The organism is Xylophilus sp. ASV27 (assembly GCF_016428875.1).
GTDB lineage: Bacteria > Pseudomonadota > Gammaproteobacteria > Burkholderiales > Burkholderiaceae_C > Xylophilus.
On record NZ_JAELTO010000020.1, the window covers coordinates 1 to 50,434 of the forward strand.

The window sequence follows — 50,434 nt, forward strand, 5'->3', positions numbered from 1 at the left end:
CAGGCTGCTGGTGATGGCCAGCAGCACCGCCAGGTCGGCCGCCGGCTCGGTGATGCGCACGCCGCCGACGGCGTTGACGAACACGTCCTGGTCCATGCAGGCGATGCCGGCGTGCCGGTGCAGCACCGCCAGCAGCATGGCCAGCCGGTCGCGGTCCAGGCCTACCGACAGCCGCCGCGGGCTGGGGCCGCCGCTGTCGACCAGGGCCTGGATCTCCACCAGCATCGGCCGCGTGCCTTCGAGCGTGACCAGCACGCAGCTGCCGGGCACCGGCTCGGCATGCTGGCTGAGGAAGATGGCGCTGGGGTTGGTCACGCCCTTGAGGCCACGCTCGGTCATGGCGAACACGCCGATCTCGTTGACCGCGCCGAAGCGGTTCTTGATGGCGCGCACCAGGCGGAAGCTGCTGTGCGTGTCGCCCTCGAAGTACAGCACCGTGTCCACCATGTGCTCCAGCACGCGCGGGCCGGCCAGCGCGCCGTCCTTGGTGACGTGGCCGACCAGGATGATCGCCACGCCGCTGGCCTTGGCCGCGCGCGTGAGGTGCGCCGCGCATTCGCGCACCTGCGCCACCGAGCCCGGGGCCGAGGTGAGCTGGTCCGAATAGACCGTCTGGATCGAGTCGATCACCGCCACCGAGGGCCGCAACTGCTCCAGCGTGGCGAGGATCTTCTCCAGCTGGATCTCGGCCAGCACCTGCACCTGCGAATGCTCCAGCCCCAGGCGGCGCGAGCGCAGCGCCACCTGGGCGCCGCTCTCTTCGCCGGTGACGTAGAGCGTGTCGAGCCCCGCCGGCTCGCCGCCCGAGGCGCCCGAGGGCCGGCGCGACAGCGCGTCCAGCGCCTGCAGCAGCAGCGTGGATTTGCCGATGCCCGGGTCGCCGCCGATCAGCACCACGCCGCCCTCGACGATGCCGCCGCCCAGCACGCGGTCCAGCTCGTCCATGCCGGTGGGCGTGCGGTCGAAGTCGCTGGCCTCGATGTCGGAGAGCATCGCCACCTCGGCGGTCTGCGCCAGCGCGGCAAAGGCCGGCGTGCCCAGCCGGTTCTTGCCCGGCGCGGGCGCGGCCTGCGCCACCGTCTCCACCAGGGTGTTCCAGGCGCCGCAGCTGGGGCATTTGCCCAGCCAGCGCGGGCTGGTGCCGCCGCATTCGGAGCAGACGTAGTTGGTTTTTTCCTTGGCCATGGGGTGGGGACTATAGGGGGCGCCCGCCAGTGCCAGTCCCGGCCGCCATCCGGGGTAGCGCCGTCAAAATTCAAAAATGATAGCGAATAGCCAAGGAACAGCCTGGGCTACGCCTACTTTTCGCTGGAATCCCGACCATTATCGGAACACCTCCATCGGCGGCACGAACACCCCCCGCCCCAGCAAGCCCGCCTCTCCCGCTGCATCGACCATCGCAATCGCCGCCATCGGCGCCACGCCGCTGCGCGCCACCGCTGCGGCATCCAGTGCGCAGGCGGTGCCGGAGCGGCGCAGGTGCAGTCCGGGCCGCTCGCGCCAGTCCGGCGGCAGCCAGTCCTGCAGGGCGGCGGCGACCTCCGGCGCGCCCGCCAGCGCCTGGGCGCCATGGCCCAATGCGTCGATCACGCCGCTATCCCCCACCATGGGGGAGGCCGGGCGCGCTGCCGCGGCGTCTAGGCGCGGGCCTGCCGGCGGCTGCGCGGGGGCGGTGTGCCACTGCGCCGGCTTTCCGGCCAGGCGGATGCCGCAGTCCTGGCCATTGCCGGCCAGGGCCACGACCAGGGTGGCGGCGGGGTCGCGGCCATCATCGGCCGCGGCCTCGCCCACCAGGTGGCAGGCCGCCATCCACAGCGTGAGGAAGAACAGCGGCGTGCCGGCCAGCATGGCGGCGACCGCCTCGTCGTCCAGCGGCAGGCGCGTCTGCAGCGCGGCGGTGGCGGCGGTGGTGCGGGCATGCAGCTCGTCACCGCCGGCCAGGCCGGCCGCGGCCAGCGGTGCCAGGTCGACCGCACCCTGCGCCAGCGCGCGCTGCAGGCAGGCGGCCAGCGGGCCGTCGCGCCAGGCCAGGCGCGCCAGTATGGCCGGGTCGCGGCTGCCGAAGCGGATCTGCGGACCGGCGCCGCTGCCCAGCAGCGACCAGGCGCGCCGGGCCGGTGCGGCGGCGTCCGCCACATCGACCAGCAGCAGGCGCGGCTTCATGGCCAGGCTCTTGGCCAGTTCCAGGCGCTTGCGCGACGGCAGCGTGAGCGCTGTCGCCGGCCGCCGCGCCTGGTCGGCCAGGCCGACGAATTCCAGATGGGCCATGGCCTCCTGCGTGGCCTGGGCGCGGCTGGCAGCGGCGCCGGCGAACAGCGCACCCGCGCTGACGTTCTCCAGCACCGTCATCTGCGGGAAGGGCTGCACGATCTGGAAGGTGCGCGTGAGGCCGCCGCGTGCGGCCTGGAACGGGCGCTGGCGCGTCACGTCGCGACCCTCGAAGACGATGCGGCCGGCGCTCGGCGCCAGCACGCCGGTGATCAGGTTCACCAGCGTGGTCTTGCCTGCACCGTTGGGGCCGATCAGGCCGACGATCTCGCCCTGGCGCAGCGAGAAGCTCACGTCGCGCGTGGCCTGCAGGCCGCCGAAGGACTTGGAGAGGTGGGACACCTCGAGCAGGGCGGGGCTCATGGCCGGGACACCTCCATGCGCGGCACGGCCGCAGGCTTGCGCCGCCACAGCCGGCGGTAGTCGATGTGCAGGAAGCCGCCGGGTAGGAAGAAGATCGGCAGCACGATGACCAGGCCCAGGATCGCCTGGTTGTAGTCCAGGAAATGCGCCCAGATGGTCTTTTCCATCAGCACGAAGGCGGTGGCGCCGATGACCGGGCCGTAGACCGTGCCCAGGCCGCCGAGCATGGCCATGGCCGGCACCTTGAGCGTGAGCAGCACGCTGAACGCGTCGGTGGGAGAGATGTAGGACACCCAGGACGCGTAGATCGCGCCCACCATCCCGCAGAATACGGCCGACAGCGTGAAGGCCGCGGTCTTGTAGCGGTTCACGTCCACGCCCACCATGTCGGCCGCGTCCTCGTTCTGGCCGATGCAGCGCAGGCCGAAGCCCAGCCGGGAGCGGTCCACCGCCACGGCCGCGACCCACACCAGCAGCGCCACGCCCAGCATGGCGTAGAAGAACACGCGACCGGCGAACACCGGGCCGCCCGGCAGGATGGGAATGTTCAGGCCGTCGCCGCCGCCGGTCAGGCCGGACCAGAGCGAGGCCACCTGGCGCAGCACCTCGATCAGCGTGATCGAGCCCACGGCGAAGTGGTGCCCCTTCATGCGCGTGATGGCCACGCCGATGCAGAACGCAAAGGCCGCAACCACCAGCGGCAGCAGCAGCATGGCCAGCACCGCGGCCGCGAACACGCCGTGCGGGGCGCGGCGGTGCGGGGACAGGAGGGGAGCGCTCATTCGTAGCCTTTCTTGCCCAGCAATCCGGTGGGGCGCACCATCAGCAGCACCAGCATCAGCAGCGAACCGAGCAGGATGGCGTACTGCGCGCCCACGTAGTTGCCGGCCACGCTCTCGATCAGGCCCAGCGCCATGCCGCCGGCCAGCGCGCCGGGCACGCTGCCCAGGCCGCCGATCACGCAGATGGTGAAGGCCTTGCCGATCAGCAGTCCGGTGATGTTGGTGGTGATCGGATAGACCACCGACATCAGCGCGCCGCAGGCGACGGCCATGAGCGCGGCGATACCGAAGGTCACCGCATAGACCTTGTTGACGCGGATGCCCATCAGCGCGGCCGCGTCGCGGTCCATGCGCACCGCGACGATGGCCCGGCCGATGCGCGAGCTGCGCAGCACGTAGTACAGGATGGCCGCCCAGCACGATGAAGGAGCCGTGCATCGTGTTGATGACGTTGAGCACGCCCCGGCCCAGCGAGAAGCCCACGGCGATGCAGGCGTAGAGCGCGCCCAGCATCAGGCCGTTGGCGACGATTTGTGCGTAGATGTCCATGCCGTTTCGCAGTGGGCAAGCCTTACTTCGCCGCGGCGAAGGGCTTGAGTTCGGCTTCCTTGATGGCATCCGGATAGAGCAGCACGGCCTTGCCGCCCTGTACCTGGATCACCGGCAGCTGGGGGCCGGCGTTCATGTCGTTGAGGCCGAACTTGATCAGGCCGTAGAAGGTCTGGATGTCCAGCGCGGCCAGCGCGTCGCGCACCTTGGCCTTGTCCAGCGTGCCGGCTTTCTCGATGGCCTTCTGCAAAGCCACCGGGCCGCGGCGGAGGACGCACCCACGTAGTCGGGTTCGGCCTTGGCGCGGGCCAGATACTCGTCGTGGAAGGCCTTGGTCGAGCCGAACACGTCGCCCGAGGTGTAGGGCGTGGCCTTGTGCCACCAGGTGACGCTGCTGACGTTCTCGGCCAGCGGGCCCAGGTTGTTGACGAACTCGGGGTAGGCCGGTCCGGTGATCATGGTGACGATGGGCGCCGCGACGCCCAGGTCGGCCATCTGTTTGCGCGCCAGGATCAGGTCCTTGTCGTAGCCGGTGACGTAGATCCAGTCCGGCTTGGTCGCGCGGATGCGCGACATGGAGGCGGAGAAGTCCAGGTTGCCGACTGGGTACAGCTCGTCATGCACGATCTCCAGGCCGGCTTTCCTGGCGGCCTCGCGCATGCTCGCGAGCATGGGGCGCGGGAACACGTCCTCGCGGCCCAGGATGGCGATGCGCTTGACGCCGGGCCTCTTCTTCACGAACTGCTGCACCATGGTCTCGACCAGGCCGCCGTTGGGCGCGAGCGTGCCGAACAGGTACTTGAAGCCCTGGTCGAACACCGACTCGGACGAGGCCGAAGGCGCCACCACCGGCACGCCATAGCGCTCGGCCACGCCCGCCACCACCTTGGTGTGGCCGGAGCCGAAGGGCGACACAATGAAGTCGACCTTGTCCTGGCTGATCATCTTCTCGGCCATCTGCTGGGCACGCTGGTCGTTGGACTGGTAGTCGCTCTCGACCAGCTCGACCTTGAGCTTCTTGCCGCCGACGTCGATGCCGCCCACGGCCTTGACCCGCTTGAGCCACATGTCGTAGGCCACCTGTTGCTCGCGGGCCTCGTCGGCCAGCCCACCGGTCAGCGCCAGCGGTGCGCCGATCCTGATCACCTGCTGCGCCTGGGCGGTGGCAGCAGCGGCGATCAGCGCCAGGGGCAGCAGGGCCGTGCGGCCGAAGGTGCGGAGGATATTCATGGAACCTGCCTTATTTCAAGATGGGTTGGGGAAGGAGAAACTGAACAGGGAGTGCGCCGCCGGCACGGCACAGCGTGATGAGTGGCATACCGCATTTGTCATGTCCTGCGGACGAAGTGGCGCGCATCAGAGATCCAGCACCAACCGGGGCGATGCGCTGCGCGAGCAGCAGATCATCATGGTCCAGCGCCGGGCATGGTCGGCCGGGGCATACACGCTGTCGGCATGCACGGGCACGCCATCCAGCACCCGCACCTCGCAGGCGCCGCGCACGCCCTGCCCGCAGGAATAGAGCACGTCCATGCCCTCGGCGAGCAGCACTTCGAGGATGGTCTGCCGTGGCTGCACCGTGAAGCGCTTCTGCGAGCGGGCGCGCTCCACGGTGTAGGCGTCCGGCGGCGCCGCGTCCGCGGCCGGCGCGGTGGGCGCTGGCGCGAAGCGCTCGACATGCACCGCCCGCCCTGCGGCAAGCGACGCCAGTTCGTCCAGCATGCGGGCCGGGCCGCAGCAGTAGATCGCGGCATCCGCAGGCGCGGCGGCCAGCGCGTCGGCCAGTCGGCAGGCGCGCTCGCCGTCCGCGCTGTAGTGCACGGACACGCCCGTGCGCCCCTGCAGCGCAGCGCCGAACAGGGCATGCTCCGGCGAGCGGCACCAGTAGTGCAGCCGGACGGCGCGGCCCGCGCGCTCCAGTTCTTCGAGCATCGAGTAGATCGGGGTGATGCCGATGCCGCCAGCCAGCAGCAGCACCGGCCCGTCGCCCGCCGCCACGGCAAAGTGGTTGCGCGGCGCGCCGATCTGCAGCACCTGGCCCACGCGCGCGCTGTCGTGCAACCAGGCAGCGCCACCGCGCCCTGCCGCGTCGCGCTGGACCGCGACCGCATAGCGCTTCGGGCTGCTCAGCGCCGTGATGACCGAGTACGGCCGCACGCAGCCGTTGCCCAGGTGCAGGTCGACATGGGCGCCCACGGCCACCGGGGGCAGGAGCTACGGCGCCAGCGGCTCCAGATCGAACAGCAGCGCATCCACCGCGCCATAGCGCATGCCGGCCAGCCGCACCTCCAGCCGCGCGGGCTCAGACGGTGCCATAGCACGCGCCCATGTTGCGCAGCCAGGAGCGGTACTTGTCCTTGAGCGTCCAGCTGCCGCGGTGGTCGTCGAGCACGCTGACATCGGCCACGCCCCCCACGCGCAGGTGGCCGATCTCGCCCTCCAGGCCGACCATGCGTGCGGCGTTGGCCGTGACCATGCGCACCACGTGGGACAGGTCCAGGCCCAGCGCCAGCATGCTGGTCATGGCCGACACCATGCGGCCGGTGAACAGGTGGTCTTCCTCGTCCGGATGCGTGTCCGGGGTGCCGGGCGGCTGCGGCACGCTGGTGTTGTAGCCGTGCATGTCGGTCCCCAGGGTGTCGGGCAGCACGCCATGATCGAGCACGATGCGCGCCGTGCGGTAGCTGAAGTGCGAGCCATGGCCCACGTCGATCTTGAGCCCGCGCGCCACGGCCTCCTTCACCAGCGGATGCAGCTTGCCGTCGATCTCGACGAAGCCGCCCGGATGCCGGCTGAAGGGGTGGGCCAGGATGTAGCCGGGCTTGAGCATGTCCACTACCTGCCCGAAGATCGAATCGGGGTCGACCGGGCGGCCGCGGATCTCCGGCTTGGGCCAGAGCTGGCCGAAGTGGATGTAGACCGGCAGCTCCGCCTCGCGGCCGATGCGCGAGGCCAGGCGCATCACGTCCACGACTCAGCGCGCGAAGCCGCCGATCCGGCATGCGCCTTCAGGCCGCGCACCAGGTCGCGGTTGGCACGCGCAGACTTCACCGTGGCCCCCACGTCCAGGCAGTCGGGGCGGTACAGCTCGGGGTAGCAATGCCCTTCCAGGCCCCCCACCAGATAGGCGGAGAGGAAGGCCAGCACCCGGGTTTGCGAAGCCCCCGCCACGTGGTGACGCAAGCCCGGCAGCGTCATGCAGCTGGCACCGCCCTGATCCACCACCGTGGTCACGCCGGAGTGCACGCCGCACATGCAGGCATTCATGCCGAAGCGCCCCGTCACGTACTGGTAGACGTGGCCGTGGGTGTCGATCAGGCCGGGCAGCACCAGCTTGCCACGGCAGTCGACCACCTCCACGCCCGCTGCGGCGGCGGTACCCGCAAGGTCCTTGCCGATGGCGGCGATGCGGCCGTCGCGCACCAGTATGTCGGCGACAGCGTCATGGCCGCTGGCCAAGCCTATCACATGGCCGCGTTGCAGTAGGAGGTCTTGCATGTCGGAGCGGGCGCGCCGGGCGCCGGGCGCCGGAATCATCGTAGATAGGCGGCATACCTCACATTCCATGCCAGCACCGGAGCAGGCCTGGCGATGGTCCGGACGCCAACAACCGCACCAACGGAGCGCAGCACTGCGGCGCATGCGCACTTGTGGCGCGCGCAGCGTTTTACGCTGAGGCATTACATGGCATACCTCATAATCGTCCCTGTCGGCCGCGACTCTTGCAAGCGGCTACGCCACCATGCCTGATGACCACCCATCCGACACAGCGCCCCCGGCCGAACTGCGCACGCTGCAGGCGCGCTCCCTCCTGTTCAGGCAACCGGGCTTCCTGGTGCGGCGGCTGCACCAGATCCACGGCGGCCTGTTCCTGCAGGAGACCAGCAGCTTCGACATCACGCCGGTGCAGTACAGCCTGCTGACCGCGCTGGCGCAGCACGGCGAACTGGACCAGAACACGCTGGCCTGGGAAATCGGGCTGGAGCGCAGCAGCGTGGCCGAGGTGCTGCCTCGGCTGCAGGCGCGCGGCCTGCTGGAACGCCGCCAGTCGGAGCAGGACCGGCGCGTGAAGCTGGTGCGCCTGAGCCGCGCCGGCCGTGCTCTCGTCAAGCGCATGGAGCCCGCCATGCAGCGCGCCCATGACCGCACACTGGAGGCCCTGCCGGCCGCCGAACGCGACCTCTTCATGCTGCAGCTGATCCGGCTGGTCGAGGCCAACAACGACGCGAGCGTGGTGCCGCTGCGGCTGAGGTGAGGGGCGCGGCAGTACATGGCCTGCCATGGACGCCACTCGGGGATGGTCCGGCGCAACGTTCCCGCTCCATAATCGCGCCGCCATGCCCGCTACCCGCCCTTTGCCCTCCACGGTTTTCGCCACCGACCAGGCCGCGGGCGAAGCCCGCTTCGAGGCCTGGCGCGACAGCATTTCCGTCATCTTCGACGTGGCCCCGCTCGCACGCGAGGGGCTGGACAGCTTCCAGGCCTCGGTCAACGCCTCGCATCTGGGCAACCTGCTGATCGGGGACCTGTCCTTCGGCGAACAGCAGTTCTCGCGCACGCGCGCACGCGCCGCGCGCGACGGGCTCGACCACTACCTGGTCCAGTGGTACCGCAGCGGCGGCTTCGTGGGCCAGCACGGCGACGGTCAGGACATGCAGGTGCGCCCCGGCGACATCACCGTGCTCGAACTGGACCGCACGCTGCGCACTTTCGCGCGCCCGTCCCAGGTGCTATCGCTCATCATGCCGCGCGCGCTGGTCGACGAGGCCTTTGCCGGACCTCCAAGCGGGCTGCATGGCACCGTGCTGCGCATGGAAACCGCCCTGTGCGGGCTGTTGAGCGACCACCTGGCGTCGCTGCACCGGCGGTTGCCGGCCATCGCGGTCGCGGACGCGCCCGCCGTGACGCAGGCCACCGCGCAGATGCTCGCAGCCTGCCTGCGCCCCAGCCGGCATACCCAGGCCCAGGCGCGCGAGGCCCTGCACGGCGTCACGCTGGAGCGCATCCAGCGGCACATTGGCCGCAACCTGGGCGCGCCACTCGGCCCCGACACGCTATGCCGCACTTTCGGCATCTCGCGCAGCCGGCTGTACCGGCTGTTCGAGCAGCAGGGTGGCGTGGCGCATTACGTGCAGCAGCAGCGCCTGCTGCGCGCCTTCCATACGCTGGCCAACCCGGCCAACCAGCGCCTGCGCGTGGCAGAGATCGCCGCGCGCACCGGCTTCACCAGCGAGGCCCACTTCAGCCGCGCCTTCCGCGCTGCCTTCGGCGTTGCGCCCCGCGACGCCCGTGCCGTGGGCGCGCCTGCCCACGCAGCGGCTGGCAGCGCCGCTCCATCGGCCGAATACGCCAACTGGGTACGCGGGCTGTAGTCCCCCGCTTTCCCGGGCGCCGCGCCAGGACCGCCACGAGCGCCTGGCCACGCCGCCGGGCCGAAAAACCGCGCAGGTGCCTGCGATACGGGGGCAATACGCCTCATGGGCTGGGACACCGGGTCAAGAAATGCGGAATCCCCAGTCAAGCCGCACGCACAGGGCCTCCTAGCATCGAGGAGACCTCTCTCCAGGATTGAAAAAGGATTCCGCATGACTTGCAAACGTCTCCTGCGTGCCGGCGCGCTGGCGCTGGCTGCCGGCACACAGGCACCCGCATGGGCGCAGGCGGTGGGCAACATCACGTACGCGCCCTTGAGCGCAGGCACGCAGTCGGTGCCCACGCTATCGCAGTGGGGCATGGCAGCGCTGGCGCTGCTGCTGGCCGCAGGGGCACGCCATCTGCTGCGCGGCCACGGGAACGGCGTGGTCCGCACCGCGATGCTCGGTCTGGTGGCCGGCGCGGCGCTGCTGGCCATGCCCTGGAGCGGGCAGGCGCTCGCGGTGCCTGCGAGCGAGGTGCTGCTCGACAAGCCCGCAGGCGGCAGCGTCGATCTGCCCGACCACCCCGACTTTGAACTCCCGTTCGCGGACTTCATGCACGGCTACGAGGTGCGCAACACCACCGACCGGCCGCTGCGCATCACCGCCGTGGACGTCACGGCCGCGCATCGCATCGCCGGCCCGAGCGACGAGACCCGCTGCAGCGTGGACCAGACGCTCGCGCCGCTGGCTTCCTGCCAGATCGTGGTGAGCCGCCCCCATTGACGGCGATAGCCGACGCTGCCACCGCGAGCCGGGGCCCGTGGGCGCCTGGCCTGCTGACGGCAGGCCAACGCGCCGGCGCGGAGGCCGCGGGCGCTGAAACGCCCAGTCAAGGCGCAACCGGACGCACAGTCAAGACACCAGGGCTGGGCGCGCAGAAGATCACCGCCACCACTCCATCCGCGCACCATGCGCTTTCAGAACAATAGTTTTCAGCGCTTGCTGCACGGCGCACTGACGTGCCGTCGCATGTTCCAGATGCCGTCGCACCTGATCTCCATCGCTGCCTTGCTGCTGGCCGCCGCGCCCGCCGGGGCGGCCTGGGTGCTGCCGTCCGGCACGGCGGCCGACCTGGGCGGCGGCACGGTCTCCATGGGCTGCGCGGACATACTCAACGGTGGCACGCTGGCCCTGGGCGCGGGCGGTGCGCTCACGGCAGCGCGCGATGTGTCCACCCAAGCCGGCGCACTGCTGGCCCTGGGAGACGGGCGGGTGGAACTGGCCGGGCAATGGATACCCTCCGGCCAGGTGACCGCCAGCGGCGGCCAGGTGCTGCGCACCGCCAGCCCGGGCTGCCCCGTGGCGGGCCAGGCGGGGCCGGTGCCCCTGGGCAACGGCGCGGGTGCGCCCGTGGCCGTGCCCACGCTGGACGGCTGGGCGCTGGCGGCGCTGTCGCTGCTGCTGGCCGGCATCGGGCGCAGGACCCTCTCTACACAGTGACACCAACAAGGCTGATCTCATGCCCCGGATACCCTCCCGCCTCCTCGCCTGCCCTGTCCTCTGCCTGTGGGCGGCGGTCGCCTGGGCGGCCGACATGACCCTGACGCCCGCCGCCGGAAGCAGCGTGGTCATCCACTCCGCCCCCGGCACACCCGCGCTGCAGGTGCTTCCCACGGGCGATGTGCGCCTGCCCGGCCTGCCCGGGACATCCGCCACCGCCACCAGCACGGTGTGCCACGACGCAACAGGCCTTCTGGTCCGCTGCGACCCGCAGGCCATCGTGGGGGCCAAGGGCGACAAAGGCGATACGGGAGCACCGGGTCCTGCAGGACCCCAGGGCGCCACCGGCCCGGCAGGACCGAAGGGCGATGCCGGCGCCGTGGGTGCGCCAGGCTCCGCGGGCGCGAACGGCCTTCAGGGGCCGCCCGGTGTAGCAGGCCCGGCAGGTCCCCAGGGTGATCCCGGCCCGCAAGGCCCCACAGGCCCCAAGGGCGATACCGGCGCCAAAGGCGACACCGGCCCTGCCGGGCCGCAAGGCACCGTGGCGGGTGTGGCCAACGTGCGCCACGGCTGCTTCTCGCTGCAAGATCCCGCCGCCGACTACACGACGTTGGCAACGATCGTCAGCGGTGCAGCCTACCGCGTGATCAACGCCGCCGACAGAAACACCGGCGCTCTGGCCTACTTCATCCTATTCGACTCGCCGCCCAGCGGCATCCTCAACTCCACCGTGCTGCTGGACGTGCGCAGCAGCACGGGCCGCAGCCTGGCTGCCACCTTTGAGCGCGGCTCCCCTATCAACTTGCTCATCGTCTTGAAAGAAGCTCCCGTAGCAGGAGAGAACCTGAACATCTGCTTCATCCTGATGCGCTGATAGCGCCCGCCTCAGAACAGCCGCGGCAGCCACTGATTGACCGCCGCGCCGCCCGCCACCAGCCAGGCGAACAGCAGCGCGGCCAGCCCCAGCGGCCGCAGGCCGGCCTGGCGGATGGCCGAGACGTGGGTGGTCAGGCCCAGGGCGGCCATGGCCATGGCCAGCAGCACCAGGTCCAGGTCCAGCGCCAGTTCCACCACGGGGCGCGGCAGCACGCCCAGCGAGTGCACGCCAGCCACCGCCACGAAGCCCAGCGCGAACCAGGGAATGGCCAGGCCGGCGGCGGGCGCATGCGCACCCGCCGCGCCGTCGCCGCGCTCCGGGTTGCGCGCCAGCCAGGCCGACAGCATCAGCAGGAAGGGCGCCAGCATCATCACGCGGACCATCTTGGCGATCACGGCAGTGTCGGCCGCGTGCTCGCCCACGGCGCGGCCGGCGGCCACCACCTGGGCCACCTCGTGGATGGTGGAGCCGGCGAAGATGCCGTAGCCGGTCTCGCTCATCGCCAGCCACTGGTGCTGCAGGTTCCACTGGTACAGCGCGGGGTAGAGGAACATGCCCAGCGTGCCGAACACCACCACGGTGGAGACGGCCACCGTCACCTGCCCGGCGCGGCCGCGCACCACGGGCTCTGCCGCCATCACCGCGGCGGCGCCGCAGATCGCGCTGCCGGCGCCGATCAGCATGGCCGTGCGCCGCTCCAGGCCGAAGGCGCGGGTGCCCAGCCAGCCCGCCAGCCCGAAGGTGCTGCACAGCATGGCCGCGTCGATCGCCACGCCCGCCAGCCCCACCTGGCCGATGTCCTGGAAGGTCAGCCGCAGCCCGTACAGCACGATGCCCAGGCGCAGCAGCCGCTGCTTGGAAAAGCCCACGCCCGGCCCGGCCGCGGCGGCCAGGCGCGGGTAGACGGTGTTGCCGGCCAGCAGGCCCAGCACGATGGCCAGCGTGAGCGCGCTGATGCCGTGCGACTGCAGCCACGGCGACGCCGCCAGCGCGATGGCCGCCGCCGCCAGCGCCCCGGCCAGCAGCAGCCCGGGCAGCAGGCGCCCCGCGGCGCCGCGCAGCGCGGGAAGGGAAAGGGCGGCGGGCGGGGCGGTGTGCATGGCGGCTTTCGAGGGTGTGCAGGCACTTTAGAAATCCGCCGTTAACCTGTAAAACAGATAGTTTCGTTATAACCAACCATCAGAATCGATATGAACCCCAGGCGTCGCGCTTCGCGTCTTCACCACCCTCCTTGCAGCGGGCACCTCCTGCGGCCCGGCAAGCCGGTTGCGCGCATGTCCGCGCACGGACTGCTCCGCGGCCTTCCGGGGCTTGGGACTTCGTGCGCCGCGGGTGGCGCGCGGCGCCACGGACGACTGCCATGCGCCTGACGCTGCGCCAGCTCCAGCTGTTCTGCGCGGTTGCGCGCACCGGCTCCACCAGCGCGGCGGCGGAGGCGGTGGCGCTGTCGCAGTCGGCCACCAGCGCGGCGCTCAATGAACTCGAATCGGTGCTCGGCGCGCGCCTGTTCGACCGCGTGGGCCGGCGGCTGGTGCTCAACGACAGCGGCCGGGCGCTGCTGCCCGACGCGCTGTCGGTGCTGGCCCGGGCGCAGGCCATCGAAGACGGCTTTGGCGGCGACGGCGCGCCGCGCATCCGCCTGCGGCTGGCGGCCAGCACCACCGTCGGCAACTACCTGCTGCCCGGGCTGATCGCGCGCCTGCGGCGGCAACTGCCGCAGGCCGGGCTGGACGTCTGGATCGGCAACACCCTGGGCGTGTGCCAGAGCGTGGCCGCCTTCGACGCCGACCTGGGCCTGATCGAGGGCCCCTGCCACATGCCCGAACTAAGCGTGCTCGACTGGTGCCGCGACGAACTGATCGTGGTCGCCGCGCCGCACCATCCCTTGGCCGCGGCCGCGGCCCGGGCGCCGCTCACCGTGCGGCAGTTGCGCCCTGCTCCGTGGCTGCTGCGCGAGCCGGGCTCGGGCACGCGCGAGGCGGTGGAACATGCGCTGCTGCCGCACCTGCAGCAGGTGCGCGCCGAGATCACCCTGGGCAGCTCCGAGGCGATCAAGAACGCCGTGGCCGAAGGCCTGGGCATCAGTTGCCTCTCGCGCGTGCTGGTGCAGGACCTGCTCGCCAGCGGGCGCCTGCGCGAGCTGCCAACCACCCTGCCCGCCATGGAGCGCAGCCTTGCGCTGGTGCACCGGCGCGAGCGGCAGCTGTCTGCGGCGCTGGAGCGTTTCGTGGGCGTGTGCCGGGAAGCGGCGGCGCCTGGAGCGGGCGGGCCCGGGGCCGGGACCTGAGGGGCTGCGCCTGCCGCAACGTGCCTGCGAGGCGGCCAGAGCGTTGCGCCTTGCATTCGGGGCTTGCGTTCACAGCCCTGCGGGCGGCGGGAGCCAGGAGGTGCGCCCGGCGGCGCAGCCCCTTTCTCTTGTCTCGCCAAGAGAATGGAAGCAAAGAAAAGGCGCCCCCCTGTGGCGGTCCGCTGCGCGGACGGCGCTGCGATGCTCGGTGCGGGCAGGCGGCTGCGGAATTCGCCTTCGGCTCAGACAGCCCTCGCCGCCCCGGTGCTCCTCGACGCCGCAGAGGGGGACCCCGGGCGGCCTACGGGCCTTTGCTGCGCTCGACCGGGCGCTGGGTACGGTATTTTTGCTATTAAATATATAGCATGTAGCCAAGGTATTATCTGGGCTACAGGCACTTTTCCCCATCAAGCGCCCGCAGGGCGGTGCGGCGCACGCGCGGCGGCGCGCCATGGGCGCGGCTCCATCACCACCACCTTGTCGCCCAGGCAGACCGCCTCTTCGAGGTCATGGCGTCGAGCGCGCCGAAGGGCTCGTCCAGCAGCCTGCTCGATGTACTGCGTGGGCACGCCCTGCAGCCCCTTGCAGGTGTTGAGGGCGATCGGCGCGGCGGCGGCCTTGGCGATCAGGATGATCTTCAGCGCCTCGTTGATGCCCACCAGCAGCAGGCCGGCACCGGCGGACGTGGCGCGGACGGCGCGGCAAGGGCGGGGGACTGGGTGTCGGACATGCGGGTCGTGCATGTGGCGCGCGCCCTGGACCAGGGCGCTTCAGCTCGTCCGGGTGCCGGCCGTACTGCGCCAGGCGGCCCTTGACGCCGGCATGGAAGGCCTGGGCGCCGGCCAGCGTCTGCTGGGCCGTGAAGATCACCTCGGCCGTCTGCGCGGCCAGGGCCTGGCCGGGCCCGGAGGCGCCGGCCTGCACCACCACCGGCCGGCCCTGCGGCGAGCGCGCCACGTTGAGCGGGCCGCGCACCTGGAAATGCCGGCCGCGGTGGTGCAGCACGTGCACGCCCCCGGGGTCGTAGTAGGTGCCCTCTTCCTTGTCCTGCACGAAGGCGTCGTCCTCCCAGCCGTCCCAGAGGCCGTTGACCACGTCGACGAATTCGCGCGCGCTCATAGCGCAGCGCATGCGCGGGGTGGTGCTCGCGGTTGAAGTTGTGCGCCTCCGACTCGCTGGAGGAGGCGACCACGTTCCAGCCGGAGCGCTTGCCCGAGAGATGGTCGGGCGAGGCGAACTTGCGCGCCACGTGGCAGGGCTCGTTGTAGGTGGTGGAGACGGTGCCGATCAGGCCGATGCGCTCGGTCACCGCCGCGAGCGCCGACAGCAGCGTGAGCGGCTCGAAGCTGGAGACGCGCGCGGTGCGGTGCTGCGTGCCCGAGGCCGCATCGCGGATGCCCACGCTGTCGGCCAGGAACACGGCGTCGAAGCGGGCGATGTCCCAGGACTGCGCAAAGCTCAGCGCGGCATCGAGGAAGCGCCGCTCGATCCAGCCGCGCCGCCGCCGGGCGCTCCGGCGCCTGGGCCTGCACGCCCGCGCCCAGGCCCGGGGCCGTGGCGGCAAGCATCTGTCGTCGCGTCATCTGCATGGGCCGCTCCCGCGGGTTCGCTGCGGGCGAAGGCGTCCGGGCAACGCACTGTCGCAGCGCGGGCAGGGATGCCCAACGAAGGAATCGGCCTATGTTCAGGTGGAAAGCGCATGTGCCGGATCAGGCCGGCACGCCGCCTTGCGGGGCGGCGCGGTCAGCGCGCCAGTTCGGCCATCGGCTCGCCGAGCCGCACCGCGGCGGCGGGCGCCCAGGAGGGGTCGAAGCGCACTCCGGCGGACTGCGGGAACAGCAGCACCACGGTGGATCCGAGCAGGAAGCGGCCCATTTCCTGCCCCTTGGCGATGCGGATGTCCTGGTCGTCGTAGCGCCAGGTGCGCACCGCCTTGCCGCGCGGCGGGTTGACCACGCCATGCCACACCGTGGCCATGCTGCCGACGATGGTGGCGCCCACCAGCACCAGCACGAAGGGGCCGAAGTCGGTGGCGAACTCGCACACCACGCGCTCGTTGCGCGCGAACAGTCCGGGCACGCCGCGCGCCGTGGTCGGGTTGACCGAGAACAGCGCCCCCGGCACGTAGACCATGCGCAGCAGCCGGCCGTCGCAGGGCATGTGGATGCGGTGGTAGTCGCGCGGGCTGAGGTAGATGGTGGCGAAGCTGCCGTGCGCGAAGCGCGCGGCCAGCTCCGCATCGCCGCCGACCAGCGCGGTGGTGGAATAGCGGTGGCCCTTGGCCTGGAAGATCTGGTCGTCCTCGATCTCGCCGAACTGGCTGATGGCGCCGTCCACCGGGCAGACCAGCGCCGCGTCCGCGATCGGGCGCACGCCGGGCCCCAGCGCGCGCGTGAAGAAGTCGTTGAAGGTCGCGTAGCGGCCAATGTCCGGCTCGGCCGCCTCGGCCATGTTGACCTTGTACTTGCCCACGAACCAGCGGATCAGCCCGGTGGTGGTGCTGCCCCGGCGCCGCGAGGCCACCCAGCCGGCGAAATCGGTCAGGCCGCGTTTGGGCAGGGCGTATTGCGGCAGGACTCTCCAGCGGTCGGACATGGGGCGGTGGGGGCGGGATGGAAAGCCCCGAATTCTAGGGCTCAGCGCTCGCCGCGGTGGCCGCCTCCCGGACCATGCCCGCCACCGCCATGCCCGCCGCCGGGGCCTCCCGGGCCATGCCCACCGCCGCCCACGTGGCCGGGACCAGGCCCGCCCGGGCCACCTGGACCGCCTGGGCGATGACCGCCGCCGGGCCGGTCCCAGTGCCCGGGCGGCGGGCCATGCGGCCGCTCAGGCCGGTTCCAGCCCGGGCCGCCGCCCATGTGCGGCGGCCGGCCGGGCGGATGCCAGTTGGGCGGCGGTGGCGGCGGCGGGCGGCCGCCCCAGTAGCGCGGCTCGCGGTACCAGGGGCGGTCACGGTAATAGGAGCCCCAGTAGCTGCCCAGGGCGAAGGTCACCAGCGGTATGCCGATGGCCGCGCCGTAGGAGGCCAGCGGCACCGGCTGGCCCTGGTACGGGTAGGACAGGCTTTGCGCATAGACCCAGCCGCGCAGGCCGTCGGGCAGCACCACGTCGCACCACTGGTAGCCGGCGACGCAGCCCTGGACGTTGAGCGAGGTGCGGGGCGCGAGCTGCGCCACGACGGGATAGCTGGCGCCGGGGCCGGCGCGCAGGTTCACCCCCTGGTTGGTGAAGGCCTGCTGCGCTTGGGCCGCCACCGGCAGTATCAGGGCGGCCAGCGCCACGCGGATGATGGGTGAAGTGGGCATTGCGGGCTCCTGGCCCTGCGGAGCAAGGCCTGTGCGGCGACACTAGTGCAGCGGCTGCGGGACGGGCGTCGGACAAGGACGATTTTCGTTGAACGCGGCGCAAAGAGGCGCTCAGTTCGTAAGCGACAGGGCCCGTCCGGGCAGCGCGGATACCGCGCCGCGTATCGCGCCGATGTGGTCGGGCGTGGTGCCGCAGCAGCCGCCGACGATGTTCACCAGGCCCTCGGCGGCGAACTCGTGCAGCAGGCGGGCGGTAACCTCGGGCGTCTCGTCGAAGCCGGTGTCGCTCATCGGGTTGGGCAGGCCGGCGTTGGGATAGCAGCAGATGAAGGTGTCCTCCGCCACGCGCGCCAGTTCCTGGATGTAGGGCCGCATCAGGGCCGCGCCGAGGGCGCAGTTCAGGCCGATGGCCAGCGGCCGCGCGTGCCGCACGCTGTGCCAGAAGGCGGTCACGGTCTGGCCCGACAGGATGCGGCCGGAGGCGTCGGTGACGGTGCCGCTGATGATGATCGGCAGGCGCTCGCCGCTGGCCTCGAAGTACTCGTCCACCGCGAACAGCGCCGCCTTGGCGTTGAGGGTGTCGAAGATGGTCTCGACCAGGATCAGGTCGGCGCCACCCTCCACCAGGGCCTCGGTCTGCTCGTAGTAGGCCGCGCGCAGCGTCTCGAAGTCGACGTTGCGCGCGCCGGGGTCGTTCACGTCGGGGCTGATGCTGGCGGTCTTGGGCGTCGGGCCCAGCGCGCCGGCGACGAAGCGCGGCTTGTCCGGTGTGCTGAACCTGTCGCAGGCCGCGCGCGCGATGCGGGCCGAGGCCAGGTTCATCTCGCGCGCCAGGTGCGCCATCTCGTAGTCGTCCTGGGCCACGGTGGTGGCGCCGAAGGTGTTGGTCTCGATCAGATCGGCACCGGCGGCCAGATAGCTCTCGTGGATGTCGCGGATCACGTCCGGGCGGGTCAGCGACAGCAGTTCGTTGTTGCCCTTGACGTCCTTGTGGAAGTCCTTGAAGCGCCCGCCCGCGCCGCCGGGGCCGGCATACCCTTGCCCGCGGTACTGCGCCTCGTTGAGCTTGAAGCGCTGGATCATGGTGCCCATGGCGCCGTCGAGGATGGCGATGCGCTCGGCGAGGATGGCGGGCAGTTGCTGGGCGCGGGTGTAGGCGGCGGGCTTCATGCGCCGATTGTAGGAAGCCCGGCCGCGCTGGCGCGATCGGCCACGTGGGCCGCGACCACGCCCCGGCCGCGGAAAGGTTTCATGGCGTTGCGCCGAGGATCTCGCGCAGCGCGCAGAGGAAGCGCCGGTTCTCGTCGGGCGTGCCGACGGAGACGCGGATGAAGTGCTCGAAGCCGGGCTCCTTCCAGGGCTTGACGATGATGCCGCGTGCCAGCAGCGCCTCGTGGACCGGGCCGTTCGGGCGGCCAAGATCGATGAACAGGAAGTTCGCGGCCGACGGCGCCACCCGCAGGCCGGGCAGCGCCAGCGCATGCAACTGCGCCTCCAGCGCCGCGCGCATCTGCACGGTCTGCGCCACGGCATGGTCCATGAAGGGCTCGTCGCCCCAGGCGGCCAGTGCGGCGGTCTGCGCCGCATGGTTGACGTTGAACGGGGTGCGCACGCGGTCGAGCAACTGCACCAGCGCAGCATCCGAGGCAATGCCGTAGCCCACGCGCAGCCCGGCCAGGCCCCAGCCCTTGGAGAAGGTGCGCAGCACGATCCAGGGGCGCGGCTGGCGGCGCAGCGCCGCCAGCGCGTCGGGAAAGCCGGGCGCGAGCCGCGCGTATTCGACGTAGGCCTCGTCGATCACCAGCAGCGTGCCCGCCGGCGTGGCCGCGAGCAGGCGCTCGAACGCGGCGGCGTCGAACAAGCAGCCGACCGGGTTGGACGGGTTGGCGATCATGGCGATCTTCGGCCCGCGCGCCAGCGCCTCGCACCAGGCGTCGAGATCGAATTCGAGCGCCGGCGTGAGCGCCAGCGCCTGGACCTCGGCGTTCATCATGCGCGGAAAGATCTCGTGCAGCCCGAAGCCCGGGCGCTGCGTCAGCACCCGGTCGCCCGGCGACAGCAGGGCCAGGCAGAGCATCTGCAGGATGTCCTCGGAGCCGTTGCCGATGACGATCTGGCCAGGCTCGGCGCCCACGCGCCCGGCGATGGCGCGGCGCAGCGCAGTGCTGTTGGCATCGGGGTAATGGTTGAGCTGCGAGGCCAGGCCGGCCAGCGCGCGGCCCACCGCGGGGCTGGCGCCGAACGGATTCTCGTTGCTGGCGAGGCGGGCGACCTCCGCGACGCCGTAGCGCGCGCGCACCGCATCGGACGAAAGCCCGGCGTTGTAGGCCGGCAGCGGAGACACCTCGGGCCGGGCGAGTGCATGGATGGTGGACGGGTTCACAGGTCGAATACCTTGCCGGGGTTGAGAAGATGGAGCGGATCGAGCGCGCGCTTGATGGCGCGCATCGCGGCCAGCTCGGCCGGCGTGCGGCTGGCCGCCAGATAGGGCTTCTTGTGCAGCCCTATGCCATGCTCGGCCGACACGCTGCCGCCATGCGCGGCGACGCGTGCATAGACCATTTCCTCGAGCTGCGCCTGTTGGCCGCCGATCGAGCGGCCATCGGTCGAGATGTGCAGGTTGCCGTCGCCCACGTGGCCGAAGAACAGCGTATGGTGGCCCGGCCAGCGCGCATCGAACGCGCCGCGGCAGGCGGCGGCGAAACGGCCGATCTCGGCCATTGGCAGGCTGACGTCGAAGTTGATCGGCGGGCGCATGTGCACCGGCAGTTCGGCGGTGGCCTCGCGGATCTTCCAGAAGGAAAGCGCCTGTGCCTGCGACTGGGCGATGAGGGCATCGCTAGCCTGCCCGGCCTCCATGGCATCGGCCAGCGCCGCTTCGAGCGCTGCGCGCACCGAGGCCTCTTCCTCGCCCACCACCTCGACCAGCGCCGTGAAGGGGTGCACCGCGTCGAAGGGTTCGCGCAGCCGCTGCCATTGCAGCGAGGTCTCGACGAAGTCGCGCCACATCAGCTCGAAAGCCGCCAGCGCGCGCGGCAGACGCGCCTGCAGGTGGCCCAGCAGCGCCAGCGCGGCGTCGAAGTCGGCGAGCGCGACCAGCGCGGCCACGCGCGCGGTCGGCGCCGGGTACAGGCGCAGCACGGCGCGCGTGATCACGCCCAGCGTGCCCTCGGCGCCGATGAAGAACTGCTTGAGGTCGTATCCGGTGTTGTTCTTCAGCATGGGCCGCAGCATCGGCAGCACGCTGCCGTCGGCCAGCACCACCTCCAGGCCCAGCGTCTGCTCGCGCATCATGCCGAACTGCAGCACGCCGTTGCCGCCCGCATTGGTGGCCAGGTTGCCGCCGATCTGGCAGGAGCCGCGCGCACCCAAGTCGACGCCGAACTGCAGGCCCTGCGCGGCGGCCGCCTGCTGGACCTCCAGCAAGGTCGCGCCGGCCTGTACCGTGATGCAGGAGGCCACCGGGTCGAGCGACTCGACGGCGTTCATGCGCTCGAGCGAGAGCGCGATGGCGCCGGGGCTCGGCACGGCGGCGCCGGCAAGGCCGGTGAGCCCGCCCTGCGGCACCACGGGCACGCGGTGTGCGCTGCACAGCCGCAGCACGGCGGCCACCTCCTCGGTGCTGCGTGGGCGCACCAGCGCCAGCGGCGGCACCGGCGCCGCACCACTCCAGTCGCTGTGATGGCGCGCAGGGACGGCGTCGCCGGCCAGCACGCGGTCAGGGCCTATCGCGGCGGCCAGCGCGGCAAGAAACTCCATGCCGCTCAACCGCGCGGGCGCTCGACGAAGTCCAGCACGGCGTCGAGCATGCGCCGCAGGTGCGGCTGCACACGCTGCGCCACCTCGGGCAGGTAGTCGAAGGGCAAGGCCTCCTGCATGTAGCTGCGCTGCGTCATCTCGAGCTGCACCGCATGCACGCCCTGGGCCGGCTGGCCATAGTGGCGCGTGATGTAGCCGCCGGTGAAGCGGCCGTTCAATACCGAGGTGAAGCCGCCGGCCGCGCCGGCGATCCGCAGCAGCGTCTGCGCCAGCGCCGGGTCGCAGCTCGCGCCGTTGGCGGTGCCCAGGTTCAGGTCGGGCAGCCTGCCTTCGAAGAAGCGCGGCAGCACCGAGCGGATCGAATGCGCATCCCACAGCGCCACGACCCCGTGCTGCGCCCTCAGGCGCGCCAGTTCGTCCGCCAGTTGGCGGTGGTAGGGCTCCCAGAGGGCCTCGCGGCGCTGCGCGATCTCGGCCGCGTCCGGCGTGTCGCCGCGTGCATAGAGCGGCGTGGCGTCGAAGCTGTCGATCGGGCACAAGCCGGTGACGCTCTGCCCCGGATAGAGGCTGGCGCCATCGGGCGGCCGGTTCAGGTCGATCACGTAGCGCGAGTGCGTGGCGACCAGCAGCGAGGCGCCGAGTGTGTCGGCGAAGTCGTACAGGCGCTCAAGATGCCAGTCGGTGTCGGGCACCTGGCGCGCCTCGTCGGTGAGCCGCGCGGCAAGCTGCGGCGGCACATGCGTGCCGACGTGCGGCATCGAGATCAGCAGCGGTCGCCGGCCGGCGCGAAAGCGAAACGGCGGCTCGGTGGTGATGAAGCTCATGGCTTGCTACTCCTCAAGAAGTTGGCGGCGGGCGGCGACGAAGCCGGCGGCGGCGGGCTGGTGCAGGGCATGGCGGCCGGCGGCGACGCGCGGCTGACCGGCGACCCACACCGCGTCGACGGCCGAGGTGCGGTGGCTGGCGAAGACGTGGGCCGACAGCATGTCGGGCGCGGCGAGGCCTTGCAGCGCGAGGTGCGCGGCATCAAGCACGACGAAGTCGGCCTGCTGACCCGGGGCGAGGCCGCCGATGGCGCGCCCCGCGGCGAGCGCGCCGCCCCGCACCGCCGCCAGCGTGAGCGCCGTCGCGACCTGGGGCTGCGCCGCGTCAGCACCCACGTTGCGCTGGCGCGTAGCCAGGCGCTGGCCGTATTCGAGCATCAGCAACTCCTCCGCCGCATTGACGCAGGCGTGGCTGTCCGAGCCCAGGCCCCAGGCGCCGCCGTGGCCGCGCCAGGCCGTGAAGTCGAAGATGCCGTCGCCCAGATTGGCCTCGGTCGTCGGGCACAGGCCGGCGACCGCGCCGCGCGCGGCCGCGCGCCGGTACTCGTGCGCATCCATGTGCGTGGCATGCACCAGGCACCAGCGCGCATCGACGGGGGCGTGATCGAGCAGCCAGGCGACCGGGCGCTGGCCGCTCCAGGCGATGCAGTCGTCCACTTCCTGCGTCTGCTCGGCGATGTGGATGTGGATCGGCGCCGTCGCATCGAGCGCGTCGAGGCCGGCGAGCGCGTCGCGCAGCGCGTCCGGCGGCACCGCGCGCAGCGAGTGCGGCGCCAGGCCCAGGCGCGCGCCTTGCGCGTCGCACACCGGCCTGAGCGCGTCGAGCAGGCGCAGCATCGACTCGGTCGAGTGGAGGAAGCGACGCTGGCCCGGGCTCGGCGGCTTGGCGCCGAAGCCGCTGGTCTGGTAGAGCACAGGCAGCAGCGTGAAACCGATGCCGGCCTTCTGCGCGGCGCGCAGCAGCGCCAGGCTCAGGGCGGCGTCGTCCGCGTAGGGCCGGCCGTCGGCGTCATGGTGCAGGTACTGGAACTCGCAGACGCTGGTATAGCCGGCTTCGAGCATCTCGGCATAGAGCCAGGTGGCGACGGCTTCCATCTGCTGCGGACCGAGCCGCGCGGCAAAGCGGTACATCAGCGTGCGCCAGCTCCAGAAGCTGTCCTGCTGGGCGGCGCGGTGTTCGGTGAGCCCGGCGAAGGCGCGCTGGAAGGCGTGCGAGTGCAGGTTGGGCATGCCGGGGATCACGGGGCCTTGCGCCACCTGCACGCCGGCGGGCGGCCGCGCGACGGCCTGCACCTGGGTAAGCTGGCCGGCCTCGTTCCACGACAGCAGGACGTTCTTCTCCCAGCCCGAAGGAAGCAGCGCATCGGCGGCGAACAGGGAGCGCGTCATGCTGCGGCTCCCACGGCGATGCGGCCTTGCCGGACCACGGTGCGCACGGGGCGCTGGCCGAACCAGTAGGCCAGTTCGGCCGCCTCGCGCACGTTCCACAGCACGAAGTTGGCGGGCATGCCGGGCGCGATGGCGCCATGCGAGTCCTGCAGGCCCAGCGCGCGCGCCGCGTGCACGGTGACGCCGGCCAGCGCCTCGGGCACCGTGAGGCGGAACAGCGTGCAGGCCATGTTGAGCATCAGCAGCAGGCTCAGCGCCGGCGAGGTTCCGGGGTTGTGATCGGTCGATACCGCCATCGGCACACCCGCCTCGCGCAGCGCGGCGATGGGCGGCAGGTGCGTGTCGCGCAGCGTGTAGTAGGCGCCGGGCAGCAGCACGGCGACCGTGCCGGACCGGCGCATCGCCGCTATGCCCTCGGCCGACAGATGCTCGACATGGTCGCACGACAGCGCGCCGTAGCGCGCGGCCAAGGCCGCGCCGCCCATGTCGGAAAGCTGTTCGGCGTGCAGCTTCACGGGCAGGCCCAGGGCTTTCGCGGCCTGGAAGACCTGTTCGGTTTCGTCGAGCGAAAACGCGATGCGCTCGCAGAACACATCGACCGCATCGACCAGCCCTTCGGCAGCCAATGCAGGCAGCATTTCATTGCAGACCAGATCGATGTAGTCGCCACTGCGGCCCGCGTATTCGGGCGGCAGCGCGTGCGCGCCAAGGAAGGTCGTGCGCACGGTAACGCCGTACGCTTCGCCAAGCCGACGCGCGACGCGCAACTGCTTGCGCTCGTGCTCAAGAGAAAGCCCATAGCCCGACTTGATCTCGATGGCGCAGACGCCATCGGCCAGCAGTTGTTCGAGCCGTGGCGCGGCCTGCGCGAAGAGCGCGTCTTCGTCGGCCTCGCGTGTGGCACGCACCGACGAGACGATGCCGCCACCGGCCCGCGCCACTTCTTCGTAGGTCGCGCCCGCGAGCCGCATGGCGAACTCGTTGGCGCGCTGGCCGCCGTAGACTAGGTGCGTGTGGCAATCGACCAGGCCCGGCGTGACGAGCGCGCCGCCGCCATCGTGGTGCGCTAGCGCAGCGTGTTCGGCGGGAACGGCGTCGGCCGCGCCGACCCAGCGCACGATGCCGTCACTCACCGCGATGGCGGCGTCGATGCCTTCGGGCGCCAGGCGCAGGCCGGTCCACAGGCCGTCGGCCGAGGGGAAGTCGTTCGCAAGTCTCATCGTTTGTTCTTTCGTCGCGCAGGTTACGCCGCCACGATCCGCACGGCCAACAGCCGGGCATCGGCGCTCAGGGGCTGAGCCTGCCATGCGTGCGCCGCGTCGGCCCAGTGCACGCCCTCGCCTTCCTGCATCGGCCAGTCGTCGACGCGCCATGCACCGTGCACCGCGAGCAGCACGCCATGCGGCGCCGCCTCGATGGCCGATGCCGCATCGAGCACGCGCACCTGCGCACGCCATTGCCCGCGCCGCGTCATCACATTGAAGTCGCTCGATGGGCCGCCGAACATCTCGCAGTCGATGGCCGCTTCGCCGCTGAAGGCGAAAGGCCGGTGCGGCACGTCGAGCGCATGGTCGATGGCGCCGTCGTGCGTGAACAGCCGCACGCCGTCCCCGTCGAGCAGCATGATGCAGCGGTCGATGCCCGCGAACACCGAGAACGGCCCCGCCGCCGCGATGGTCGCGATGCTGCAACGCCAGCCGAAGCTGTCGAGCCCCGCGCCCGGGGGCCAGCTCACGATCTCCTGCGTGGTGCCGCCGCCGTTCTTCCAGGGCATCGGCGCCAACGCGGCGCGGGAAAAACGCTGCGCGCTCATCGCAGCAACCCGCCCTGGCGCAACCGCTGCTCGAAATGCCGCAGCACCAGCGACATGGTACCGGTCAGCACGAAGTAGACGAGCGCAATGGCCAGATAGACCTCCAGCGAGCGGTACGACACGCTGATGATCTTCTGCCCTTCATGCATCACGTCATGGATGGTGAGCAGCGACACCAGCGCCGAGTTCTTGATCAGCGCGATGAACTCGTTGCCCAGCGGCGGAATCATGCGCACCACGGCTTGCGGCAGCACGATCTGGCGCATGGCTACGCCGGGCGTCATGCCCAGCGACTGCGCCGCCATCGTCTGGCCCTTGTCGATCGACTGGATCGCGCCGCGCACGATCTCCGACACGTACGCGCCCGAATACACGCCGAGCCCCAGCACGCCGCAAACGAAGGCCGGCAGCAGGATGCCGAAGTGCGGCAGGCCGAAGAACAGGATGAACAGCTGCACCAGCAGCGGCGTGCCGCGAATGGCCGCCACGTAAGCGGTGCACGCGCCGTAGATCCAGCGCCGCTTCGGGTTCAGCCGGCCGATGCCTACCAGCAGGCCCAGCACGCAGCCGAGCGCCAGCGCGCAGGCGGTGATTTCCACCGTGACCAGCGCGCCGCGCAGCAGGTCGGGCCAGCCCTGCCAAACGGGCGAAAAATCGAGATCCATCATCAATCCTTCTGGCGGTCGGGCGCCGGGCCGCCCCAAGCCGGCCGCGCCTCCCCTCGGGGGGTGGAGTTACACGCGCGAAGCGCGTGAAAAGCCGGGGGGCTGTCATTACTTCGCGCTGAACCACTTCTTCACGATCTGGTCGTAGGTGCCGTCCGCCTTCAGCTTCTCGATGGCGCCGTTCACCGCCTTGGTGAGTTCCGGCGTGTCCTTGCGGATGGCCATGCCGTATTCCTCGGTGGTGATCTGCTCGGGCAGCACCTTCAGGCCGCCGCGCGTGCGCACGTACTGGTAGGCGGCGGGCTTGCCGGTCACGGCGGCGTCGGCGCGGCCGATGTCCACCAGGTTGAACATCTCCTGGTTCTTCTCGACTTCCATCAGCTGCACCTGCGGGAATTTCTCCTTGGTGTAGCTCACCGACTTGGTGCCCACCTGCACGCTGACCTTCTTGCCGTTGATGTCGGCCGGCGTCTTGATGGCGGTGTTGCCGTCCTTCACCATCACGACCAGGCCGCCCGCGTAGTACGGCACGGTGAAGTCGACGACCTTCTTGCGCTCGTCGGTGATGTAGATGCCCGAGACGGCCATGTCGAAGCGCTTCGAGATCAACCCCGGCACGAGGCCCTTGAAGTCGATGTCGATCCACTCGATCTTGCGGCCCAGCGTCTTGCCGATGGCCTCGACCAGTTCCACGTCGAAGCCGGTGCGCTTGCCGTTCTCCACGAATTCCATCGGCGGGAAGGTGGCGTCGGTGGCCACGCGCAGTGGCTCGCCCTGGGCGTGGGCAGTGCTGGCGAAACCGAAGAGAGCGAGGCCGGAGAGTGCGGCGGCGGCAACGCAGACGAGGGTGCGACGGGTGTTCATGGTGAAAGGCTTCCGTGGGAATGAAAAAGAAAAAGCAGCGCGCGACTACTGCAGGGCGCGAGAGATGCGGGCCGCCGTGACGACGGTCATGTGGAGCAATGCAGCTTCCATGCCCTCGACCCGCGTGAGCGGCGCCATGAGCGTGATCGCGCCGCGCAGCCGGCGGCCCGAGGCCAGCACCGGCGCGCTCGCGCCCCACACGCCGGCATCGACCTCGCCGTGTGTCACGGCATGGCCGGCTTCGCGGATGACATCGAGTTCGGCGGCGCGTTCGGCGCGGCGCTCGGGGCTTTCGTCGAGCCCGTCGAGCAAGGCGTCGCGCTGCTCGAGCGGCATGTGGGCCAGCAGGCACTTGGCGCTGGCGCCGTCGCGCGCGGGCACGCTGCGGCCGCGGTCGAAGGAGCAGCGCAGCGACTGCTCGCTGTCGACCATTTCGAGGCACACCACGCGGTCATTCACGGCCGTGACCAGCGCGACGCTTTCATGCGTCTGCCGGGCCAGTTCGCGCATGTCGGCGCGCGCCGCCATCACGAGGTCGAAGTTGCCGTCGAAGCCGCTGGCGAGCTGCACGCTCACCGGGCCCGGCGAGTAGCGGCCCTCGGACTCCATCACGAAGCCCCAGCGCCGCAGTGTGGCGATCTGCCGGTACAGCGTGCTCTGCGACATGCCGGTGGCCTGCACCAGCTCGGCCGCCGTCATTGCCGACTTGCTCTGCGCCAGCACCGACAGCACGAACAGGGCGCGGTCGTTGTGGGCGGGAGCGTCGGTCGGAGACGTCATCGGAGGCAGTCGCTGGAGGTCGAAAGTGGATGAAGCGGCGTGCAGTATCTTGCTCGCCGTTCTCACTTCCAAGCCTTGATTCCCATTCGATGGGAATGAGCGCGTTTTTTCTTTCTACCTTCGTCGTACCGCTCGGCTGGCCTTCACTTCACCATCGGCAGCTTCAGGCCCTGCTTCTTCGCGGTGGCGATGGCGATGTCGTAGCCGGCGTCGGCATGGCGCATGACGCCGGTGGCCGGGTCGTTCCACAGCACGCGTTCGATGCGCTTGGCGGCGGCGTCGGTGCCGTCGCAGACGATCACCACGCCCGAGTGCTGCGAGTAGCCCATGCCGACGCCGCCGCCGTGGTGCAGGCTGACCCAGGTGGCGCCGCCGGCGGTGTTGAGCAGGGCGTTGAGCAGCGGCCAGTCGGACACCGCATCGCTGCCGTCGCGCATGCTTTCGGTCTCGCGGTTCGGGCTGGCGACCGAGCCGGTATCGAGGTGATCGCGGCCGATGACGATGGGCGCCTTCAGCTCGCCTTTCTTCACCATCTCGTTGAAGGCCAGGCCGGCGATGTGGCGCTCGCCCAGGCCGAGCCAGCAGATGCGCGCGGGCAGCCCCTGGAAGGCGATGCGCTCGCGCGCCATGTCGAGCCAGCGGTGCGTGTGCTTGTTGTCGGGGAACAGCTCCTTGATCTTGGCGTCGGTCTTGTAGATGTCTTCCGGGTCGCCCGAGAGCGCGACCCAGCGGAACGGCCCCTTGCCCTCGCAGAACAGCGGGCGGATGTAGGCAGGCACGAAGCCGGGGAAGTCGAATGCGTTCTTCACGCCCTCGTCGAAGGCGACCTGGCGGATGTTGTTGCCGTAGTCGACCACCGGGATGCCCATGGCCTGGAAGTCGAGCATGGCCTGCACGTGGACCGCACAGGACCTGGCCGCCGCCTGGCGCAGGGTCGGATGCTGCGTGGCATCGGCCTTGGCCGCTTCCCACTGGGCCAGGGTCCAGCCGGCCGGCAGGTAGCCGCTGGCGAGGTCGTGCGCCGAGGTCTGGTCGGTCACGAGGTCGGGCTTGATGCCGCCGGCCCTGGCGCGCTTGACGAGTTCGGGCAGTATCTCGGCAGCGTTGCCCAGCAGGCCGATGGAGACCGCCTCCTTCGCCGCGGTGTGCTGCTGGATCAGGGCTATCGCATGATCGAGGTCCTTGGCCTGCTTGTCGAGATAGCGGGTGCGCAGGCGGAAATCGATGCTGCTCTGCTGGCATTCGATGTTCAGCGACACCGCGCCCGCCAGCGTGGCCGCCAGCGGCTGCGCGCCGCCCATGCCGCCGAGCCCGGCGGTGAGGATCCACTTGCCGGAAAGGTCGTCGCCGTAGTGCTGGCGGCCGGCCTCGACGAAGGTTTCGAAGGTGCCCTGTACGATGCCCTGGCTGCCGATGTAGATCCAGCTGCCGGCGGTCATCTGGCCGTACATCATCAGGCCCTTGCGGTCGAGCTCGCTGAAATGTTCCCAGGTGGCCCACTTGGGCACCAGGTTGGAGTTGGCGAGCAGCACGCGCGGTGCGTTCTCGTGCGTCTTGAAGACACCAACCGGCTTGCCCGACTGCACCAGCAGCGTCTCGTCGTCGTTCAGTTGCCTGAGCGAGGCGAGGATCTGGTCGAACGAGGCCCAGTCGCGCGCCGCGCGGCCGATGCCGCCATACACCACCAGGTCCTGCGGCCGCTCGGCCACCTCGGGGTCGAGGTTGTTCTGCAGCATGCGGTAGGCCGCTTCGGTGAGCCAGCTCTTGCAGTTCAGCTCGCCGCCGCGCGGAGCGCGGATCACGCGGCTGGCGTCGTGGCGCGGGTCGATGGTGGCGGTGGCGAATCTGTCGGGTGCGTTCATGGCGATGTTCCTTTCGATGACGGATCGGGGGAGGGACGACTCAGGCTTGGCTGGGCAGGATGGCCTGGACCGCCGCGGGCCATCGGCCCTGGCGTGCCCACTGGCGCATGGCGTCTATCGACGGCGCGAGGAAGCGGTCCTGGTCGATGAAGGCGACGCGCTCGCGGATGGCCGCGAATTCGGCTTCGAGGAGCGGGGAGGACCGCGGCCCACGCCTGAGCTCGATGCCCTGCGCGGCCGCCATGGCCTCGATGCCGACGACCACGGCGGTGTTCTCGACCATGTCGCCGAGCCTGCGGCCGGCGAAGGTCGCCATCGAGACGTGGTCCTCCTGGTTGGCCGAGGTCGGCAGGCTGTCGACGCTGGCCGGATGCGCGAGCGACTTGTTCTCCGAAGCCAATGCCGCAGCCGTGACCTGGGCGATCATGAAGCCCGAGTTGACGCCGCCGTCGCGCACCAGGAAGGGCGGCAGGCCCGACAGCCCGCTGTCGAGCAGCAGCGCCATGCGACGCTCGGAGATGGCGCCGATCTCGCTCACCGCCAGGGCAATGATGTCGGCGGCGAAGGCCACCGGCTCGGCGTGGAAGTTGCCGCCGGAGATGACGTCTCCGTTGTCGAAGACCAGAGGGTTGTCCGACGCGGCGTTGGCTTCGATCACCAGCACGCGCGCGGCATGCCTCAGGTTGTCCAGGCAGGCGCCCATGACCTGCGGCACGCAGCGCACCGAGTACGGATCCTGCACTCGGCCGCAGTCGGCGTGCGAGTCGACGATCTCGCTGCCCTCGAGCAGCGCGCGCATGGCGCCGGCGACGGCGATCTGGCCCGGCTGTCCGCGCGCGGCATGGATGCGCGCATCGAACGGCTTGATCGAGCCCTGGATGGCTTCGAGCGACAGCGCGCCCGCCACCAGGCCGGCGGCAAACACGTCCTCGGCGCCGAACAGGCCGGCCAGCGCCAGGGCGGTGGACACCTGCGTGCCGTTGAGCAGCGCCAGGCCCTCCTTGGGGCCGAGCACGAAGGGTTCGAGGCCGATACGGCGCAGGGCTTCGGCACCGCCGATCACCTCGCCCTGGGGCGTCGTCACCTCGCCTTCGCCGATCAACACGCAGGCCAGATGCGCCAGCGGCGCCAGATCGCCGGAGGCGCCGACCGAGCCTTTGGACGGGATGCGCGGCAGCAGGCCCGCATTGCCCAACGCCAGCAAGGCGTCGACGATCTCGGGCCGCACGCCGGAATGCCCGCGCGCCAGGCTCACCGCCTTGGTCGCCAGCACCAGCCGCACCACGCCCGCGGGCAGCGGTTCGCCGATGCCCGCGCTGTGCGAAAGCACCAGGTTGCGCTGCAGTTCGGCCAGGCGCTCATGCGGGATGATGGTCTGCGCCAGTTTGCCGAAGCCGGTGTTGATGCCATAGACCACGTCCCCGGCTTCGACGATGCGGCTCACCGTGGCCTGGGCGGCCAGCAGGGCATGGCGCGCCGATGGATGCAGCGCCAGCGATTCGGTGCCTGCATGCACGCGGCGCAGCAGGGCCAGGTCGACTTCGCCGGGCTCGAGTACCAGCGGGGCGGCGGCGGTGGGGGATGCGAGGTCCATGCGTGATCCTGTCTATACAAGTAAGTGCGACACAAGGCGAAGGCGGTTCTTCATCCCGCTTCAGCCGAACAAGGGGTTGCCGTCAGCCCGGAAGCGGCTGCCCAGGCGGTAGCGCGATGCGGGGTGCAGGCAGCGCACCATCGTCACGGGCTGGCCGCGCGTCCAGGTGCGGCGGGTGAGCAGCAGGCAGGGATCGGCCGCCGGCATCGCCAGCCGCTGGGCCTGCTCCACGGTGGGCAGCACGGCATCGACCACGTGCTCGATCTGGTCGAAGGGAACGTTGCGCACCAGGTATTCGCTGGGTGGCATGGCGGAGAAGTCCTGCTCCAGAAAATTCGGCACGGCGCGCGGGTTCACATGGCGGTCCTCCAACTGCACGGGTATGTCGTTTTCCATGTGCAGACAGACCGTGTGGAACACCGATTCGCCCTGCCGCAGGTCCAGCCACACCGCCACGTCGGGCGACGCAGCGATGCGCTCGGCCACCATGAGGACGCAGCGGTAGTCATGGCCGCGCGCGCGGATCTCGCTGGCGATGTTGGCGATCTGCAGCAGCGTCGACTGCGGCTTGTTCTCGGCGACGAAGCTGCCCACGCCCGCCACGCGCACGATGCGGCCCTGCTCCACCAGTTCGCGCAGCGCGCGGTTGACCGTCATGCGTGCCACGCCAAACTGCGCCACCAGCTCGCTCTCCGACGGCAGGCGGTGGCCCGCGGGCCAGGTGCCGTCCTGGATCCTGTGCGTGATGAAGGCCTTGATCTGCTCGTACAGCGCCAGCCCGGGAGACGCCGACGTTGCGGCAGAAGCGCCTGGCGGCACGCTGCGACGGGCGTCGGTGGCTTTGCGGAGGCTGGCAGCGGTCATGCGGGGTTTCCGGAGGTCGCGAATCGATTCAGTGTTCGGCAGCGGCCATGGATTCGGCGCGGATCTCTTCGGTCAGGCGCGCCTTGATCTCCATGAACTCCGGCGAGGTCTTGATCGTGTAGTGGCGCGGATGCGGAAAATCGACCGCGATCTCGGTCTTGATCCGGCCCGGCCGGGCGCTGAACACCGCCACCCGGTTGGCCATGAAGATCGCCTCGTCGATGTCGTGCGTGACGAACAGCACCGTCTTGCGCGCCGACTCCCAGATGCCGAGCAACAACTCCTGCATCAGGACGCGGGTCTGGTTGTCGAGCGCGCCGAACGGCTCGTCGAGCAGCAGCATCTTGGGGTCGTTGGCAAGCGCGCGCGCAATCGCGGTGCGCTGCTGCATGCCGCCCGAGAGCTGCTTGGGGAAGTGGTTCTCAAAGCCGCGCAGGCCCACCTTGGCGATGAAGAAATCGCTGCGCTCTTTCTGGTCGGCCTCGCTCATGCCGCGCTCGCGCAGGCCGAATCGGATGTTCTGCGCGATCGTGAGCCACGGAAACAGCGTGTAGCTCTGGAACACCACACCGCGATCGGCGCCCGGGCCTTCGATGGTCCTGCCGTCGAGCAGCACCCGGCCCTGGGTCGGATAGTCGAGTCCGGCGACGATGCGCAGCAGGGTCGACTTGCCGCAGCCCGAGGGGCCGAGAATGGTGACGAAATCGTTCTCGCGGACCTCGAAATCCACAGGCAGCAGGGCTTGCGTGCTGGTGCCCTTGTGGCTGGTGAAAGTGCGGGACACGCCCTGAATGGACAGCAGATGGCTCACAGCGTGCTCCATTCGAAGATGCGGCGGTTGATCGTCTTGAAGATGAAGTCCGACACCAGCCCGATGAGGCCGATCACGATGATGCCGAAGATGATCTGGCCCGTGTTCAGCAACGCCTGGCTGTCGGTGATCATGTGGCCGATGCCCGAGGACGAGCCGATCAGCTCGGCCACGATCACATAGGTCCAGGCCCAGCCCAGCACCAGGCGCAGCGTCTCGGCAATGCCGGGCGCGGCGCCCGGGATCAACACGCGGCGCACCACGCCGGTGTTGGAGGCACCCAGTGTGTAGGCGGCCTCCACCAGGTCCTTGCGCGCGCCGCCCACGGTGACGGCCACCATCAGCGTGATCTGGAACACCGATCCGATGAAGATGACCAGCAGCTTCTGCGTCTCGCCCACGCCGGCCCACAGTATCAGCAGCGGGATGAAGGCCGAGGCCGGCAGGTAGCGGCAGAACGAGACAAAGGGCTCGAAGAAGGCCTCGACCGGCTTCCAGGCGCCCATGGCGATGCCCAGGGGCACGGCCACGACCGAGGCCAGGATGAAGCCGCCCATCACGCGCCATACCGTCATGCCGATGTCGTGCAGGAAGCCGTACTCGGTGAACAGCAGCACGCCCTCGCGCGCCATGGTCATGGGGCTGGCCAGGAAGGTCGGGGAGACGAAGCCGCCCAGCGTCACAGCCGCCCAGACGAGAAAGAACACCACGAAGAAGGCCACGCCCAGCACCCACCTGGCCGTAGGGCTGACGGGCTCCAGGGGCGCCATGCGGCGGCGGCGCACGGTTGCGGACGCCGGTGCATGCGATGGGGTCTTGGACATAGTCTGGTGCACCGTCGGGACTGCGGAAGTGGATGCGGCTTGCATGGTCATCCCCTGGGATGCTTATTGGATGAAGCTGGCGTCATACATTGCGCCGTAGTTCTCGGGGATGGAGCGGATGATGCCGGCCTCCTTGAGGATCACGGCCGACTCCTTCATGAAGGGCACCAGCTCGTTGGCGAAGAATTTCTGGTTGGCTTCCTTGTCGGACCATTTCAGGTAGGAGGCCGACTTGCCGAACTGCTCGCCACCCTGCTTGACGGCCGCGCCCATGATCTCGAAGGACTTGGCCTTGTCGGCCTCGATCATGGCCACCGCATCGAAGTACGACTGGGCCAGGGCCTTGGCGGCGGCCGCGTTGGCCTTGAGCCACTTGGGATCGCAGCCCACGGTGTCCATGACCATGGGGTAGTCGATGGTGGTGGCCAGGATCTTGCCCGCCGCCGGGTTGGCGCGGATGGTGGACAGGTAGGGCTCGTAGCTCATGGCCGCATCGTTCTGGCCGGCCACGAAGGCCTGGGCCGCGGGCTGGGGCTCCAGCGAGACGGTCTTCACATCCTTCATGGTCATGCCGTTCTTGTGCAGCATCCAGGCCAGGCCGAAGTACGGCGCCGTGCCCGGCGCGCTCACGGCCACCGTCTTGCCCTTGAGGTCGGCAAAGCCCTTGACGTCATTGCGCACGGCGATGCCGTCGGCACCATAGGACTTGTCCATCTGAAAGATCTGCACGATGGGCACGCCGTTGGTGTTCCAGGCCACATGCGTCTCGATGGTGGTGGCCGCGCACTGGATGGCGCCCGAGGCCAGGGCCAGGTGGCGGTCCTTCTGCGGAATCATCTTCAGGTCCACCGCCAGGCCGTTCTTCTTGAAGATGCCGGCCTTGTCGGCCAGGGTCAGCGGCGCGAAGCCGGTCCAGCCCGACATGCCCAGGGTGATCTTGGTCTCCTGCGCGGCAGCGGGCTGCAGTGCGGCGGCAAGGCAGAGGGCGGCGGCCAGCGGCCCCAGGGGCAGGCGGCGGAACGTGGGGATCGAACTCATGTGGCACTCCTCGGTCGGGAAAGCAAGTTGGCGATGGCAGTTTCGGGGTCCGCAGGCAGACCTGTGCGGGAGCCCGAAGTGTGTTTTTGCCGACCGGACATGTATATACAGGATTACCCGGCAAACCGGTGATGGAGCGAGCATCCTGCATCTACCTGCGATCAACAAGGAGAGCAACAGCAAATGCCGTGCCAACCAAGCTTGTCCATACAACCTGGGGAAAATCCCGGGTAGCACCTCACCACCGTGGTGCATGCCACGGGGCTGCGCGCCGCTACGGTGCAATCACGGCACGTGCCACCTTCAAGAACGGTGCAATCAGCGGCGAGGCATTGCCCGCCGGCACGGCCAGCACCACGCCCTGGGGGGCCACGCGGCCCCGGATGCGGCGGCAGGCCAGGCGCTGGCCATCGTGGGCGCGGTCCACCACCGGCCGCGTGGTCAGCACGCTCAGGCCGTGGCCGTTGGCCACCATGGAGCGCAGCATTTCGATGGAGGCGAACTCATGGGCCACCAGCGGCGTCACGCCGGCCTCGCGGAACAGCGACAGGAAATACTCGCGGCTGTGCGGCAGGTTGATCAGCACCAGCGGGTAGCGGGCCACCTCGGCCAGCCCCACGCTGGTCCTGGCCGCCAGCGCATGGCGCTGCGGCAGCAGCACATAGGGCGGCAGCGCCGCCACGGGCAGCAGCTCCATGCGGGGACGCGCCAGGCCCGTGTCGTACTGCAGGGCCGCATCGAGCTCGCCGCGCTCCACCTGCTGCGTGAGCGAGGCGATGTCGCCCTCCACCAGCTCCAGCGTAATGCCGGGGTGCAGGCGCTGCATCTGCGCCAGCAGGGCCGGCACCCAGCGCGCGCCCAGCGTGCTCAGAAAACCCAGGCGCAGCACGCCCGCCATCGCCGCCGTGCGCGGCCCCTGCAGGCTGCGTGCGCCGTCCAGCAGCGCCTGGGCCTCGCGGCTGCGCACCGCACCGGCCGCCGTGAGATCCAGCCCCCTGGCATGGCGGCGCACGAACAGCGCCTCGCCCCACAGCGCCTCCAGGTCGGCAATCGCCTTGGAGATGGACGGCTGGGACACGCCGATGGCCTCGGCCGCGCGCGCCGTGCTGCCATGGCGTGCGGCGGCCACGAAATACTCCAGCTGGCGCAGGCTGATTTGGATCATTTTTTTGAATGCAGTGAATCAGGAATGAATATTTTCCATTGATTCAAACACGCGCCAGCATGCAGCCATAGACCACCCGTCCAAGGCTGCACCCATGACCGAGTCCACCCCCCTTACCGCCCGCCCGCTGGACGGCGTGCGCATTCTCGACTTCACGCGCGTGCTGGCCGGTCCGCTGTCCACGGCCCTGCTGGCCGACCTGGGCGCCGAGGTCGTCAAGATCGAGCCGCCGCAGGGCGACGACTACCGCGCCATCGGCCCCATGAACAATGGAGAAAGCGCGCTGTTCACGGTGATGAACCGCAACAAGCAAAGCCTGGTGCTGGACCTCAAGCACCCCGAGGCCGTGGCCCTGGTCCACGAGATGGCGGCGCAGGCCGACGTGGTGGTGGAGAACTTCCGGCCCGGCGTGGCCGAGCGCCTGGGCATAGGCGCCGCGCAGCTGCGCGCACTCAATCCGCGCCTGGTCTACGTCAGCGTCTCGGGCTTCGGGCAGACCGGGCCGCTGGCCCACCGGCCGGCCTACGACATCATCGTGCAGGCCATGAGCGGCCTCATGGAGGCCACGGGCGAGCCCGATGGCGCGCCCACCGTGGTGGGCGAAGCCGTCAGCGACGTGGTGGCCGGCCTGTTCGCCTCCTGGGCCACGCTGGCCGCGCTGCTGCAGGCCCGCGCCACGGGACAGGGCCAGCAGGTGGACGTGGCCATGTTCGACACCACGCTGAGCTTTCTGGCCACCTCGGTGGCGCGCTACCTGTTCACGGGCCGGCCCGCGCGCCGCGTGGGCAACCGCCATCCGCTGTCGGCCCCCTTCGGCGTGTACCGCGCAGGCGACGGCCACTTCGCGCTGGCCGTGCTCAACAACAAGCTGTTCGCCGCCGCCCTGCAGGCCATGGAACTGGGCAGCCTGGCCGGCGACCCGCGCTTTGCCAGCGACGAATCACGCTCGGCCCACGAGCCCGCGCTGCGCGAGGCCATCGAGGCCTGGGCCGGCCGGCATGAAGTGGCGCAGGTGGTGGCCTCGCTGGATGCGGCCGGCGTGCCCGCCGCCCCCATCTGGAACATTGCCCAGGCGCTGGAGTCGCCCCAGAGCCAGGCGCGCGGCCTGCTCGGCGCGGTGCAGGACGAGCGCCTGCCCGGCCTGCGCCTGCCCACCCAGCCCGTGCATTTCAGCGGCGCCGCACCCAACCGCGCCGAGCGCGCACCGGCCCTGGGCGAGCACACCGAGGCCCTGCTCTCGCAGTGGCTGGGCCGGGGCGCCGAAGCCATTGCCGCGCTGCGCGCATCCGGTGCCCTGGGCACCGCAGGCGCAGCCCCCTCTTCCCCATCACATTGAGCAACCGACATGAACTTCCAACGACTGGGCACCACCGCCGACGACCACGCCATTGCCGATGCCGTGGCCCGCTTTGCCGACGACGCACTCGCCCCGCTGGCGCAGCGCATGGACGAAGAGGCGCTGTCCGCCACCTGCCATGTGCCGGGCCTGTCGGCCCTGGGCGTGATGGGCATGAACCTGCCCGAGGCCCTGGGCGGCCCCGGCGTCACGCCCACGGCCATGCTGCTGTCCCTGGTGGCCATCTCGCGCGCCTGCGCGGCCACCTCGTCCATGATCGGCGCCCACTACCTGGGCACGGACGCCGTGCTCATCGGCGGCGACGACGCCCAGCGCCAGCAGTGGCTGCCGCGCTGCGCCAGCGGCCAATGGCTGGCGGCCTTTGCGCTGACCGAGCCGCGCGGCGGCTCGCACCCGGCCGACATGCGCACGCGCGCCGTGCGCGATGGGTACGACTATCTGATCACGGGCGTCAAGCACTTCATCTCCAACGCCGCCGAGGCACGCTTCATGGTGGTCTTCGCCAAGACCGACATGGAGGCCGGCGCGCGCGGCGTTAGCGCCTTCATCGTGCCGCGCGATCTGCCCGGCATCCAGATCTCGGCCCCAGAAAAGCTCATGGGCATCCGCGGCGGCCATGCCTTCGAGGTCTCGCTGGACGGCGTGCGCGTGCCCGCCAGTCACCGGCTGGGCGCCGAGGGCACAGGCTTCAAAACGGCGATGAAGGTGCTGGACAACAGCCGCCTGGACGTGGCGGCCACCGCCCTGGGCGTGGCCGAGGCCGCCCTGGCCGCCGCCGCGCAATGGGCCAATCAGCGCCTGGTGGGCGGCGAGCCGCTGGCCACGAAACAGGGCATCCAGTGGAAGCTGGCAGACATGAAGCTGCGCCTGGAGGCATCGTGGGCACTGACGATGCAGGCCCTGGCCTTGCGCCAGGCCGGCCAGCCCTTCACCCAGCACTCGGCCATGGCCAAGCTCCATGCGTCCGAAATGGTGGGCTTCGTCACCGACGAAGCCCTGCAGATCCACGGCGGCTACGGCTACACACGCGAAATGCCGCTGGAGCGCCTGGTGCGCGATGCACGCATCCTGCGCATCTACGAGGGCTCGTCCGAAGTGCAGCGCAGCATCATTGCGCGCGGGGTGCTGGGGCTTTGAGCACAGCCCGGGCACAGTCTCTTCTCCATCTGACGGATGCCATGATCACGTGGCCGCCCGATTGTGTGCGGGCCCAGGCGTGATGCTGGAACGGCCCTGACTGCCTGCTAGACCGCCTGTTAGCACAGAGCCGCACCTCGACGCGTTAAAGAACGTAACGCCGGAACGCGGTTGAAACGGAGGCCCGCGGCTGCGCTATGTTTATGCGTTGCGATCCCGAAGCCACGCGATGAGCGCCCCACCCCACGCCGCCGGCCTGCATGACAGCGACATCGTCGACCTGCTGGCGTTGGGCCTGTTCGTCTGTGACGCGCAGGGCCTGTATCTGCGGGTCAACCCCAGCTACGAGGCCCTGACCGGTTACACGGCCGGTGAGCTGGTGGGTCGCGCCACACTGGCGCAAGTCCATGACCTGCAGGAGCTGATGCAGCGCTCCGGCGAACTTCCTTTCACGCTGTCGCGCGATGAAGAGGGGAAACTGCTACTCAGGGCGAACCCCTCCGCGCCCGATCCGGGCAAGGCGGTGGGTGCGACTCTGCCGCGCACCTGGACTTGCCGGCGGCGCAGCGGCGCCCCGATCCAGGTCCAGTTGTCGCTGGCCAGACTGCCCACGGACGGCGCAGACACAGCGCATTACCTGGGAGTGGTCACCCAGGAGCAAGGTCAGCACGACAGCCCCCATGTCAACTGGCACGACGGCGTCCAGGACGCCTGGACGCAGTTACCCAACGCCAGTTGGTGGCATGAACGTGCTGCGCTGAAGCTCCAGTTTGCGCGGCGGCGCGGCACGCCCTGCAGCGTGCTGGTGCTCGAGATCGACCAGATGACGCGCCTGCGCGACTCCATGGGCGACGACATGCTGGGCCAGGTGCTGCAGCTGTTCGGCCACCGGATACGCGGCACCACCGGCCCCGAGACGGTGCTGGCCTCGCTCGGCGGCGGCCTGCTGGCCTGCATGCTGGAAGGCGACGTGCCGGAGATAGACAGGCTCACCGGCATCCTGTTGCGCCGCCTGTCGCAGCCGCTGCAACTGGTCGACCGCAGCCTGCGGCTGACCGCGAGCATCGGCGCCTCCATCTGCCTGCCCGATCGCGGCCGACTGGAAGCGGGCGAGCTGCTGCACCGGGCGCGCGTGGCACTGGGCACGGCCAAGGCGGCCGGCGGCGCGCAATCGCGCTGGTTCCGCAAGGCCATGCAGGCCGAAGCCATAGACCGACTGGAACTCGAGGGCCTGCTGCGCCAGGCGCTGGAGAAAAAACAGTTCAGCCTGGTGTTCCAGCCCCAGGTCAACCTGGAGACGGGCCGCATCGTGCTGATCGAGACCCTGCTGCGCTGGCAATGCCCGGGGCGGGGCGCCGTCAGCCCCGCGGTCTTCATTCCCGTGGCCGAGGACATCGGCCTGATCCCCGCGATAGGCGAATGGGTGCTGCGCGAGTCCTGCCGCGAGGTCGGGCGCCTGCGCCGGCTGCTGACGAGCCGGCAGGCACCGGTACCGCAGGTGGCAGTGAACGTCTCGGCCCGGCAACTGCTGCAGCCGGGGCTGATGGCACTGGTCGAGAGCGCGCTGCAGAACGCCGGAATGGAGCCCCGGCACCTGGAGGTCGAAGTGACGGAAAGCGCGCTGGTGGGCGACGCCGGCAGCGCGCTGGCCACGCTCGAAAGCCTGCGCCAGCTGGGCGTTGGCCTGGCGATCGACGACTTCGGCACCGGCTACTCCAGCTTCTCCTACCTGACGCAGTTCCCGTTCGACCGACTGAAGATAGACCGCTCGCTGGTGCTCGACATCGACCGCCCGGGCAAGGGCAGCGCCATCGTATCGGCCATCCTGTCGCTGGCCCATGCGCTGGACATGCGGGTGACCGCCGAGGGCGTGGAAACCGGCGCGCAGGCCGCCGCCCTGAAGGCCCTGGGATGCGACGAGGTGCAGGGCTACTGGTTCTCGCGTCCGCTCACGTCCAAGTCGCTGCAGCAGGTGCTGAGCGCGGTCGCGCATCCACCGGCCTGAGGCTGGCGGCTGCCAGGCAGGCCGGGCCGGCACGGCGCACCGGCAGCGCAGAAGGCCGCAGAATCGGGGGTTCACTCCGCCTCGCCATGCCTGATCACCTCTCACCCGACCCCCTGCACATCCTCCACGAGGTTTTTGGCTACGACCAGTTCCGCGGGCCCCAGCAGGCCATCATCGAGCACGTGACCGCTGGCGGCGACGCCCTGGTGCTGATGCCCACCGGGGGCGGCAAGTCGCTGTGCTACCAGATCCCGGCCATTGCCCGGCAGCGCGCCGGGTACGGCGTGAGCATCGTGGTGTCGCCGCTGATCGCGCTGATGCACGACCAGGTGGGCGCCCTGCACGAGGCGGGGGTCGAGGCCGCCTTCCTCAACTCCACGCTGTCCTTCGACGAGGCCGCCGACGTGGAGCGCCGACTGGCGCGCGGGCAGATCACCATGCTGTACGCGGCGCCCGAGCGACTGACCACGCCGCGCTTCCTGTCGCTGCTCGATGGCCTGCTCAGCCGCGGCCAGTTGGCGCTGTTTGCCATCGACGAGGCGCACTGCGTGAGCCAATGGGGCCACGACTTCCGCCCCGAGTACCGCGGCCTGACCGTGCTGCACGAGCGCTATCCGGGCGTACCGCGCATCGCGCTGACCGCCACGGCCGACGCGCTGACCCGCACCGACATCGTCGAACGGCTGCAGCTTGAGGAGGCCGGCCGGTTCGTCAGCAGCTTCGACCGGCCCAACATCCGTTACGCCATCGTCGAGAAGAAGGACGTCACCACGCAGTTGCTGCGCTTCATCGAGGCCGAGCACGCGGGCGATGCCGGCGTCGTCTATTGCCAGTCGCGCAAGCGGGTGGAAGAACTGGCCGCCACGCTGGCCGGCGCGGGCATCAACGCCCTGCCCTACCACGCCGGGCTCGACGCCAAGCTGCGCCAGCAGCACCAGGACCGCTTCCTGCGCGAGGAGGGCATCGTCATGGTTGCCACCATCGCCTTCGGCATGGGCATCGACAAGCCCGACGTGCGCTTCGTCGCCCACGTGGACATGCCCAAGAACATCGAGGGCTACTACCAGGAGACCGGCCGTGCCGGCCGCGACGGCGAGCCCGCCGACGCCTGGATGGCCTATGGCCTGCAGGACGTGGTGAACCAGGCGCGCATGATCGACGAGAGCCCGGCCGGCGACGAGTTCAAGCAGGTGATGCGCGGCAAGCTCGACGCATTGCTGGCGCTGGCCGAGGCCACCGACTGCCGGCGCGTGCGGCTGCTCGGCTATTTCGGCGAGCACGCCGTGCCCTGCGGCAACTGCGACAACTGCCTGCACCCTCCCGAACTGTGGGACGGCACCGAGACTGCGCGCAAGCTGCTCTCCACCATCTACTGGATCAAGAAGCAGAACGGCATCGGCTTTGGCGCCGGCCACATCATGGACATCGTGCGCGGCAAGAAGACCGACAAGGTCGCGCAGTACCGCCACGACACGCTCTCGACCTTCGGGCTGTGCGCCGAGTCGAGCGAGGCGCAGTTGCGCGGCGTGCTGCGCCAGTTGATCGCCACCGGCGCGCTGCACGTGGACGCCGCGGCGTTCAACACGCTGCAGCTGACCGACGGCTCGCGCGCCGTGCTCAAGGGCGAGGTGCCGGTGCGGCTGCGCGCATCGGTCTCCGCCCCGGCCGCCCGCAAGCCGCGCGCCGGGCGTCGCGAGGCCAAGGCCGCCTCGCCGGCCGCCGCCACGCTGGACGCCGCCGGCCTTGGGCGCTTTGCCGCGCTCAAGGCCTGGCGCGCCGAGGTGGCGCGCGAGCACAACCTGCCGGCCTACGTGATCTTCCACGACGCCACGCTCGCCGCCATCGCCGAGCGCGCACCGCAAAGCCTGGACGACCTGCAGGGCGTGAGCGGCCTGGGCGTCAAGAAGCTGGAGGCCTATGGCGCCGACGTGGTGCGGGTCTGCCGCGGACCGCACGGTTAAAATCCGCACTCCAGCGCAGACAATCCCCCCAGAAGGAAACGCCATGTCCACTCCCGCCGACGCCGCCGATGCCTCCAACCAGGGCCACGCCCATGACCCGCATGCCGCGGCCGGACGTCCCGTGGACGCGGCCGAGCAGGTCGTGCACCTGATGCCGATCGTGTTGCCGGTGGTGGGCGGCGTGCTGATGTTCCTGCTGGCCTTCATCGCCGTCCACATGGCCTGACGCACCCCTCCTGCGCCCGCGCAGGACTTCCCCCCAAAAGCCGCGGCCCCCCGCGGCTTTTTGCTGCGCGCCTGCCAGAGCCTTCCTCGCATATCCACGCATAACCCCATGCATCTTTTGCATGAAATTTTGAGGTAACGCGGGGACATGCCGGGGGCAGCTTCATAGAATCGTCACTCGCCTCCATGGCAGCGGCGCCCGGAGTTCCAGGGCCGAGCCGTTTTATCCAAGGCCCTTGCCCTGCCCTTGCAGCACGCAGCCGGCGCAGCCGGCGGCTTTCGACAAGACGATTTTTCAAACTCAGGAGCTCTCCCTTGAACGCACCCGTCATGCAAGGTATGCAGGCCCACGCCCCGGCCCATGTGAAGAACGCCAGACTCATCGCCTGGGTGGCCGAGATGGCCGCGCTGTGCAAGCCCAAGGCCATCCACTGGTGCGACGGCAGCGAAGACGAATACGCGCGCCTGTGCCAGCAGTTGGTGGATGCGGGCACCTTCAAGCGGCTGAACCCGGCCAGGCGCGCCAACAGCTTCCTGGCCTGCTCCGACCCGAGCGACGTGGCCCGCGTGGAAGACCGCACCTTCATCTGCTCCGAGAACAAGGAAGACGCCGGCCCGACCAACAACTGGATGCCGCCGGCCGAGATGCGCGCCACGCTGCAGCCGCTGTTCGACGGCTGCATGGCCGGCCGCACGATGTACGTGGTGCCGTTCTCGATGGGTCCGCTGGGCAGCGACATCGCCCACATCGGCGTCGAACTCTCCGACAGCCCCTACGTGGCGGTCAATATGAAGCTCATGACGCGCATGGGCCGCGCCGTGCTCGACGTGCTGGGGGCGCAGGGCGAATTCGTGCCCTGCCTGCACACCGTGGGTGCGCCGCTGGCCGCGGGCGAGCAGGACGTGCCCTGGCCCTGCAACCCCACCACCAAGTACATCGTCCACTACCCCGAGACGCGCGAGATCTGGTCCTACGGCTCGGGCTACGGCGGCAACGCGCTGCTGGGCAAGAAGTGCCTGGCGCTGCGCATCGCCTCGGCCATGGGCCGCGAGCAGGGCTGGCTGGCCGAGCACATGCTGATCCTCGGCGTAACCTCGCCCGAGGGCAAGAAGCATCACGTCGCCGCCGCCTTCCCCAGCGCCTGCGGCAAGACCAACTTCTCCATGCTGGTGCCGCCGGCCGGCTTCGAAGGCTGGAAGGTCACCACCATCGGTGACGACATCGCCTGGATCAAGCCCGCCGCCGACGGCAGGCTCTACGCCATCAACCCCGAGGCCGGCTATTTCGGCGTGGCGCCCGGCACCAACCTGCTGACCAACCCGAACTGCATGCGCAGCCTGGACCGCGACGTGATCTTCACCAACGTCGCGCTGACCGACGACGGCGACGTCTGGTGGGAAGGCATGGAGCAGGACGCACCGGGCAAGGCGCTGCCGGCCCACCTGATCGACTGGCAGGGCAAGGACTGGACGCCGCAGATCGCCAAGGAAACCGGCGCCAAGGCCGCCCATCCGAACGCGCGCTTCACCGTGGCCGCCACCAACAACCCGGCGCTCGACCCGGCCTGGGACGATCCGGCCGGGGTACCGATCGATGCCTTCATCTTCGGCGGCCGCCGCTCCACCACGGTGCCCCTGGTGACCGAGGCCCGCACCTGGGCCGAGGGCGTCTACATGGCCGCCACCATGGGCTCGGAAACCACCGCCGCGGCCTTCGGCCAGCAGGGCGTGGTGCGCCGCGATCCGTTCGCCATGCTGCCGTTCGCCGGCTACAACATGAGCGAGTACTTCCAGCACTGGATCGACCTGGGCGCACGGCTGCAGGCCGCCGGCGTGCGGTTGCCCAGGATCTACCAGACCAACTGGTTCCGCAAGGGCGAGGACGGCAAGTTCGCCTGGCCCGGCTACGGCGAGAACATGCGTGTGCTGAAGTGGATGATCGACCGCATCGAGGGCAAGGCCGGCGCCGGCGTCGAACACCTGACCGGCATCAGCCCCTCCTACGGCGACCTGAACTGGAAGGGCCTGGACTTCACCCCGGCCCAGTTCGACACCGTGACCCGCACCGACGCCGCCGCCTGGCGCGACGAGCTGGCGCTGCACGACAAGCTGTTCGAGCAACTGGCGCAGGGCCTGCCGCAGGAACTGAAGAACATCCGCGCCGAACTCGAAGACCGTCTGGCCACGGCCTGATCCAGCGCCAAGGCCCCATAAAAAGGCCGCGCCCCGTGAGAGGAGGCGCGGCCTTTTCTATTGGCGGCACAGAAGGCCGCGGAGCAGGCCAAACGCAAACTGCCGCGGAACTGGCTTTGCCAGGCCGCAGGCAGTGCCCCCTGAAGGGGGTTGGCGAAGAAGCGAAGCGCGCAGCCTGGGGGTAATCAGAAATACCCGCGCACGTCGCGCCCCGCGTCCATGCCCATCGCACGGCTGATGTCGGCCATCACGCGGGCGTCGGTCATGGCCAGGCGCATCAGCTTGCGGTCTTCCTCGGCGGCGATGCGGCGGGCGTTCCAGCCGGCGGCCGCGGCGCGCAGCGCGATGCTGGCGCGGCGGGCCGGACCGGCCAGCAGGGCCAGCGCGGCGAAGGCGACGACCCACAGCACGATCCAGGCGGCCAGCAGGTGGCCTTCGCTCCAGGTGCCGATGATCTGGTTGGCCACCACCAGCAGCGCGGCCACGATCGCGGCCAGCAGCAGCGCGGCACCGCCGCGCGCGCCGTGGGCCAGATGCTGCACGTGCTCGGCGACGCGCGCCGCGCGCTCTGCGCCGACATGGTGGGTGGGATAGACGGGGTGGACGAAACTGGTCATGGTGCTCTCCTGCAAGCGCCGGGGAATGGGATTTCCGGCACATGACGACATACTAGGGTTTACCCGTGTGCTGTTCAACTTTATTTGGATGATGCTTGCCATTCACACCAGTGATAGACAAGCCATCGCGCATGCACCCCACCAACTTCCGCACCTTCGACCTGAATCTGCTGCGCGTCTTCGACGAGGTCATGGCCGAGCGCAGCCTCACGCGCGCGGCGCGCAATCTCTCGCTGACGCAGCCGGCGGTGAGCAATGCGCTGCGGCGCCTGCGCGAGGCCCTGGGCGACGAGCTGGTGCGCCGCAGCGGCCAGGCGATGGAGCCGACGCCGCGCGCCACCGCCATCTGGCCGGACGTGCGCGAGGCGCTGCGGCAGTTGCAGCGCTCGCTCGGGCCCGAGGTGTTCGATCCGGCCCATACCGAGGCCACCTTCGTGCTGGCCATGGCTGACGCCACGGCCGCCGTGGTCATGCCCGGGCTGGTGGATCTGCTGGAAACCGGGGCGCCCGGCATACAGATCCGGGTGAAGCCGCTGGCCACGCGCGACCCGCGCCGGCTGCTGGCCGACGAGGCGGCGGACATGGCGATCGGCTACTTCCCGGCGGTGATGGCCGACCTGGCGGCGGGCCAGCAGTCCGGCGAGGACGCGAGCTATCTCCACCAGCGGCTCTACCACGGGGAATACGTCTGCGTGATGCGGCGCGGCCATCCGCTGGCGGCACTGCCCGACGCGGAATTCACCATCGAGCGCTACTGCGCGGCGCGCCACATGCTGGTGAGCTTCTCGGGCCGCGCCTATGGCTTCATCGACGAAGCGCTGGCGCTGCTCGGGCACAAACGGCGGGTGGCGGTGACCGTGAACCAGTTCTTCACCGCCGGCAAGATCGTGGCGCAGTCGGACATGCTGACCGTGCTGCCCCAGCATTTCATCGGGGCGACCGGGCTGGCGGACGAGATCGTCTGGCGCGAACTGCCGTTTCCGGTGCCGGCGGTGCACGTCGATGCGCTCTGGCACCGGCGCCATCAGCCCGCACGCGCGCACGAGTGGCTGCGCGGGGCGGTGGCGCGCTCGGCGCGCCTCAGCGCACGACGCTGAGGTAGGCCTGGGCGGCCGCCCGCAGTTCCTGCGCCTGGTGCGGGTTCTGGCCGGCGCAGGCTTCCGCGGACTCGAACAGCGCGTTGGGAATGCCACGCGCCGCGTCGGGCAGCGCGGCCGCTGCACGGACGGAAGACAGCAAACGGGTGATAAGGGCGAACATGGTGCAAGGGGCACCTTGTGGGTGCGAATAGTAGGGATGGCTCAAGAATAAGGGTTTTCCCTAGCTTTACAAGCCTTGCGTCATGCAAACCCGGCATGGGTGCTGCTGCGGCGCAACATGCGCCTGCCTGTGCCCATGCGGGCTTCCCGCACAATGACCCGATGAAGATCCAACTCCTGTCCGACCTGCATCTGGAGGTGCAGCCCGCGTTTTCCTGCCCGCCGGCCCCGGGCGCCGACCTGCTGGTGCTGGCGGGCGACGTCGGATCGCACCATGTTGGTTCATTGCTGGAGGGGAGCGACTTCGGCCTCGCTCGCTACTCGCCGCGGCCCGAATACGGCGCCTGGCCCTGCCCGGTGCTGTACGTGCCGGGCAACCACGAGTACGACGGGCAGGACGTGGACGCCGCGCGCGAGCGGCTCAAGGCCCTGTGCGCCGAGCTGGGCATCCTCTGGCTCGAGCGCGAAACGCGGGTGCTGCAGGGCGTGCGCTTCGTCGGCACCACGCTCTGGAGCGACTTCGACGCGCTGGTGCCGCCGCGCGCCACGCCCGGCCAGGCGCTGTCGGCGCGCGGCAAGGCCATTCGCGCCGCCAACTTCTACCTGCAGAAGACCGGCACCACGCGCCACGGCGAGCCCTGGCTGGCCGAGGGCATGCGCGAGGAGGCGCTGGCCTGCCAGGACTGGCTGCGCGGCGCGCTGGCCGCGCCCTTCGACGGCCCGACGGTGGCCGTGACCCATTTCGCGCCCAGCCTGGCCAGCGCCGACCCGCGCTACGGCCTCACGCCCGGCACGGCCGGTTTCTGCAACGCGCTGGACGAACTGCTGCCGCAGGCCCAACTGTGGCTGCACGGCCACCTGCACTGCGCCTTCGACTACCGCAAGGACGGCTGCCGGGTCGTGGCCAATCCGCTGGGCTACGCCGGCAAGGGCGAGCAGGCGGGCTTCCGGCCCGGACTGTTGATCGATATTGGATAGCTATCATAAATATAGCGCATAGCCCATATCCCATATGGGCTTCATCCCTATTTCCTTCAAAAAGCCACGCCCCTGCGGCCGGCGCGGGCCGGCGCGGCCGTTTACGATCCGGGAATCGCCGCCCTACCCGTCCGCCGCCGTGACCCCTAGCCCCAGCGCCGCGCTGCAAGCCCGCGCCCCCTCCTTTTCTCTGCCGCAGTTCAGGGCCTCGCTCGCGATGTTTGCCACCGGCGTGACCATCGTCACCGCGCGCACGCCCGAGGGCGTGCTGGTGGGGTTGACGGCCAACTCCTTCAACTCGGTGTCGCTGGACCCGCCGCTCGTGCTCTGGAGCCTGGCGCGCACCGCGACCTCGATGGCGGCCTTCCGCGCGGGTTCGCACTACGCAGTGAACGTGCTGGCAGCCGACCAGATGGCGCTGGCCGAGCGCTTCGCCTCGCGCGGCGCCGAGCGCTGGGCCGGCACGGACTTCACCGAAGGTGCGAGCGGCGCCCCGCTGCTGGCCGGTGCCGCGGCGGTGTTCGAGTGCTTCAACCGCAGCCGCTACGAGGAAGGCGACCACACCATCTTCGTCGGCGAAGTGGAGGCCTGCAGCCACCGGCCGGGCGCCTCGCCGCTGCTGTTCCACGGCGGCCGCTTCTATACGGAACATCCGCTATGAGCCAGCGACTGCTGATCCTGCAACACTCGCCGCTGGACGGCCCCGGCAGCCTGGCGCCCTACTTCCAGGCGCGCGGCTGGCAGATCGACGTGGTGGAGGCGGCCCACGCCGATCTGGCGCGGATCGATCCTCTCGCGGCCGATCTGGTGCTGCCGCTGGGCTCGGCGCTGAGCGTCTACGACGAGGCGCTGTTCCCCTTCATCGGCGTCGAGCGCGCGCTGCTGGCGCGCCGGCTGGCGGCCGGGCGGGCGGTGCTGGGCATCTGCTTCGGCGCGCAGTTGATCGCCTCGGCGCTGGGCTGCCGCGTCTACCGCGCGCCGCAGGCCGAGGTGGGCTGGTACCCGCTGGAGCTGACGGCCGAAGGCGCGGCCTCGCCGCTGCGCCACCTAGCGCCCGGGCTGGCGCCGGCGGTGATGCACTGGCACCAGGACACCTTCGACCTGCCGCCCCGCACGCAGCGCCTGGCGCGCAGCGCGCTGTGCGAGAACCAGGCGTTCGCGCTCGGCACGCATCTGCTGGCGCTGCAGTTCCACCCGGAAGTGACCCGCGACGGGGTCGAGGCCTGGCTGGCCGAGGCCTCCTTCACGCCCGACACACGCGCCGCGCGCATCGCCGAGATCCGCGAGGGCGCGGCGCGCTGGCAGGCCGCGATGCAGCGCCAGATCGCGCGCTGCCTCGACGACTGGCTGCCGGCGGCAGGGCTGTGAGGTCGGCGTTTGCTATCAATTAGATAGCTACAAGCCCAGACAGCACCTGGGCTACAGGCACTTTTTGCTCAAAACTCGGGCTCAGGGCGACGCGATGGCCGGCTTGGCCGCGTCGGGCAACTCGATCTTGACTTCGAGCACGTCGAAGTTGTCCTGGTGCTCCAGGTTGACCTTGATGTCGCCCGGGCTGATGGAGACGTACTTGGAGATGACGGCGATCAGCTCGCGCTGCAGGTCGGGCAGGTAGCTCGGCTTCTTGCTGCTGCCGCTGCGCTCGTGCGCCAGGATGATCTGCAACCGCTCCTTGGCGACGCTGGCCGTCTTCTTTTTCTCTCCGAGAAGAAAGCTGAGGAAGGACATGGCACTCACCTCCCGAAGATGCGCTTGAAGAAACCGGGCTTCTGCGCGTCGACGAAGCGCATCGGGTGCTCCTCGCCCAGGAAGCGGCCGACCACGTCCTTGTAGGCCTCGGACACGTCGCTGCCCTGGGCATGGATGGCCGGCGTGCCCTGGTTGGAGGACTGCAGCACCGTCTCGGACTCCGGGATCACGCCGATCAGCGGGATGCGCAGGATGTCCTGCACGTCCTGCAGCGACAGCATCTGGCCGTCTTCCACGCGGTTCGGGTTGTAGCGGGTGATCAGCAGGTGCTCCTTGATCGGCTCGCCGCCTTCGATGGCGCGCCGGGTCTTGGAGCCGAGCATGCCCAGGATGCGGTCGGAGTCGCGCACCGAGGAGACCTCGGGGTTGGTCACCACCAGCGCCTCGTCGGCGAAGTGCATGGCCATCAGCGCGCCGGTCTCGATGCCCGCGGGCGAGTCGCAGACGATGTAGTCGAAGCCCTGCGCGGCCAGCTCCTTGAGCACGCGCTCGACGCCCTCCTGCGTGAGGGCGTCCTTGTCGCGGGTCTGCGAGGCGGCCAGCACGAACAGGTTCTCGCACTGCTTGTCCTTGATCAGGGCCTGGTGCAGGTTGGCCTCGCCGTGGATCACGTTGACGAGGTCGTACACCACGCGGCGTTCGCAGCCCATGATGAGGTCGAGATTGCGCAGACCGACGTCGAAGTCGACGACCGCGGTCTTGAAGCCGCGCAGCGCGAGGCCGGAGGCGAAGCTGGCGCTGGTCGTGGTCTTGCCCACGCCGCCCTTGCCGGAAGTCACCACGACGATCTTGGCCATGTTGTTGCTGTCCTTCGTTTGGAGGAGGAAATAGAGGGAAGGAAGAAATTCAGAGCGGCTCGATGACGAGCTTCTCGCCGACGAGCTGGATTTTCGCCGGCTTGCCGTGGATTGCGGGCGGCAGCGGCACATCGGTGGTGCGGTAGATGCCCGCGATGGACACCAGCTCGGGCTCCATGCAGGTGGCGAAGATGCGCGCGGCCGTGTTGCCGCGCGCCCCGGCGATGGCCTTGCCGCGCAGCGGCGCGTAGACGTGCACGTTGCCGTCGGCGATCACCTCGGCGCCGTTGCTGACCGCGGCCATCACGATCAGGTCGGCATTGCGCGCATAGACCTGCTGGCCCGAACGCAGCGGCCGGTCGATCACCATGGTGGGCAGGGCGCCGGGCGCCGCCGCGGGCGCGGCCGCCGCGGAGGCCGGTGCCGGACCTGTCTCTTATACACATCTCCGAGCCCACGAGACCGTACAGGAAATCTCGTATGCCGTCATCTGCTTGAAAAGGGGGGGGGGGGGGGGGGGGGGGGGGGGGGGGGGGGGGGGGGGGGGGGGGGGGGGGGGGGGGGGGGGGGGGGGGGGGGGGGGGGGGGGGGGGGGGGGGGGGGGGGGGGGGGGGGG

General features: G+C 70.1%; 51 protein-coding genes and 2 pseudogenes. 17 read left to right on the forward strand and 36 right to left on the reverse strand.

All coding sequences use genetic code 11. The annotated features are described in order from the left end of the window. From radA to JHD63_RS24750, 9 genes are all read right to left on the reverse strand, one after another. On the reverse strand, positions 1 to 1,185 hold a 1,185-nt coding region (radA, locus tag JHD63_RS06425), incomplete at its 3' end, for a DNA repair protein RadA (protein WP_198969918.1). Positions 1,186 to 1,323: 138 nt separating this feature from the next. Then, positions 1,324 to 2,631, reverse strand: a complete 1,308-nt coding sequence (locus JHD63_RS06430; protein ID WP_233167720.1) for an oxamate carbamoyltransferase subunit AllG family protein — start codon at positions 2,629 to 2,631, stop codon at positions 1,324 to 1,326. After that, the gene (locus JHD63_RS06435; protein ID WP_198969919.1) at positions 2,628 to 3,413 is read right to left on the reverse strand and encodes a branched-chain amino acid ABC transporter permease; all 786 of its coding nucleotides are present in this window, start codon (positions 3,411 to 3,413) and stop codon (positions 2,628 to 2,630) included. Before JHD63_RS06435 ends, JHD63_RS06430 begins: the two co-directional genes overlap by 4 nt. Then, positions 3,410 to 3,820 carry a branched-chain amino acid ABC transporter permease gene (locus JHD63_RS06440; RefSeq protein ID WP_370590409.1) on the reverse strand — a complete coding sequence of 137 codons (411 nt, stop codon included), beginning with the start codon at positions 3,818 to 3,820 and terminating at the stop codon, positions 3,410 to 3,412. The genes JHD63_RS06435 and JHD63_RS06440 overlap by 4 nt, the downstream gene beginning before the upstream one ends. Positions 3,821 to 3,984: 164 nt before the next feature. Beyond that, positions 3,985 to 4,167, reverse strand: a complete 183-nt coding sequence (locus tag JHD63_RS06445; RefSeq protein ID WP_198969921.1) for a hypothetical protein — start codon at positions 4,165 to 4,167, stop codon at positions 3,985 to 3,987. Beyond that, entirely contained in the window at positions 4,119 to 5,192 is a 1,074-nt protein-coding gene (locus JHD63_RS06450) for an amino acid ABC transporter substrate-binding protein (protein WP_198969922.1), read from the reverse strand. The genes JHD63_RS06445 and JHD63_RS06450 overlap by 49 nt, the downstream gene beginning before the upstream one ends. A 126-nt stretch (positions 5,193 to 5,318) precedes the next feature. Further along, a complete protein-coding gene (locus tag JHD63_RS24950; protein ID WP_198969923.1) occupies positions 5,319 to 6,164 on the reverse strand; it encodes a PDR/VanB family oxidoreductase in 846 nt (281 codons plus the stop codon). Positions 6,165 to 6,264: 100 nt separating this feature from the next. Next, a complete protein-coding gene (locus tag JHD63_RS24745) occupies positions 6,265 to 6,924 on the reverse strand; it encodes an amidohydrolase family protein (protein ID WP_304952634.1) in 660 nt (219 codons plus the stop codon). Next, positions 6,924 to 7,460, reverse strand: a complete 537-nt coding sequence (locus tag JHD63_RS24750; protein ID WP_304952633.1) for a hypothetical protein — start codon at positions 7,458 to 7,460, stop codon at positions 6,924 to 6,926. The genes JHD63_RS24745 and JHD63_RS24750 overlap by 1 nt, the downstream gene beginning before the upstream one ends. A 244-nt stretch (positions 7,461 to 7,704) precedes the next feature. Here JHD63_RS24750 and JHD63_RS06465 point away from each other — a divergent pair, with 244 nt between their 5' ends. The 5 genes from JHD63_RS06465 (at position 7,705) to JHD63_RS06485 (ending at position 11,693) form a co-directional block, all read left to right on the forward strand. After that, the gene (locus JHD63_RS06465) at positions 7,705 to 8,217 is read left to right on the forward strand and encodes a MarR family winged helix-turn-helix transcriptional regulator (protein ID WP_198969924.1); all 513 of its coding nucleotides are present in this window, start codon (positions 7,705 to 7,707) and stop codon (positions 8,215 to 8,217) included. Between the two features lie 82 nt (positions 8,218 to 8,299). Then, positions 8,300 to 9,334: a helix-turn-helix domain-containing protein gene (locus JHD63_RS06470; protein WP_198969925.1), complete on the forward strand. Its 1,035-nt coding sequence runs from the start codon at positions 8,300 to 8,302 to the stop codon at positions 9,332 to 9,334. Between the two features lie 213 nt (positions 9,335 to 9,547). Beyond that, positions 9,548 to 10,102 carry a midcut-by-XrtH protein gene (locus JHD63_RS06475; RefSeq protein WP_198969926.1) on the forward strand — a complete coding sequence of 185 codons (555 nt, stop codon included), beginning with the start codon at positions 9,548 to 9,550 and terminating at the stop codon, positions 10,100 to 10,102. Positions 10,103 to 10,348: 246 nt separating this feature from the next. After that, positions 10,349 to 10,819: an IPTL-CTERM sorting domain-containing protein gene (locus tag JHD63_RS06480; protein ID WP_198969927.1), complete on the forward strand. Its 471-nt coding sequence runs from the start codon at positions 10,349 to 10,351 to the stop codon at positions 10,817 to 10,819. A 94-nt stretch (positions 10,820 to 10,913) separates the two neighbouring features. Further along, positions 10,914 to 11,693 carry a collagen-like protein gene (locus JHD63_RS06485; protein ID WP_233167722.1) on the forward strand — a complete coding sequence of 260 codons (780 nt, stop codon included), beginning with the start codon at positions 10,914 to 10,916 and terminating at the stop codon, positions 11,691 to 11,693. A gap of 11 nt (positions 11,694 to 11,704) precedes the next feature. Here the strand turns inward: JHD63_RS06485 and JHD63_RS06490 are convergent, their stop codons facing one another. Continuing rightward, positions 11,705 to 12,796, reverse strand: a complete 1,092-nt coding sequence (locus JHD63_RS06490) for a YeiH family protein (protein WP_198969929.1) — start codon at positions 12,794 to 12,796, stop codon at positions 11,705 to 11,707. A gap of 260 nt (positions 12,797 to 13,056) precedes the next feature. Between JHD63_RS06490 and JHD63_RS06495 the strand changes: the two genes are divergently transcribed. Next, a complete protein-coding gene (locus JHD63_RS06495) occupies positions 13,057 to 13,983 on the forward strand; it encodes a LysR family transcriptional regulator (RefSeq protein ID WP_198969930.1) in 927 nt (308 codons plus the stop codon). A 407-nt stretch (positions 13,984 to 14,390) separates the two neighbouring features. Here JHD63_RS06495 and JHD63_RS24955 read toward each other — a convergent pair whose 3' ends face one another. The 21 genes and pseudogenes from JHD63_RS24955 to JHD63_RS06600 all read right to left on the reverse strand — a co-directional run bounded on the left by JHD63_RS24955 (position 14,391) and on the right by JHD63_RS06600 (position 35,540). Continuing rightward, positions 14,391 to 14,726, reverse strand: coding sequence for a hypothetical protein (locus JHD63_RS24955; protein WP_370590410.1), 336 nt, complete (start codon positions 14,724 to 14,726; stop codon positions 14,391 to 14,393). A gap of 25 nt (positions 14,727 to 14,751) precedes the next feature. After that, a pseudogene (locus tag JHD63_RS06505) lies at positions 14,752 to 15,418 on the reverse strand (NtaA/DmoA family FMN-dependent monooxygenase); the annotation flags it as partial. A 308-nt stretch (positions 15,419 to 15,726) separates the two neighbouring features. Continuing rightward, the gene (gene asd, locus JHD63_RS06510; protein WP_198969931.1) at positions 15,727 to 16,578 is read right to left on the reverse strand and encodes an archaetidylserine decarboxylase; all 852 of its coding nucleotides are present in this window, start codon (positions 16,576 to 16,578) and stop codon (positions 15,727 to 15,729) included. A 41-nt stretch (positions 16,579 to 16,619) separates the two neighbouring features. Further along, positions 16,620 to 17,288: an SH3 domain-containing protein gene (locus tag JHD63_RS06515; RefSeq protein WP_198969932.1), complete on the reverse strand. Its 669-nt coding sequence runs from the start codon at positions 17,286 to 17,288 to the stop codon at positions 16,620 to 16,622. 111 nt (positions 17,289 to 17,399) lie between these two features. Further along, positions 17,400 to 18,458 carry a homocysteine S-methyltransferase family protein gene (locus JHD63_RS06520; RefSeq protein WP_198969933.1) on the reverse strand — a complete coding sequence of 353 codons (1,059 nt, stop codon included), beginning with the start codon at positions 18,456 to 18,458 and terminating at the stop codon, positions 17,400 to 17,402. A 79-nt stretch (positions 18,459 to 18,537) separates the two neighbouring features. Beyond that, positions 18,538 to 19,671 carry a histidinol-phosphate transaminase gene (locus JHD63_RS06525; protein WP_198969934.1) on the reverse strand — a complete coding sequence of 378 codons (1,134 nt, stop codon included), beginning with the start codon at positions 19,669 to 19,671 and terminating at the stop codon, positions 18,538 to 18,540. Continuing rightward, positions 19,668 to 21,047 (reverse strand): FAD-binding oxidoreductase, encoded by a 1,380-nt coding sequence (locus JHD63_RS06530; protein ID WP_198969935.1) that lies wholly within the window; start codon positions 21,045 to 21,047, stop codon positions 19,668 to 19,670. Before JHD63_RS06530 ends, JHD63_RS06525 begins: the two co-directional genes overlap by 4 nt. Positions 21,048 to 21,052: 5 nt before the next feature. Then, positions 21,053 to 21,871, reverse strand: a complete 819-nt coding sequence (gene hutG / locus JHD63_RS06535; RefSeq protein WP_198969936.1) for an N-formylglutamate deformylase — start codon at positions 21,869 to 21,871, stop codon at positions 21,053 to 21,055. Positions 21,872 to 21,877: 6 nt separating this feature from the next. Next, entirely contained in the window at positions 21,878 to 23,260 is a 1,383-nt protein-coding gene (locus JHD63_RS06540; protein ID WP_198969937.1) for a formimidoylglutamate deiminase, read from the reverse strand. Next, entirely contained in the window at positions 23,257 to 24,480 is a 1,224-nt protein-coding gene (hutI, locus tag JHD63_RS06545) for an imidazolonepropionase (RefSeq protein WP_198969938.1), read from the reverse strand. The genes JHD63_RS06540 and hutI overlap by 4 nt, the downstream gene beginning before the upstream one ends. A 23-nt stretch (positions 24,481 to 24,503) precedes the next feature. Then, a complete protein-coding gene (locus JHD63_RS06550; RefSeq protein WP_198969939.1) occupies positions 24,504 to 25,073 on the reverse strand; it encodes a HutD/Ves family protein in 570 nt (189 codons plus the stop codon). After that, entirely contained in the window at positions 25,070 to 25,738 is a 669-nt protein-coding gene (locus JHD63_RS06555) for an amino acid ABC transporter permease (RefSeq protein WP_198969940.1), read from the reverse strand. Before JHD63_RS06555 ends, JHD63_RS06550 begins: the two co-directional genes overlap by 4 nt. A gap of 108 nt (positions 25,739 to 25,846) precedes the next feature. Next, positions 25,847 to 26,602 carry a transporter substrate-binding domain-containing protein gene (locus JHD63_RS06560; RefSeq protein ID WP_198969941.1) on the reverse strand — a complete coding sequence of 252 codons (756 nt, stop codon included), beginning with the start codon at positions 26,600 to 26,602 and terminating at the stop codon, positions 25,847 to 25,849. Positions 26,603 to 26,647: 45 nt separating this feature from the next. Further along, positions 26,648 to 27,382 carry an IclR family transcriptional regulator gene (locus JHD63_RS06565; RefSeq protein ID WP_198969942.1) on the reverse strand — a complete coding sequence of 245 codons (735 nt, stop codon included), beginning with the start codon at positions 27,380 to 27,382 and terminating at the stop codon, positions 26,648 to 26,650. Positions 27,383 to 27,525: 143 nt separating this feature from the next. Next, a complete protein-coding gene (gene hutU / locus JHD63_RS06570) occupies positions 27,526 to 29,244 on the reverse strand; it encodes a urocanate hydratase (RefSeq protein WP_198969943.1) in 1,719 nt (572 codons plus the stop codon). A 40-nt stretch (positions 29,245 to 29,284) separates the two neighbouring features. Next, positions 29,285 to 30,838, reverse strand: a complete 1,554-nt coding sequence (gene hutH, locus JHD63_RS06575; RefSeq protein WP_198969944.1) for a histidine ammonia-lyase — start codon at positions 30,836 to 30,838, stop codon at positions 29,285 to 29,287. Positions 30,839 to 30,898: 60 nt separating this feature from the next. Further along, positions 30,899 to 31,702 carry a histidine utilization repressor gene (gene hutC, locus JHD63_RS06580; protein WP_198969945.1) on the reverse strand — a complete coding sequence of 268 codons (804 nt, stop codon included), beginning with the start codon at positions 31,700 to 31,702 and terminating at the stop codon, positions 30,899 to 30,901. Between the two features lie 28 nt (positions 31,703 to 31,730). Further along, positions 31,731 to 32,513 (reverse strand): ABC transporter ATP-binding protein, encoded by a 783-nt coding sequence (locus tag JHD63_RS06585; RefSeq protein ID WP_370590408.1) that lies wholly within the window; start codon positions 32,511 to 32,513, stop codon positions 31,731 to 31,733. Further along, entirely contained in the window at positions 32,510 to 33,337 is an 828-nt protein-coding gene (locus JHD63_RS06590) for an ABC transporter permease (protein WP_198969947.1), read from the reverse strand. Before JHD63_RS06590 ends, JHD63_RS06585 begins: the two co-directional genes overlap by 4 nt. A gap of 63 nt (positions 33,338 to 33,400) precedes the next feature. Beyond that, a complete protein-coding gene (locus tag JHD63_RS06595; RefSeq protein ID WP_198969948.1) occupies positions 33,401 to 34,375 on the reverse strand; it encodes an ABC transporter substrate-binding protein in 975 nt (324 codons plus the stop codon). Positions 34,376 to 34,649: 274 nt separating this feature from the next. Next, on the reverse strand, positions 34,650 to 35,540 hold the full coding sequence (locus JHD63_RS06600) for a LysR substrate-binding domain-containing protein (RefSeq protein ID WP_198969949.1): 891 nt from the start codon (positions 35,538 to 35,540) through the stop codon (positions 34,650 to 34,652). A gap of 94 nt (positions 35,541 to 35,634) precedes the next feature. On the opposite strand from JHD63_RS06600, the gene JHD63_RS06605 reads away from it, so the two are divergent. The 6 genes from JHD63_RS06605 (at position 35,635) to JHD63_RS06630 (ending at position 44,418) form a co-directional block, all read left to right on the forward strand. Then, positions 35,635 to 36,876: a CaiB/BaiF CoA transferase family protein gene (locus JHD63_RS06605; protein WP_198969950.1), complete on the forward strand. Its 1,242-nt coding sequence runs from the start codon at positions 35,635 to 35,637 to the stop codon at positions 36,874 to 36,876. Positions 36,877 to 36,885: 9 nt separating this feature from the next. Then, positions 36,886 to 38,034 carry an acyl-CoA dehydrogenase family protein gene (locus JHD63_RS06610; protein ID WP_198969951.1) on the forward strand — a complete coding sequence of 383 codons (1,149 nt, stop codon included), beginning with the start codon at positions 36,886 to 36,888 and terminating at the stop codon, positions 38,032 to 38,034. A gap of 229 nt (positions 38,035 to 38,263) precedes the next feature. Then, entirely contained in the window at positions 38,264 to 40,039 is a 1,776-nt protein-coding gene (locus JHD63_RS06615; RefSeq protein WP_198969952.1) for a sensor domain-containing phosphodiesterase, read from the forward strand. 86 nt (positions 40,040 to 40,125) lie between these two features. Continuing rightward, complete coding sequence (gene recQ, locus JHD63_RS06620; protein ID WP_198969953.1) at positions 40,126 to 42,000, forward strand: DNA helicase RecQ; 1,875 nt, start codon at positions 40,126 to 40,128, stop codon at positions 41,998 to 42,000. Between the two features lie 43 nt (positions 42,001 to 42,043). Then, positions 42,044 to 42,226, forward strand: coding sequence for a hypothetical protein (locus JHD63_RS06625; protein WP_198969965.1), 183 nt, complete (start codon positions 42,044 to 42,046; stop codon positions 42,224 to 42,226). Between the two features lie 314 nt (positions 42,227 to 42,540). After that, positions 42,541 to 44,418, forward strand: coding sequence for a phosphoenolpyruvate carboxykinase (GTP) (locus tag JHD63_RS06630; protein WP_198969954.1), 1,878 nt, complete (start codon positions 42,541 to 42,543; stop codon positions 44,416 to 44,418). Between the two features lie 185 nt (positions 44,419 to 44,603). On the opposite strand, the gene JHD63_RS06635 is transcribed toward JHD63_RS06630, so the two are convergent. Next, the gene (locus JHD63_RS06635) at positions 44,604 to 45,035 is read right to left on the reverse strand and encodes a hypothetical protein (protein WP_198969955.1); all 432 of its coding nucleotides are present in this window, start codon (positions 45,033 to 45,035) and stop codon (positions 44,604 to 44,606) included. Between the two features lie 131 nt (positions 45,036 to 45,166). Here JHD63_RS06635 and JHD63_RS06640 point away from each other — a divergent pair, with 131 nt between their 5' ends. After that, a complete protein-coding gene (locus JHD63_RS06640) occupies positions 45,167 to 46,132 on the forward strand; it encodes a LysR family transcriptional regulator (RefSeq protein ID WP_198969956.1) in 966 nt (321 codons plus the stop codon). On the opposite strand, the gene JHD63_RS06645 is transcribed toward JHD63_RS06640, so the two are convergent. Then, positions 46,116 to 46,295: a hypothetical protein gene (locus tag JHD63_RS06645; protein WP_198969957.1), complete on the reverse strand. Its 180-nt coding sequence runs from the start codon at positions 46,293 to 46,295 to the stop codon at positions 46,116 to 46,118. The two genes, JHD63_RS06640 and JHD63_RS06645, sit on opposite strands and share 17 nt — an antisense overlap. A gap of 161 nt (positions 46,296 to 46,456) precedes the next feature. Here JHD63_RS06645 and JHD63_RS06650 point away from each other — a divergent pair, with 161 nt between their 5' ends. From JHD63_RS06650 to JHD63_RS06660, 3 genes are all read left to right on the forward strand, one after another. Next, on the forward strand, positions 46,457 to 47,272 hold the full coding sequence (locus JHD63_RS06650) for a metallophosphoesterase (protein ID WP_198969958.1): 816 nt from the start codon (positions 46,457 to 46,459) through the stop codon (positions 47,270 to 47,272). Positions 47,273 to 47,489: 217 nt separating this feature from the next. After that, a complete protein-coding gene (locus JHD63_RS06655; protein ID WP_233167730.1) occupies positions 47,490 to 47,933 on the forward strand; it encodes a flavin reductase family protein in 444 nt (147 codons plus the stop codon). Further along, complete coding sequence (locus tag JHD63_RS06660) at positions 47,930 to 48,640, forward strand: glutamine amidotransferase-related protein (RefSeq protein ID WP_198969960.1); 711 nt, start codon at positions 47,930 to 47,932, stop codon at positions 48,638 to 48,640. The genes JHD63_RS06655 and JHD63_RS06660 overlap by 4 nt, the downstream gene beginning before the upstream one ends. 81 nt (positions 48,641 to 48,721) lie before the next feature. Here JHD63_RS06660 and minE read toward each other — a convergent pair whose 3' ends face one another. From minE to minC, 3 genes and pseudogenes are all read right to left on the reverse strand, one after another. Further along, complete coding sequence (gene minE / locus JHD63_RS06665; protein ID WP_198969961.1) at positions 48,722 to 49,000, reverse strand: cell division topological specificity factor MinE; 279 nt, start codon at positions 48,998 to 49,000, stop codon at positions 48,722 to 48,724. A 5-nt stretch (positions 49,001 to 49,005) separates the two neighbouring features. Next, complete coding sequence (gene minD, locus JHD63_RS06670; RefSeq protein WP_198969962.1) at positions 49,006 to 49,818, reverse strand: septum site-determining protein MinD; 813 nt, start codon at positions 49,816 to 49,818, stop codon at positions 49,006 to 49,008. 49 nt (positions 49,819 to 49,867) lie between these two features. Beyond that, positions 49,868 to 50,218: pseudogene (minC, locus tag JHD63_RS06675) on the reverse strand (septum site-determining protein MinC); the annotation flags it as partial. Here minC and JHD63_RS06680 point away from each other — a divergent pair. Then, on the forward strand, positions 50,187 to 50,434 hold a 248-nt coding region (locus JHD63_RS06680; protein ID WP_198969963.1), incomplete at its 3' end, for a hypothetical protein. The pseudogene minC and the gene JHD63_RS06680 overlap by 32 nt on opposite strands.

Coding starts and splice junctions, on each gene's coding strand:
- JHD63_RS06610 (WP_198969951.1), top strand. CDS start 36,886: ATGAACTTCCAACGACTGGGCACCACCGCCGACGACCACGCCATTGCC.
- JHD63_RS06470 (WP_198969925.1), top strand. CDS start 8,300: ATGCCCGCTACCCGCCCTTTGCCCTCCACGGTTTTCGCCACCGACCAG.
- JHD63_RS06485 (WP_233167722.1), top strand. CDS start 10,914: ATGACCCTGACGCCCGCCGCCGGAAGCAGCGTGGTCATCCACTCCGCC.
- JHD63_RS06640 (WP_198969956.1), top strand. CDS start 45,167: ATGCACCCCACCAACTTCCGCACCTTCGACCTGAATCTGCTGCGCGTC.
- JHD63_RS06530 (WP_198969935.1), bottom strand. CDS start 21,047: ATGGAGTTTCTTGCCGCGCTGGCCGCCGCGATAGGCCCTGACCGCGTG.
- JHD63_RS06615 (WP_198969952.1), top strand. CDS start 38,264: ATGAGCGCCCCACCCCACGCCGCCGGCCTGCATGACAGCGACATCGTC.
- JHD63_RS06465 (WP_198969924.1), top strand. CDS start 7,705: ATGCCTGATGACCACCCATCCGACACAGCGCCCCCGGCCGAACTGCGC.
- JHD63_RS06540 (WP_198969937.1), bottom strand. CDS start 23,260: ATGACGCGCTCCCTGTTCGCCGCCGATGCGCTGCTTCCTTCGGGCTGG.
- JHD63_RS06550 (WP_198969939.1), bottom strand. CDS start 25,073: ATGAGCGCGCAGCGTTTTTCCCGCGCCGCGTTGGCGCCGATGCCCTGG.
- JHD63_RS06560 (WP_198969941.1), bottom strand. CDS start 26,602: ATGAACACCCGTCGCACCCTCGTCTGCGTTGCCGCCGCCGCACTCTCC.
- JHD63_RS06475 (WP_198969926.1), top strand. CDS start 9,548: ATGACTTGCAAACGTCTCCTGCGTGCCGGCGCGCTGGCGCTGGCTGCC.
- JHD63_RS06590 (WP_198969947.1), bottom strand. CDS start 33,337: ATGTCCAAGACCCCATCGCATGCACCGGCGTCCGCAACCGTGCGCCGC.
- hutG (WP_198969936.1), bottom strand. CDS start 21,871: ATGAGCTTCATCACCACCGAGCCGCCGTTTCGCTTTCGCGCCGGCCGG.
- hutI (WP_198969938.1), bottom strand. CDS start 24,480: ATGAGACTTGCGAACGACTTCCCCTCGGCCGACGGCCTGTGGACCGGC.
- JHD63_RS24750 (WP_304952633.1), bottom strand. CDS start 7,460: ATGCAAGACCTCCTACTGCAACGCGGCCATGTGATAGGCTTGGCCAGC.
- JHD63_RS24955 (WP_370590410.1), bottom strand. CDS start 14,726: ATGCACGACCCGCATGTCCGACACCCAGTCCCCCGCCCTTGCCGCGCC.
- JHD63_RS06645 (WP_198969957.1), bottom strand. CDS start 46,295: ATGTTCGCCCTTATCACCCGTTTGCTGTCTTCCGTCCGTGCAGCGGCC.
- JHD63_RS06650 (WP_198969958.1), top strand. CDS start 46,457: ATGAAGATCCAACTCCTGTCCGACCTGCATCTGGAGGTGCAGCCCGCG.
- hutU (WP_198969943.1), bottom strand. CDS start 29,244: ATGAACGCACCCGACAGATTCGCCACCGCCACCATCGACCCGCGCCAC.
- minD (WP_198969962.1), bottom strand. CDS start 49,818: ATGGCCAAGATCGTCGTGGTGACTTCCGGCAAGGGCGGCGTGGGCAAG.
- JHD63_RS06490 (WP_198969929.1), bottom strand. CDS start 12,796: ATGCACACCGCCCCGCCCGCCGCCCTTTCCCTTCCCGCGCTGCGCGGC.
- JHD63_RS06595 (WP_198969948.1), bottom strand. CDS start 34,375: ATGAGTTCGATCCCCACGTTCCGCCGCCTGCCCCTGGGGCCGCTGGCC.
- JHD63_RS06605 (WP_198969950.1), top strand. CDS start 35,635: ATGACCGAGTCCACCCCCCTTACCGCCCGCCCGCTGGACGGCGTGCGC.
- JHD63_RS06430 (WP_233167720.1), bottom strand. CDS start 2,631: ATGAGCCCCGCCCTGCTCGAGGTGTCCCACCTCTCCAAGTCCTTCGGC.
- JHD63_RS06495 (WP_198969930.1), top strand. CDS start 13,057: ATGCGCCTGACGCTGCGCCAGCTCCAGCTGTTCTGCGCGGTTGCGCGC.
- JHD63_RS06450 (WP_198969922.1), bottom strand. CDS start 5,192: ATGAATATCCTCCGCACCTTCGGCCGCACGGCCCTGCTGCCCCTGGCG.
- JHD63_RS06655 (WP_233167730.1), top strand. CDS start 47,490: ATGTTTGCCACCGGCGTGACCATCGTCACCGCGCGCACGCCCGAGGGC.
- JHD63_RS06480 (WP_198969927.1), top strand. CDS start 10,349: ATGTTCCAGATGCCGTCGCACCTGATCTCCATCGCTGCCTTGCTGCTG.
- JHD63_RS24745 (WP_304952634.1), bottom strand. CDS start 6,924: ATGCGCCTGGCCTCGCGCATCGGCCGCGAGGCGGAGCTGCCGGTCTAC.
- recQ (WP_198969953.1), top strand. CDS start 40,126: ATGCCTGATCACCTCTCACCCGACCCCCTGCACATCCTCCACGAGGTT.
- hutC (WP_198969945.1), bottom strand. CDS start 31,702: ATGACCGCTGCCAGCCTCCGCAAAGCCACCGACGCCCGTCGCAGCGTG.
- asd (WP_198969931.1), bottom strand. CDS start 16,578: ATGTCCGACCGCTGGAGAGTCCTGCCGCAATACGCCCTGCCCAAACGC.
- JHD63_RS06565 (WP_198969942.1), bottom strand. CDS start 27,382: ATGACGTCTCCGACCGACGCTCCCGCCCACAACGACCGCGCCCTGTTC.
- JHD63_RS06635 (WP_198969955.1), bottom strand. CDS start 45,035: ATGACCAGTTTCGTCCACCCCGTCTATCCCACCCACCATGTCGGCGCA.
- JHD63_RS06660 (WP_198969960.1), top strand. CDS start 47,930: ATGAGCCAGCGACTGCTGATCCTGCAACACTCGCCGCTGGACGGCCCC.
- JHD63_RS06600 (WP_198969949.1), bottom strand. CDS start 35,540: ATGATCCAAATCAGCCTGCGCCAGCTGGAGTATTTCGTGGCCGCCGCA.
- JHD63_RS06435 (WP_198969919.1), bottom strand. CDS start 3,413: ATGAGCGCTCCCCTCCTGTCCCCGCACCGCCGCGCCCCGCACGGCGTG.
- JHD63_RS06515 (WP_198969932.1), bottom strand. CDS start 17,288: ATGCCCACTTCACCCATCATCCGCGTGGCGCTGGCCGCCCTGATACTG.
- hutH (WP_198969944.1), bottom strand. CDS start 30,838: ATGGACCTCGCATCCCCCACCGCCGCCGCCCCGCTGGTACTCGAGCCC.
- minE (WP_198969961.1), bottom strand. CDS start 49,000: ATGTCCTTCCTCAGCTTTCTTCTCGGAGAGAAAAAGAAGACGGCCAGC.
- JHD63_RS06520 (WP_198969933.1), bottom strand. CDS start 18,458: ATGAAGCCCGCCGCCTACACCCGCGCCCAGCAACTGCCCGCCATCCTC.
- JHD63_RS06555 (WP_198969940.1), bottom strand. CDS start 25,738: ATGGATCTCGATTTTTCGCCCGTTTGGCAGGGCTGGCCCGACCTGCTG.
- JHD63_RS06625 (WP_198969965.1), top strand. CDS start 42,044: ATGTCCACTCCCGCCGACGCCGCCGATGCCTCCAACCAGGGCCACGCC.